At 66.0% G+C, this 53,509-nt stretch carries 48 protein-coding genes, 2 tRNA genes, 1 other RNA gene and 3 pseudogenes; 24 read left to right on the top strand and 30 right to left on the bottom strand.

The window, feature by feature from the left end:
• Positions 1-254: 254 nt before the first annotated feature.
• Positions 255-854, bottom strand: a complete 600-nt coding sequence (gene recR, locus AC5Y39_RS20245) for a recombination mediator RecR (protein WP_500021289.1) — start codon at positions 852-854, stop codon at positions 255-257.
• A gap of 1 nt (position 855) precedes the next feature.
• On the bottom strand, positions 856-1,170 hold the full coding sequence (locus AC5Y39_RS20240) for a YbaB/EbfC family nucleoid-associated protein (protein ID WP_500021291.1): 315 nt from the start codon (positions 1,168-1,170) through the stop codon (positions 856-858).
• Between the two features lie 88 nt (positions 1,171-1,258).
• On the opposite strand from AC5Y39_RS20240, the gene AC5Y39_RS20235 reads away from it, so the two are divergent.
• Positions 1,259-2,017, top strand: coding sequence for an Rv3717 family N-acetylmuramoyl-L-alanine amidase (locus AC5Y39_RS20235; protein WP_500021293.1), 759 nt, complete (start codon positions 1,259-1,261; stop codon positions 2,015-2,017).
• Here the strand turns inward: AC5Y39_RS20235 and AC5Y39_RS20230 are convergent.
• On the bottom strand, positions 2,014-2,472 hold the full coding sequence (locus AC5Y39_RS20230; RefSeq protein ID WP_500021295.1) for an SRPBCC family protein: 459 nt from the start codon (positions 2,470-2,472) through the stop codon (positions 2,014-2,016). The two genes, AC5Y39_RS20235 and AC5Y39_RS20230, sit on opposite strands and share 4 nt — an antisense overlap.
• Before the next feature lie 68 nt (positions 2,473-2,540).
• On the opposite strand from AC5Y39_RS20230, the gene AC5Y39_RS20225 reads away from it, so the two are divergent.
• Positions 2,541-3,896 carry an FAD-binding oxidoreductase gene (locus AC5Y39_RS20225; protein WP_500021297.1) on the top strand — a complete coding sequence of 452 codons (1,356 nt, stop codon included), beginning with the start codon at positions 2,541-2,543 and terminating at the stop codon, positions 3,894-3,896.
• A complete protein-coding gene (locus AC5Y39_RS20220; RefSeq protein ID WP_500021299.1) occupies positions 3,893-5,209 on the top strand; it encodes a class I SAM-dependent methyltransferase in 1,317 nt (438 codons plus the stop codon). Before AC5Y39_RS20225 ends, AC5Y39_RS20220 begins: the two co-directional genes overlap by 4 nt.
• Here AC5Y39_RS20220 and AC5Y39_RS20215 read toward each other — a convergent pair.
• The 3 genes from AC5Y39_RS20215 to ffs form a co-directional block, all read right to left on the bottom strand.
• Positions 5,206-6,966: a DNA polymerase III subunits gamma/tau gene (locus AC5Y39_RS20215; RefSeq protein ID WP_500021301.1), complete on the bottom strand. Its 1,761-nt coding sequence runs from the start codon at positions 6,964-6,966 to the stop codon at positions 5,206-5,208. The two genes, AC5Y39_RS20220 and AC5Y39_RS20215, sit on opposite strands and share 4 nt — an antisense overlap.
• Positions 6,967-7,051: 85 nt before the next feature.
• Positions 7,052-8,296, bottom strand: coding sequence for an aspartate aminotransferase type Ic (locus AC5Y39_RS20210; protein WP_500021382.1), 1,245 nt, complete (start codon positions 8,294-8,296; stop codon positions 7,052-7,054).
• A gap of 82 nt (positions 8,297-8,378) precedes the next feature.
• An RNA gene (gene ffs / locus AC5Y39_RS20205) (signal recognition particle sRNA small type) lies at positions 8,379-8,473 on the bottom strand.
• A 67-nt stretch (positions 8,474-8,540) separates the two neighbouring features.
• Between ffs and AC5Y39_RS20200 the strand changes: the two genes are divergently transcribed.
• The 4 genes from AC5Y39_RS20200 (at position 8,541) to AC5Y39_RS20185 (ending at position 11,309) form a co-directional block, all read left to right on the top strand.
• Positions 8,541-8,626 (top strand) — tRNA-Ser (locus AC5Y39_RS20200).
• A gap of 90 nt (positions 8,627-8,716) precedes the next feature.
• Positions 8,717-9,568 (top strand): lipid uptake coordinator LucA, encoded by an 852-nt coding sequence (gene lucA, locus AC5Y39_RS20195; protein WP_500021303.1) that lies wholly within the window; start codon positions 8,717-8,719, stop codon positions 9,566-9,568.
• 87 nt (positions 9,569-9,655) lie between these two features.
• Positions 9,656-10,726, top strand: coding sequence for a S1C family serine protease (locus AC5Y39_RS20190; protein ID WP_500021305.1), 1,071 nt, complete (start codon positions 9,656-9,658; stop codon positions 10,724-10,726).
• A 190-nt stretch (positions 10,727-10,916) separates the two neighbouring features.
• Positions 10,917-11,309: a DUF4189 domain-containing protein gene (locus AC5Y39_RS20185; RefSeq protein ID WP_500021307.1), complete on the top strand. Its 393-nt coding sequence runs from the start codon at positions 10,917-10,919 to the stop codon at positions 11,307-11,309.
• A 2-nt stretch (positions 11,310-11,311) separates the two neighbouring features.
• On the opposite strand, the gene AC5Y39_RS20180 is transcribed toward AC5Y39_RS20185, so the two are convergent.
• Together AC5Y39_RS20180 and AC5Y39_RS20175 are read right to left on the bottom strand one after the other, a co-directional pair.
• Positions 11,312-12,547 (bottom strand): sensor histidine kinase, encoded by a 1,236-nt coding sequence (locus AC5Y39_RS20180; RefSeq protein ID WP_500021309.1) that lies wholly within the window; start codon positions 12,545-12,547, stop codon positions 11,312-11,314.
• A pseudogene (locus tag AC5Y39_RS20175) lies at positions 12,544-12,624 on the bottom strand (hypothetical protein); the annotation flags it as partial. The gene AC5Y39_RS20180 and the pseudogene AC5Y39_RS20175, both read right to left, overlap by 4 nt.
• Positions 12,625-13,057: 433 nt before the next feature.
• Between AC5Y39_RS20175 and AC5Y39_RS20170 the strand changes: the two are divergent.
• Positions 13,058-14,164 carry a DNA polymerase domain-containing protein gene (locus AC5Y39_RS20170; protein ID WP_500021311.1) on the top strand — a complete coding sequence of 369 codons (1,107 nt, stop codon included), beginning with the start codon at positions 13,058-13,060 and terminating at the stop codon, positions 14,162-14,164.
• 140 nt (positions 14,165-14,304) lie between these two features.
• Here the strand turns inward: AC5Y39_RS20170 and AC5Y39_RS20165 are convergent, their stop codons facing one another.
• The 4 genes and pseudogenes from AC5Y39_RS20165 to AC5Y39_RS20150 form a co-directional block, all read right to left on the bottom strand.
• A complete protein-coding gene (locus tag AC5Y39_RS20165) occupies positions 14,305-17,400 on the bottom strand; it encodes an MMPL/RND family transporter (RefSeq protein WP_500021313.1) in 3,096 nt (1,031 codons plus the stop codon).
• Positions 17,397-17,834, bottom strand: coding sequence for a DUF6188 family protein (locus AC5Y39_RS20160; RefSeq protein ID WP_500021315.1), 438 nt, complete (start codon positions 17,832-17,834; stop codon positions 17,397-17,399). The genes AC5Y39_RS20165 and AC5Y39_RS20160 overlap by 4 nt, the downstream gene beginning before the upstream one ends.
• 79 nt (positions 17,835-17,913) lie before the next feature.
• Positions 17,914-18,497 (bottom strand): annotated as a pseudogene (locus AC5Y39_RS20155) (TetR family transcriptional regulator).
• A 68-nt stretch (positions 18,498-18,565) separates the two neighbouring features.
• Positions 18,566-19,036 (bottom strand): PaaI family thioesterase, encoded by a 471-nt coding sequence (locus tag AC5Y39_RS20150; protein ID WP_500021384.1) that lies wholly within the window; start codon positions 19,034-19,036, stop codon positions 18,566-18,568.
• 161 nt (positions 19,037-19,197) lie between these two features.
• Here AC5Y39_RS20150 and AC5Y39_RS20145 point away from each other — a divergent pair, with 161 nt between their 5' ends.
• Positions 19,198-19,908 (top strand): TetR/AcrR family transcriptional regulator, encoded by a 711-nt coding sequence (locus AC5Y39_RS20145; protein WP_500021317.1) that lies wholly within the window; start codon positions 19,198-19,200, stop codon positions 19,906-19,908.
• Here the strand turns inward: AC5Y39_RS20145 and AC5Y39_RS20140 are convergent.
• On the bottom strand, positions 19,905-21,113 hold the full coding sequence (locus AC5Y39_RS20140; protein WP_500021319.1) for a cytochrome P450: 1,209 nt from the start codon (positions 21,111-21,113) through the stop codon (positions 19,905-19,907). The two genes, AC5Y39_RS20145 and AC5Y39_RS20140, sit on opposite strands and share 4 nt — an antisense overlap.
• Before the next feature lie 45 nt (positions 21,114-21,158).
• Between AC5Y39_RS20140 and AC5Y39_RS20135 the strand changes: the two genes are divergently transcribed.
• Positions 21,159-21,740 (top strand): TetR/AcrR family transcriptional regulator, encoded by a 582-nt coding sequence (locus AC5Y39_RS20135; protein WP_500021321.1) that lies wholly within the window; start codon positions 21,159-21,161, stop codon positions 21,738-21,740.
• Here AC5Y39_RS20135 and AC5Y39_RS20130 read toward each other — a convergent pair.
• From AC5Y39_RS20130 to AC5Y39_RS20105, 6 genes and pseudogenes are all read right to left on the bottom strand, one after another.
• The gene (locus AC5Y39_RS20130; protein ID WP_500048278.1) at positions 21,653-23,146 is read right to left on the bottom strand and encodes a hypothetical protein; all 1,494 of its coding nucleotides are present in this window, start codon (positions 23,144-23,146) and stop codon (positions 21,653-21,655) included. The two genes, AC5Y39_RS20135 and AC5Y39_RS20130, sit on opposite strands and share 88 nt — an antisense overlap.
• A complete protein-coding gene (locus tag AC5Y39_RS20125; RefSeq protein ID WP_500021326.1) occupies positions 23,143-24,831 on the bottom strand; it encodes a site-specific integrase in 1,689 nt (562 codons plus the stop codon). Before AC5Y39_RS20125 ends, AC5Y39_RS20130 begins: the two co-directional genes overlap by 4 nt.
• Positions 24,831-26,261: a site-specific integrase gene (locus AC5Y39_RS20120; RefSeq protein WP_500048277.1), complete on the bottom strand. Its 1,431-nt coding sequence runs from the start codon at positions 26,259-26,261 to the stop codon at positions 24,831-24,833. The genes AC5Y39_RS20125 and AC5Y39_RS20120 overlap by 1 nt, the downstream gene beginning before the upstream one ends.
• A 211-nt stretch (positions 26,262-26,472) precedes the next feature.
• Positions 26,473-27,426: pseudogene (gene ligD, locus AC5Y39_RS20115) on the bottom strand (non-homologous end-joining DNA ligase); the annotation flags it as partial.
• Positions 27,426-28,463 carry an ATP-dependent DNA ligase gene (locus tag AC5Y39_RS20110; protein WP_500048276.1) on the bottom strand — a complete coding sequence of 346 codons (1,038 nt, stop codon included), beginning with the start codon at positions 28,461-28,463 and terminating at the stop codon, positions 27,426-27,428. The pseudogene ligD and the gene AC5Y39_RS20110, both read right to left, overlap by 1 nt.
• A 221-nt stretch (positions 28,464-28,684) precedes the next feature.
• Positions 28,685-30,007 carry an MFS transporter gene (locus AC5Y39_RS20105; protein WP_500021333.1) on the bottom strand — a complete coding sequence of 441 codons (1,323 nt, stop codon included), beginning with the start codon at positions 30,005-30,007 and terminating at the stop codon, positions 28,685-28,687.
• 181 nt (positions 30,008-30,188) lie between these two features.
• Between AC5Y39_RS20105 and AC5Y39_RS20100 the strand changes: the two genes are divergently transcribed.
• The gene (locus AC5Y39_RS20100) at positions 30,189-31,358 is read left to right on the top strand and encodes an LLM class flavin-dependent oxidoreductase (protein WP_500021335.1); all 1,170 of its coding nucleotides are present in this window, start codon (positions 30,189-30,191) and stop codon (positions 31,356-31,358) included.
• 30 nt (positions 31,359-31,388) lie between these two features.
• Positions 31,389-32,465 carry an ATP-dependent DNA ligase gene (locus AC5Y39_RS20095; RefSeq protein WP_500021337.1) on the top strand — a complete coding sequence of 359 codons (1,077 nt, stop codon included), beginning with the start codon at positions 31,389-31,391 and terminating at the stop codon, positions 32,463-32,465.
• A gap of 45 nt (positions 32,466-32,510) precedes the next feature.
• On the opposite strand, the gene AC5Y39_RS20090 is transcribed toward AC5Y39_RS20095, so the two are convergent.
• Positions 32,511-33,161, bottom strand: a complete 651-nt coding sequence (locus AC5Y39_RS20090; protein ID WP_500021339.1) for a TetR/AcrR family transcriptional regulator — start codon at positions 33,159-33,161, stop codon at positions 32,511-32,513.
• Positions 33,162-33,251: 90 nt separating this feature from the next.
• Here AC5Y39_RS20090 and AC5Y39_RS20085 point away from each other — a divergent pair, with 90 nt between their 5' ends.
• Together AC5Y39_RS20085 and gluQRS are read left to right on the top strand one after the other, a co-directional pair.
• Positions 33,252-33,854, top strand: coding sequence for a hypothetical protein (locus AC5Y39_RS20085; protein ID WP_500021341.1), 603 nt, complete (start codon positions 33,252-33,254; stop codon positions 33,852-33,854).
• A gap of 21 nt (positions 33,855-33,875) precedes the next feature.
• A complete protein-coding gene (gluQRS, locus tag AC5Y39_RS20080; RefSeq protein ID WP_500021343.1) occupies positions 33,876-34,766 on the top strand; it encodes a tRNA glutamyl-Q(34) synthetase GluQRS in 891 nt (296 codons plus the stop codon).
• Here gluQRS and tgt read toward each other — a convergent pair.
• Positions 34,736-35,950, bottom strand: a complete 1,215-nt coding sequence (tgt, locus tag AC5Y39_RS20075; protein WP_500021345.1) for a tRNA guanosine(34) transglycosylase Tgt — start codon at positions 35,948-35,950, stop codon at positions 34,736-34,738. The two genes, gluQRS and tgt, sit on opposite strands and share 31 nt — an antisense overlap.
• Before the next feature lie 98 nt (positions 35,951-36,048).
• On the opposite strand from tgt, the gene AC5Y39_RS20070 reads away from it, so the two are divergent.
• Positions 36,049-36,495 (top strand): lipoprotein LpqH, encoded by a 447-nt coding sequence (locus tag AC5Y39_RS20070; RefSeq protein ID WP_500021347.1) that lies wholly within the window; start codon positions 36,049-36,051, stop codon positions 36,493-36,495.
• Between the two features lie 142 nt (positions 36,496-36,637).
• Positions 36,638-37,105, top strand: coding sequence for a lipoprotein LpqH (locus tag AC5Y39_RS20065; RefSeq protein WP_500021349.1), 468 nt, complete (start codon positions 36,638-36,640; stop codon positions 37,103-37,105).
• Positions 37,106-37,178: 73 nt separating this feature from the next.
• On the opposite strand, the gene AC5Y39_RS20060 is transcribed toward AC5Y39_RS20065, so the two are convergent.
• Both AC5Y39_RS20060 and AC5Y39_RS20055 read right to left on the bottom strand, forming a co-directional pair.
• The gene (locus tag AC5Y39_RS20060) at positions 37,179-37,661 is read right to left on the bottom strand and encodes an NUDIX hydrolase (protein WP_500021351.1); all 483 of its coding nucleotides are present in this window, start codon (positions 37,659-37,661) and stop codon (positions 37,179-37,181) included.
• A gap of 14 nt (positions 37,662-37,675) precedes the next feature.
• A complete protein-coding gene (locus AC5Y39_RS20055; protein ID WP_500021354.1) occupies positions 37,676-39,037 on the bottom strand; it encodes a WS/DGAT/MGAT family O-acyltransferase in 1,362 nt (453 codons plus the stop codon).
• Between the two features lie 113 nt (positions 39,038-39,150).
• Between AC5Y39_RS20055 and AC5Y39_RS20050 the strand changes: the two genes are divergently transcribed.
• Complete coding sequence (locus AC5Y39_RS20050) at positions 39,151-40,131, top strand: NAD-dependent epimerase/dehydratase family protein (RefSeq protein WP_500021356.1); 981 nt, start codon at positions 39,151-39,153, stop codon at positions 40,129-40,131.
• A gap of 3 nt (positions 40,132-40,134) precedes the next feature.
• On the opposite strand, the gene AC5Y39_RS20045 is transcribed toward AC5Y39_RS20050, so the two are convergent.
• On the bottom strand, positions 40,135-40,362 hold the full coding sequence (locus AC5Y39_RS20045; protein ID WP_500021358.1) for a hypothetical protein: 228 nt from the start codon (positions 40,360-40,362) through the stop codon (positions 40,135-40,137).
• A gap of 143 nt (positions 40,363-40,505) precedes the next feature.
• Here AC5Y39_RS20045 and AC5Y39_RS20040 point away from each other — a divergent pair, with 143 nt between their 5' ends.
• Positions 40,506-40,841, top strand: coding sequence for a DUF732 domain-containing protein (locus AC5Y39_RS20040; protein ID WP_500021360.1), 336 nt, complete (start codon positions 40,506-40,508; stop codon positions 40,839-40,841).
• A gap of 17 nt (positions 40,842-40,858) precedes the next feature.
• Here AC5Y39_RS20040 and AC5Y39_RS20035 read toward each other — a convergent pair whose 3' ends face one another.
• The 4 genes from AC5Y39_RS20035 to AC5Y39_RS20020 form a co-directional block, all read right to left on the bottom strand.
• A complete protein-coding gene (locus AC5Y39_RS20035; RefSeq protein ID WP_500021362.1) occupies positions 40,859-41,287 on the bottom strand; it encodes a hypothetical protein in 429 nt (142 codons plus the stop codon).
• 37 nt (positions 41,288-41,324) lie between these two features.
• Complete coding sequence (locus AC5Y39_RS20030; protein WP_500021364.1) at positions 41,325-41,834, bottom strand: DUF2231 domain-containing protein; 510 nt, start codon at positions 41,832-41,834, stop codon at positions 41,325-41,327.
• A gap of 375 nt (positions 41,835-42,209) precedes the next feature.
• On the bottom strand, positions 42,210-42,689 hold the full coding sequence (locus AC5Y39_RS20025) for a hemerythrin domain-containing protein (protein ID WP_500021366.1): 480 nt from the start codon (positions 42,687-42,689) through the stop codon (positions 42,210-42,212).
• On the bottom strand, positions 42,686-43,615 hold the full coding sequence (locus AC5Y39_RS20020; protein ID WP_500021368.1) for a Rieske (2Fe-2S) protein: 930 nt from the start codon (positions 43,613-43,615) through the stop codon (positions 42,686-42,688). Before AC5Y39_RS20020 ends, AC5Y39_RS20025 begins: the two co-directional genes overlap by 4 nt.
• A 192-nt stretch (positions 43,616-43,807) precedes the next feature.
• On the opposite strand from AC5Y39_RS20020, the gene AC5Y39_RS20015 reads away from it, so the two are divergent.
• On the top strand, positions 43,808-45,697 hold the full coding sequence (locus AC5Y39_RS20015) for a glycosyltransferase (RefSeq protein ID WP_500021370.1): 1,890 nt from the start codon (positions 43,808-43,810) through the stop codon (positions 45,695-45,697).
• A gap of 7 nt (positions 45,698-45,704) precedes the next feature.
• Here AC5Y39_RS20015 and AC5Y39_RS20010 read toward each other — a convergent pair whose 3' ends face one another.
• The gene (locus AC5Y39_RS20010) at positions 45,705-46,571 is read right to left on the bottom strand and encodes a class I SAM-dependent methyltransferase (protein ID WP_500021388.1); all 867 of its coding nucleotides are present in this window, start codon (positions 46,569-46,571) and stop codon (positions 45,705-45,707) included.
• Positions 46,572-46,615: 44 nt separating this feature from the next.
• On the opposite strand from AC5Y39_RS20010, the gene AC5Y39_RS20005 reads away from it, so the two are divergent.
• The 3 genes from AC5Y39_RS20005 (at position 46,616) to AC5Y39_RS19995 (ending at position 51,528) form a co-directional block, all read left to right on the top strand.
• Positions 46,616-47,689 carry a phosphotransferase gene (locus AC5Y39_RS20005; RefSeq protein ID WP_500021372.1) on the top strand — a complete coding sequence of 358 codons (1,074 nt, stop codon included), beginning with the start codon at positions 46,616-46,618 and terminating at the stop codon, positions 47,687-47,689.
• 72 nt (positions 47,690-47,761) lie between these two features.
• Entirely contained in the window at positions 47,762-50,230 is a 2,469-nt protein-coding gene (ponA2, locus tag AC5Y39_RS20000; protein WP_500021374.1) for a transglycosylase/D,D-transpeptidase PonA2, read from the top strand.
• 260 nt (positions 50,231-50,490) lie between these two features.
• Positions 50,491-51,528: a hypothetical protein gene (locus tag AC5Y39_RS19995; RefSeq protein ID WP_500021376.1), complete on the top strand. Its 1,038-nt coding sequence runs from the start codon at positions 50,491-50,493 to the stop codon at positions 51,526-51,528.
• A 37-nt stretch (positions 51,529-51,565) separates the two neighbouring features.
• On the opposite strand, the gene AC5Y39_RS19990 is transcribed toward AC5Y39_RS19995, so the two are convergent.
• Positions 51,566-51,656 (bottom strand) — tRNA-Ser (locus tag AC5Y39_RS19990).
• A 136-nt stretch (positions 51,657-51,792) separates the two neighbouring features.
• On the opposite strand from AC5Y39_RS19990, the gene AC5Y39_RS19985 reads away from it, so the two are divergent.
• Positions 51,793-52,104 carry a DUF2563 family protein gene (locus AC5Y39_RS19985; RefSeq protein ID WP_500021378.1) on the top strand — a complete coding sequence of 104 codons (312 nt, stop codon included), beginning with the start codon at positions 51,793-51,795 and terminating at the stop codon, positions 52,102-52,104.
• Positions 52,105-52,106: 2 nt separating this feature from the next.
• Complete coding sequence (locus AC5Y39_RS19980) at positions 52,107-53,366, top strand: putative alpha/beta hydrolase (protein WP_500021380.1); 1,260 nt, start codon at positions 52,107-52,109, stop codon at positions 53,364-53,366.
• Positions 53,367-53,509: the final 143 nt, after the last annotated feature.

The following is a 53,509-nucleotide window of genomic DNA, read 5'->3' as shown; positions in this document are numbered from 1 at the left end:
TTCGGCATATACACATCGCGGAACACCGGCCGATGCCAGCGCGTAGGTCGTGTCTGGAAAGCTCGCCGCGCAATACCGATTCGCTGCCGATCAGTACCTCCCCCATGGGCGCATCGTGGCACCGGCATCCGACAGCTCACCGAATTCAACGCGAAGCAGCGAAAGTTCGAGTAGCCGGCGCCATAGCGTTGAATTCGGCGCGGGGGACGCGGCACGGGGGGCGCGGGACGCGGGCGCGGGGGACGCAGGCGCGGCTAGGCCATCGCGCGGCGCCCTGACAGCGCCCGGCCCAGCGTGAGCTCGTCAGCGAACTCGAGGTCGCCACCCATCGGCAATCCCGACGCGATACGCGTGACCGTCAGACCCGGGATGTCGCGCAGCATTCGCACTAGGTACGTCGCGGTGGCCTCGCCCTCGGTGTTCGGATCCGTCGCGATGATCACCTCGGAAATGTCCGACTCGCCGAGTCGATGCAGCAGCTCGCGGATTCTCAACTGGTCCGGCCCGATGCCCGACAGCGGGTCCAGGGCACCGCCGAGCACGTGGTACAGCCCGCGGAACTCCCGTGTGCGCTCGACGGCCTGGATGTCCTTGGGCTCCTCGACGACGCACACCAGCGAGGCGTCGCGGCGGGGATCGCTGCAGATGCGGCAGCGCTCGCCCTCCGACACGTTGCCGCACACTGCGCAATGCCGCACGCCGTCGCGCACCCTCGCCAACACCGCGGTCAGCCGGTCGATGTCAGGCGGCTCGACCGACAACAGGTAGAACGCGATCCGCTGAGCGCTCTTGGGCCCGATTCCCGGAAGCTTGCCCAGCTCGTCGATCAGGTCCTGGACCGGGCCCTCGAACAAATCAGAGCCCCAGCCCGCCGGCCAGCGGGCCGAGCCTGCTCTGCGCCATCTCGGCCACCTGCTGCGAGGCGTCCGCGAACGCGCCGACGATCAGATCCTCAAGCGTCTCCACATCGGACGGATCGACCACCTTGGGGTCGATCGACACCCCGACGACCTCGCCGCTGCCCTTCATGGTGATCTGCACCAGCCCGCCGCCGGCCTCCCCTCGCACCTCGCTGGCCGCGAGCTGTTCCTGGGCTTCCATCAGTTGCTGTTGCACCTGCTGCGCCTGCGCCAGCAGCGCAGACATGTCCGGCGTGCCTCCGGGTTGCATCACAGTCCTCTTGCCTATTGGTCTCGAGTTCGTTTCGGCTCGGGATCGACCCTCCCAAGGGTAGCCGCGGGCGGGCTACTTTGACGCAGTGCCAGACCTGCTCTGCCTGCGTGTCGGTGCCGTCACGGCGGCCGCGGCGCTCGCTGTTTCGCTGGTCGCGGCTCCGCCGGCGAGCGCTCAGCCGACGAGTATCGCCGGGATGATCGTGTTTCTGGACCCGGGGCACAACGGCGCCAACGACGGGTCGATCAACCGCCAGGTGAACAACGGGCGCGGCGGCACCAAGGAGTGCCAGACGTCGGGCACCAACAGCGACAACGGCTACCCCGAGCATTCGTTCACGTGGGAGGTGGTGCTGCGGATTCGCTCGATGCTCAACCAGCTGGGCGTGCGGTCGGCGATGTCGCGGGGCAACGACAACGCGCTGGGGCCGTGCGTCGACGAGCGCGCCGCAATGGCCAACGCGGTACACCCGAACGCGATCGTGTCGATCCACGCCGACGGCGGGCCGCCGTCCGGGCGCGGCTTCCACGTCAACTACTCGTCGCCGCCGCTGAACCAGGCCCAGGCCGGGCCGTCGGTGCAGTTGGCCAGGATCATGCGTGACCAGCTGCAGGCATCCGGTATTCCGCCGGCCAACTACATCGGCCAGGACGGCCTCTACGGCCGCGCCGACCTAGCGGGGCTGAACCTCGCGCAGTATCCGGCCGTGCTCGTCGAGCTGGGCAACATGAAGAACCCGGCCGACGAGGCGCTGATCACCACCGTCGAAGGCCGGCAGAAATACGCGGCCGCGGTGGTCAACGGCATCGCCGGCTTCCTGGCGCAGAGCCGCCCGACCGCCTAGCTGGAGGCCGACTCTGCGGACGCCTCGAGCTCCTTCTTGAGGTTGCCCAGCACCTCGTCCTGGATCTTGCGCAGGCCCAGCGGCGCGAACGTCTTCTCGAAGAAGCCCTTGACGCCGCCTGCTCCCTGCCACGAGGTCTTCACGGTGACGGTCGATCCGGTACCGGCGGGGGCGACGGTCCAGTTGGTCACCATCGACGAGTTCGCGTCCTTTTCGATGACTGTGTGACCGGCGACGTCGACGGTGGCCTGCACGTCACGCACCCGCGACTTGGTCGCCTGCAGCTTCCACTTGACGACGGTGCCCTGGCCGTGGCCGCCCTGCAGCACCTGGTAGTCGCTGTACTGCGGTGACAGGATCTTCGGGCGGACGGTCTGGTAGTCGGCAACCGCGGCGAGCACCTTCTCCGGCGCTGCATTGATCATAACGCTGCTGGCTGCACTGACCTGTCCCATCAGGCGAAACTCCTCTAGTGGTCGGTGGTTCGGTCGCATCGGCGGTAGCCGCGGATTAGCGTATACGTGTGTCAACTCATGACGAGGGCGTGCGCCGGTTGATCGCAAGCTATCGCGCGATCCCGCCGACGGCCACCGTCCGGCTCGCCAAACCCACGTCGAACCTGTTTCGCGCGCGCGCCAGAAGTGACGCTCCCGGCCTGGATACCTCCGGGCTCACTGGCGTTCTGGCGGTCGACCCGCAGGCCCGCACCGCTGACGTCGCGGGGATGTGCACGTACGAGGATCTGGTGGCCGCCACCCTGCCCTACGGCCTGTCGCCGCTGGTGGTGCCGCAGCTCAAGACCATCACGCTGGGTGGGGCCGTCACCGGGCTCGGGATCGAGTCCGCGTCGTTCCGCAACGGGCTGCCGCACGAGTCGGTGCTGGAGATGGACATCTTCACCGGCACCGGTGAGGTGATCACAGCGTCGCCCGACGAGCACTCCGACTTGTACCGCGGTTTCCCGAATTCGTATGGCACGCTTGGTTATTCGGTGCGACTGAAGATCGAGCTGGAGCCCGTCAAACCGTTCGTCGCGTTGCGGCACCTGCGTTTTCACTCGCTGGCCGACCTGGTCGCCGAGATGGACCGGATCGTGGACACCGGCGGGTACGACGGCGAGCGCGTCGACTACCTGGACGGCGTCGTCTTCAGCGGCGACGAGTCTTACCTGTGCATCGGCACGCAGACCGGCACGCCGGGACCGGTCAGCGACTACACCGGCCAGCAGATCTACTACCGCTCCATTCAGCACGATGACGGTGAGAAGCACGACCGGCTCACCATCCACGACTACCTGTGGCGCTGGGACACCGACTGGTTCTGGTGCTCGCGGGCGTTCGGAGCGCAAAACCCACGCATCCGGCGGTTCTGGCCGCGGCGCCTGCGGCGCAGCAGTTTCTACTGGAAACTGATCTCCTACGACCGGCGCTTCAACATCGCCGACGGGATCGAGAAGCGGCATGGCCGCCCGCCGCGCGAGCGCGTGGTGCAGGACGTCGAGGTACCGATCGAGCGCTGCGCAGAATTCCTCGACTGGTTTTTGGCCAACGTGCCCATCGAGCCTATCTGGCTGTGCCCCTTGCGACTTCGCGATCCGGCCGGATGGCCGCTGTACCCCATCCGGCCCGGGCACACCTACGTCAACATCGGGTTCTGGTCCTCGGTACCGGCCGGGGCGACGGAAGGAGAAACCAATCGGCGTATCGAGGCGAAGGTCAGCGAGCTCGAAGGGCACAAATCGCTGTACTCCGACGCCTACTACTCCCCCGAGGAGTTCGACGAACTCTACGGCGGCGAGACATACAAGACGCTGAAAAAGAACTACGACCCGGACTCGCGTTTCCTAGACCTCTATGCGAAGGCGGTGCAAAGACGATGACGACGTTTCGTGAGCGCACGACGAACACTTCCACCACAGGCAAGATGACACTGGCGCAGATCCTCGAAGTGCTCGCCGAAGGCCAACTGCCGCTTCGGTTCACCGCTTACGACGGCAGCAGCGCCGGTCCCGAGGACGCCACGCTCGGACTTCATCTGCGCACGCCGCGCGGCACCACGTATCTGGCGACCGCGCCTGGCGAACTCGGCATGGCACGCGCGTATGTGTCCGGAGATCTCGAACCGCGCGGCGTACACCCCGGCGACCCCTACGAGCTGCTGAAGGCCTTGGCTGTCAAGCTCGAATTCAAACGGCCGCCGGCCCGGCTGCTCGCGAACATCGTCCGTTCCATCGGGGTGGAACATCTCAAGCCGATCGCGCCGCCGCCGCAGGAGGCGCTTCCGCGGTGGCGCCGGATCGCAGAGGGATGGCGGCACAGCAAGACTCGTGATGCAGAAGCGATCCATCACCACTACGACGTGTCGAACACCTTCTACGAGTGGGTGCTTGGCCCGTCGATGACGTACACCTGCGCGTGCTACCCGCACCCCGATGCGACTTTGGAAGAGGCGCAAGAGAACAAGTACCGGCTGGTGTTCGACAAGCTTCGGCTGCAACCCGGCGACCGGCTGCTCGATGTGGGCTGCGGGTGGGGCGGCATGGTGCGATATGCCGCACGCAACGGGGTCAAGGCGATAGGTGTGACGCTGTCGGCGAAGCAGGCCGAGTGGGCGCAGAAGGCGATCGCGGACGAGGGGTTGACGGAGCTCGCCGAGGTGCGCCACGGCGACTACCGCGACATCGCCGAGACACAGTTCGACGCGGTGTCGTCGATCGGGCTCACCGAACACATCGGCGTGGCGAACTATCCGTCGTACTTCCGCTTCCTGCAGTCGAAGTTGCGCACCGGTGGTCTACTGCTCAACCACTGCATCACCCGCCACGACAACCGGCACCCGGCAACGGCTGGCGGCTTCATAGACCGTTACGTGTTCCCTGACGGCGAGCTCACCGGGTCGGGTCGGATCATTACCGAGATCCAGGACATCGGACTCGAGGTCTTGCATGAGGAGAACCTGCGCCACCACTATGCGCTGACCCTGCGTGACTGGTGCCGCAACCTCGTCGAGCATTGGGACGAGGCCGTCGACGAAGTCGGCTTGGGAACCGCGAAAGTGTGGGGCCTGTACATGGCGGGTTCGCGAGTTGGCTTCGAGCACAACGCTATTCAGCTGCACCAGGTGCTGGCGGTGAAGCTCGACGAACACGGCGGCGACGGCGGCCTGCCGTTGCGGCCGTGGTGGACGCCCTAGGGTCCGTTGATCCGACGGGCGCCCAACTCGTTCTGCAGAAGTTCCAGCGCCACTTCCTCCGGGTCACGGCGCGGGGCATCTGCGGCGGTGTCTTGCCCCGCCTCGGCGAGCATGTCCTCCTCCGCGCGGCGCAGGTCCTCGGCGGGCGGAGGGGTCGACGCGGCAGTGGCGACTTCGCACCGGACCTTCCAGTCGACGCCGAGCGCGTCCTTCAACGCCTCGCGGATGACGTCGGCATTGCGTTGCTCGCCAAGGCGTTTCGCCAGATTGCCGGACTGGTGTGACAGCACCAGTGTGTCGCCGTCGACTGCAGACACCACCGCGTCGGCCAGCATCGCACCGAGAGTTCGGCTGCGGCCGCGGACCTTGTCCATCACGGTGGACCACTGGCGTCTGACGGCGGCGGCGTCGAGCGCGCCGACCGCGGGCGGGGGGCCCGGCGCGGGAGCTGGTTCGGGCGCCGGCGCCGGCTCGGCCGGCTTCGGCGGGGCCGGCTTCGGCGGGAGCGGCTCTGCTGCGGCGATGCTCGCAGGCGTCGCTGCGGGCGCCGGCCTGGGCGCGGCCGCAGCGGGCGCCGGCTGCGAGGCAGCTTCCGGCACTGACATGTCCAGCCGCTTCTCGATGCGCTCGACCCGTTGCAGCAGCGCCGATTCCGTGTCGCTGGCCGAGGGCAGCAGCAGCCGCGCGCACACCACTTCCAGCAGCAGCCGCGGCGCTGTGGCCCCGCGCATCTCCCCCAGCCCGGCGTGCACCACCTCGGCGTAGCGGGTGAGCGTCGCGGTGCCGATGCGCGCCGCCTGCGCACGCATGCGATCCAACACGTCTCCGGGTGCGTCGACCACTCCGCGGGCCGCTGCGTCGGGCACGGCCTGCAGCACGATCAGGTCGCGGAACCGCTCGAGAAGGTCGGTGGCGAACCGCCGCGGATCGTGGCCCGCGTCGACGACGGACTCGACCGCGCCGAACAGCGCGGCTGCGTCGCCTGCCGCGAGTGCGTCGACCGCATCGTCGATCAGTGCGACGTCGGTGGCGCCCAGCAGCGCCAGCGCCCGCGGGTAGGCGATCCGGTTCTCTTCGGCACCCGCCAGCAGCTGGTCCAGCACCGAAAGTGTGTCGCGCGGTGAGCCGCCGCCGGCGCGGATGACCAGCGGATACACGGTGTCGTCGACCTGGACGCCCTCCTGGGCGATGATCCGCTCGATCAGCGCTCGCATGGTCTTCGGCGCCAACAGCCGGAACGGGTAGTGGTGCGTCCGCGAGCGGATGGTGGGCAGCACCTTGTCCGGTTCGGTGGTGGCGAACACGAAGATCAAATGCTCGGGCGGCTCCTCGACGATCTTCAGCAGCGCATTGAAGCCCGCGGTGGTGACCATATGCGCTTCGTCGACGATGAAAATCCGGTAGCGGGACTGCGCCGGCGCATAGAACGCGCGGTCGCGTAGCTCGCGGGTGTCGTCCACTCCGCCGTGGCTGGCCGCGTCCAGCTCGACCACATCGATGCTGCCGGGCCCGTTGGGCGCCAGCGCCACGCACGATTCACACACCCCGCACGGGGTGGCCGTCGGCCCTTGGGCGCAGTTGAGCGAGCGGGCAAGGATTCGCGCCGACGACGTCTTGCCGCAGCCGCGTGGTCCGGAGAACAAGTAGGCGTGATTGATCCGGCCGGCTGTCAGCGCGGTGGACAGCGGCTCGGTGACGTGCTCTTGCCCCACCACTTCGGCGAATGTCGCCGGACGGTATTTGCGGTACAGAGCCACGGTCAGCAGGCTACCGAGGCCCTCCGACGCGTGCGATTTCGGTGCGATAACCGGCGCTCAGCGCACGGAAACGCACCGAAATCGCTCAGCTACGCAGCAGCAGCGTCTCGGTGGCGGCCAGCAATGCGCAGGTGGCCAGGCCGTCGACGGCCTGCGACAGCTCCTGCATCGACGGGAACGTCGGCGCGAGCCGAATGTTTTTGTCCTCCGGGTCTTTTCGGTACGGGAATGCAGCGCCGGCCTCGGTGACAGCGATCCCGGCATCCTTGGCCAGCCCGATCGTGCGCCGCGCCGTGCCGGGCAGCACGTCGAGGCTGATGAAGTAGCCGCCCTTGGGCTCGGTCCACGACGCGATCTTCGACGCACCCAGCCGGTCTTCGAGGATGTGCAGCGCCAGCGCGAATTTGGGCGCCAACAACTGCTGGTGGCGCTGCATGTGCAGTCGGACTCCGTCGGCATCGCCAAGGAACCGCAGATGCCGCAGCTGATTCACTTTGTCAGGGCCGATGGTCTTCTTGCCCGCGTACTGCAGATACCACGCGATGTTGGCCAGAGACCCACCGAAGAAGCTGACGCCGGCACCGGCGAACGTGATCTTGGAAGTCGACGCGAAAACGTAAGGCCGGTTCGGGTTTCCCGCGGCCGCAGCCAGCCCGAGCACGTCGACCTGACGCACGAAGTCGTGGGTGAGCGTGTGCACGCAGTAGGCGTTGTCCCAAAACAACCGGAAGTCCGGCGCCGCGGTGCGCATCTGCACCAGCCGGCGCACCACCTCCCAGGAGTACGTCACGCCGGTGGGGTTGGAGTACACGGGCACCGCCCACATGCCCTTGATCGCCGGATCGGCGGCGACCAGTTCCTCGATGAGGTCGACGTCGGGTCCGTCCTCGCGGATGGGGATCGTGATCATCTCCACGCCCAGCGTTTCGGTGATCGCGAAATGGCGGTCGTAGCCGGGCGAGGGGCACAGGAACTTCACCTTCGGTTCCTGGATCCACGGCCGAGGTGAGTCGACGCCGCCGTGCAGCATCGAGAACGTCGCGACGTCGTGCATCATCTCGAGGCTGGAGTTGTTGCCGGCAATCAGGTTAGGCACCGGGATGCCTAGCAGCTCGCCGAAAATCGCTCGCAGTTCCGGGAGGCCGTGCAGGCCGCCGTAGTTGCGCGTGTCGGTGCCTTCGCCGTCGCGGAAGTCGTCGCCCGGGAGGCTCAGCAACGCGTTGGACAGGCTGAGCTGGTCCGGTGACGGCTTGCCGCGGGTCAGATCCAGCGTCAGCTTCTTGGCCCGCAGCGCGGCGTAGTTCTCCTGCTGCAGCTCGTGCTGGGCCATCAACTCGTCACGGCCGAGGGAAGTGAACGAGGCCACGCGCGTTGGCACCTCCAGACATGGCCGCGGGAATCGAGCAAAAGTGAGTGGGGGACCCCGCGCACCCGCCAGAGCCCGTTGACCCTTGCTGCCTTCCGGCCCTGGGGGAGTTCACAGGATGGACGCCGCGCGGGGTCCACGCAGAGTCTAGTACCTGCGTCGGCGGTGACGGCCGGCCCGTCCAGACAGGTCGGTTACCATGTCCGACGGAGGATTCGCCTAGTGGCCTATGGCGCTCGCCTGGAACGCGGGTTGGGTTAATAGCCCTCGCGGGTTCAAATCCCGCATCCTCCGCCGTCGGGATGCGGGGCGCATCGAGTACCGGTCGCCCCGCCCCAGACAAGCATCGATCAACGCCAGCAGACGTGGCGTTTGAGGAGGGGCATGAGCCGCATTGTCGCGGTGATCTGGCACGCGTTGTTCTCGATCGCTGCCGGGGTCCTGTACTTCTTGTTCGTCCTTCCTCGCTGGTGGGAGTTGTCAGGCGACACGTCGCACACACTGGGGACGGTGCTGCGCATCGTCGCCGGTGCGTTGATCGCGCTGGCTGCCCTGCCGGTGGTGTTCACATGGCTGCGCACCCGGCGTCCTGAGTACGCGACCCCCTACCTCGCCCTGCGGTTGCGGGTGCTGTCCATCGTGTTGCATGTCCTGGGTGGGGCGCTGATCATCGGCGCGGCGATCAGCGAGATCTGGCTGAGCCTCGACGACGTCGGGCGCTGGCTGTTCGGCATCTACGGTGCCGCCGCCGCGATCAGCTTGCTGGGTATTTTCTCCTTCTACCTGTCGTTCGTCGCCGAGCTGCCGCCTCCTCCGCCGAGGCCGGTCAAGAAGAAGCCGCCGAAGGAACGCAAGAGCCGCTGGCGGCGCCGCAAGGGTGAGCAGCCCGACGAGGCCGAAACCGAGACCGACACGCCGACGGAAGACGCCGCCGAAGGCGACGCGGGCAAGACGGCCGACGAAGCGCAAGAAGCGGACGACGCGGACAAAGAAGGCAAGGAACTCTCTCTGTCCAAGGAGCCGACGACGGAGTCGGAGACCGCTGAGCTCTCCGAGTCGGACGCTGAGGCGGGGGACGCGAAGGACGGGGGCGTCGGGGACGACGAGCCGCCGTCGGCCGAGGACACGGTGGCCGTCGAGGCCGCACGGGGCGGCATCCGCAACCAGCGTCCGTCGGGCAAGCTGCGCCGGCCTCGGCTGCGGCGCAAGTCCAGCGGGGTAGCCGTCGAGGACTGAGCCCCTTACCTGCGGTTTTCCGCCCGTGTCAGTGTGTGCGGGCAAAATGTAGTCAACGCTCAGTTCCGCCCGCGCGAAAGGCAACAGATGGCTGAACGACCTTCTCACCCCCCCGCCAGGGTGTGGTGGCTTTCAATCGTCGCCGCATTGGCGACGGTTGTCGCGCTGGTGACTCCGGCGCACATGTCCTCGCTGCCGACGGCAGCGGCGGTGCCCGCCGATCCGGTGCAGGCCGCGCCGGCCATAGCGGAGCAAAGCATGGTGCAGATCAACACGATCGTGAACTACCAGGGCGTCGTGGGCTTCGGTGCCGGCATCGTGATCAGCCCGGACGGCGTCGTCTTGACCAACAACCACGTCGTCGCCGGAGCCGACAGCATCAACGTGCTCAGCGTCGGCACTGGCCAGAACTTCAGGGCCAAGCTGCTGGGCTACGACCGCACCCAGGACATCGCGCTGATCCAACTGCTCGGTGCCAACGGTCTGCCGACGGCGCCGATCGGCGACTCTAATCAGGTCAGGATCGGCGAGCCGATCGTCAGCCTGGGTAACGCCAATGGCAGCGGCAAGCCGATCAGCCGCGAGGAAGGCCGCGTCATCGCCATCGGTGCGGACATCGAGGCCGAGGACGACTTGACCGGCAGCTCCGAAGAGCTGAACGATCTCATCGGCATCGCGGCGCCGGTGCGGCCCGGTGACTCGGGCGGTCCGCTGGTCAACGGCGCCGGGCAGGTGATCGGCGTCAACGTGGCGGCGTCGGTGAACTACCGGCTGGGCAGCCCGGGCGGCAAAGGGTTCGCCATTCCGATCAACCGGGCGATGGCGATCGCTGGACAAATCCAATCGCGCACGCCGGCTGGCACCGTTCACATCGGCCCGCCGGCCATGCTGGGCATCGGAGTCGGTACCACTCAACAACGCGGATCGGGCGGTGTGGCCGTGCGCGACGTGCTCCCCGGCACCCCAGCTGAGCAGGCCGGGTTGCAGCGTGGCGACGTGCTCCTCTCGCTGGACGGTGCACCGCTGAACAACGCGACCTTGTTGACCGGCGTTTTGGACCGGCACTATCCCGGTGACGTGGTGGACCTGGTGTGGCAGGACCGCACGGGCCAGCAACGCGCCGCCAAGGTGACGTTGGCGCCCGGGCCTGACGGCTAGCGGATCCTGTGCGGCTGTTCACCGCGGCGCGTTCCGCGCCGACCAGCTGGCGAAAAGCGGGTACGGATCCCGAGCATCGGGTTCACACTTGATCCGTTAGGTCGATAGTTGGTGTCCCGAGTGGCGGTCGTTGAGGCGGCGGGGCGCTCCTGACGAGGCGACACGGGCACCGTCGTCTCAGGAGAACGCCATGATGATTTCCCGCCGCAAGCCTTTCCGATTCGCAACTCTGCTCGCCGGTGGTGCGGCAGCAGCGGCCGCCGTGAGCCTGGCCGGTGCGCCGCCCGCCCTGGCCGACGACACCTACGTCGCGATCTCGTATTCACCGGAGAGCCACGTCTACGGGTGGGGCAACAACTACAACAATCTCGACTCGGCGCGGATCCGATCACTGAGCGAATGCCAAAACCACGGCGGCAACCACTGCGTGTTCATCGCCTGGGCGAAGAACGGCTGTGCCGCACTCGCCGTGAATGGCGACAACTACTACGGCTGGTACGGCCCGACAATCGCCGATGCCGAGCGAGAAGCGTTGGCGCGCAACGGCGGTGGTCACATCGCCATCTCGCAGTGCTCGACCTGAGCTCAGCTGGCCGCCAACACGACGTTCTGCCGCAGCGGGACTGAGATCGTGATCGCGGTACCCGGTGAACGTGGGCGGATGTCGAACTGACCGCCTGACGCGAGAACCTTGGTGCGGATGGACGCCAGACCGATGTGACCGTCACGAAGGCTCTGCGCAAGAGCAGCGTCGGAAATGCCGACACCGTCGTCGGCGACCTCCAACACAGCATGGTCGCCGTCACGACGCAGACTGATGTTGACCGTGTCTGCATGAGCGTGCTTGACGGCGTTGGTCAAGATTTCCCGGGCTGCGTTGTAGATGACGTAATCCGTGTCGGTGCGTTGGTCGTCCGACCAGGCCGTCGTGTCGAGTTCAACCGTGAGATCAGGCCGGCTGCCCACACTCGCGGCCAAATCGGAGATCGCTGCCTTCAGCCCCCGCCGCGCAAGCACCTGTGGATGCAAGTCCCTGGCCACATGCCGCAGTAGCTCGGAGGCCTCGACGAGCGCCGTCTCCACACGGTCGACAGCAATACCGGAACCCGTCCGGACGTCTTCGAGGTCTTGCCGGGCCACGAGAACGTACTGCAGGGGCCCGTCGTGCACCCGCTCCGCGAGCGTCTCCCGCTCGCGCTTCTCCAGCCCGAGCAACTCCTCTAGCAACTGGGTGCGCTGCTCCGCCAATTGACGGATGGTCGAGACTTTGGACTGCTGAATGCGGGACAGTGCAACGGAACCGGCCGCTAACGCCGACATCACCGTGGTGCTCAACACAATCGACGACCACGGCTCCTCGTTGGATTCCTGAGTTATCCACGAGGTGGCGAACAAACCGAGCACCGTCGGAACGGCGATCGCGGCGCTGATGTCCGGGTTCAACTGTGCCGCCGCGATCAACGGGACGAGGAACAGCCCGTTGCGCAAGACGTCGGACGTCCAGTCCTCCGCGGACGTGAACCCAGTGAGTACCGCCAGTGCAGAGAGGGCAAGGATGTCCGCGCCCAGAACAAGCAGCGTCACAAGCTTTTCGACGTCCGGCCTGATACGAGCGTGCGGCCGCAGCGCCCAGACCGCCCAGCCGGCCACGGTGACGACGTAAGCAGCCAAGATGACGACGCACGCCACCTGGTGGTTGTGTGGTGGCTCCAAAAGCAAAGTGGCAGTAAGGAAGACGATCAGCAGCGCGCGCAGACCGGCCTGGAGCAGGGTGCCAAGGAAGGCGTGGTTCTCGGAGCCGTCAGGACGCCGGAGGCTCATGTCTCGGTCCTCTTTCGGTCGGTATCTCGGCTCGGCTGAACGCGTTTCGGCTCGCCCGGCATCTTCGGGTAATTAGGTTCTCAGGGTATTTCAACCCTGTGCGGTTTCAGGTTCATCCCGCACTACGTCGGACCGCGTGCCCAAGGGGCGGAGGGCAGTCATGGCCTTTGCCTCGGGAGCCTGATTCCAATTTCACGTGGTACGTCCTCACCGAACATGCGGTTCCTCGCGGTGGTGATCTAATGCGGGGTTCCGGTGTCGTGGACTGCGAGTAACGTCCGGCCCGTGGAGTGTCCCGATGAAACCACTGTTCATGCTCACCGCTTTCGTTTCCGGCCGAACTGGTGGACGCCAGGGCGTCGGCGGAGTATGGCAGTTTCCTCACCGAACTCCCCGCACTCGACGTGGTTACCACAGATCGACTAGCCAATGAGATTTGTCGACGTTGATTGAGACCCCCGTCGCGGGCCCCAACTGACAATTCCGTCGACAACGAGGCAAGGACTGAGGATGGCAAAGCGAGACGATGTTGAGATCGAGATCAAGTCTTCGGTTGCGCCAACGCGAACTTTGCGTGTCTCGAGCGCAAATCGCATCATCTTTCCGCCGACGGACATCACACCAGCGATAACGAAGCTCGACCTTGTCAAGTACACGATCGCAGTACGCGAGCCGCTTCTACGCGTATTACTGCAGCGCCCAACAACTTTGGAGCGATGGCCCAACGGTGTGCATCCCGGGATGCGTCTAGGACGGGGCGCAGATGACGGCGGCTTCTATCAAAAGCGCATGATCCGAGCGGCGCCGCAATACGTCGACGGTGTGGAGATCACCTTCCCTTCAGGAAGAACCGCTAGGGAGGTATGCCCGACTGAACCGGCGGTGCTGGCCTGGTGTGTCCAGATGGGGACCATCACTTTTCATCCATGGCCGGTTCGGCGAACGGATGATCCGAGTTCTGTTGATAACCCGGATGAGCTGCGGATCGACCTGGATCCTCAGCCTGGACTTTCTTTTCCCGAGGTCGTCCGAGTCGCGCTAGCAGCTCGAGACTTGCTTGAAGAGCTTGGATTGACTGGGTACTGCAAAACGTCCGGCGGTCGGGGTGTCCACGTGTTTGTGCGGATCAAGCCGAATTGGGGATTCCTCGATGTACGTCATGCGGCCATCGCTCTTGGTAGGGAACTAGAGCGCCGTGACAAAGGAGTAACCACCGAGTGGTGGCGTGAATTACGCGGCACGAGAGTCTTTGTTGACTACAACCAGAACTGTCGAGACAGAACGATTGCTTCGGCTTGGTCACCCCGTGCCCATCCTGGAGCGCCGGTCTCGACTCCGGTGACTTGGGCTGATCTTGAGCATCTTTCGGACCCCCGCGAACTGAATGTATCCACTGTTCCAGAACGGCTCCTGGAAGTGGGTGACCCTTGGCAGGGTCTGGACGACAAGCAACACTCGCTAGACCGGCTACTGGAACTATGGGACTCGGATCCAGTCGAGATGAATTTCCCCCCGGACTATCCGAAAATGCCTGGGGAACCGCCGCGCGTTCAACCCAGCAAAAAGGTCGCTGCCAACTGGGACGACAAAGGAAACCGCCTGTTCGGGAGCCGTTAACACAAACACGAGGCTTGTTCAAGCCACACGACCGACCGCTCAACCTCAAGCGGCGTAGTCCACCGGTGTTACCTGTCGGCCGCTACGGGTGTAGCCGACTGTTTTTCCTACGGTCGGCCTGCTCGCGGTGTCTGTTTCGTCTACAGGTCGGTTATCGGGCGAGCGGTGGTTAGTGGTGTTGAGGGTTGGTGGCGTGCGGCGCGTTGGGGCCACCAGCTGGCTTCGCGTAGGAGTGTGGCGATGGCGGGGACGGTGAGGGTGCGGACGAGGAAGGTGTCGAGGAGGAGTCCGCAGCCGATGATGAGGCCGGCTTGGATCATGATGGCTACGGAGCCGACCATGAGTCCGAACATGCTGGCGGCGAAGATGAGTCCGGCCGAGGTGATGACGGATCCGGTTTTGGCGACGGTGCGCAGGACGCCGACGCGGATGTTGTGTCCTGATTCTTCGCGGAGCCGGGAGACGAGCAGCATGTTGTAGTCGGCACCGACGGCTACCAGGATGATGAACGCCAATAGCGGTACAGGCCAGGCGATTTCGTAGCCGAGCCACCACTGGAATATGAGGACCCCGATGCCGAGTGAGGCCAGGTAGTTGAGCACCACGGTGCCCAGTAGGTATAGGGGGGCCAGCAGGGCGCGCAGAAGCAGCACGAGGATGAGGCCGACGATGAGCAGGGTGGCGATGGCCAGTTGGGCGAAGTCGGTCCAGAGCAGTCGTTGGATGTCTGAGTTGACGGCGGGGAATCCGGCGACGGAGACGGTGGCGTTGGCCAGTGATGTGTTGGGGCGGGCGGTGTTGGCGATGTCGGTGATGTGGTGGGCGAGGTTCATCGCTTCGACGCTGTAGGGGTCGTGGCTGGATTCGATGGCGAAGCGCGCGGTTTTGCCGTCGGGTGAGAGGAATTGCTTTGCCACGTCCGCGAATTGGCGATTTTCGAAGGCGTTGGGTGGTAGGTAGAAGCCGGTGGCGGAGTCCGATCCGGCGGTGGCGCGGGCGGAGTTTTGCAGTTGGGTGGCGATTTGGCTCATGCCGGAGAGCATTTCGATGTTGCTGTCGGCGAGGGTGTGCACGCCGGTGGCGAGTGCTTGGGCGCCGGAGGCGAGTTGGCTGATGCCGTTTTGGAGGCGGCGGATGTTGGCGGCCATGTCGGCGGGATCTCCGAGGGCTCCGAAGGCCTTGTCTAGTGAGGTGATCGCGGTTTGGACGTTGGCGATGGTGCCGGCGACGGTGGCGTTGGTGGCGGGGTTGTAGCGGTCGCCGAGGTCGGCGACCTGGTTGAAGAATCCGCTGTCGCGCAGGGTGACCAGGATCTGGACTTGGTCGCGGATCTGGGCGCATTGCGGTGTGGTGGCACACCATGGCGAGGTGTTGAGGGCGCCGACGAGGGGGTCGAGGATGACGATGGCGCGTTGGGCTTGTTCGGCCAGTGGCCGCAGTCCGGGGCCGGATTGGATGGCTTGGTCGACGGCGGGGGCGGTGGCCGAAAGTTGTTGCAGCAGAGGCCGGAACCGGTCGACTTGGGTGCCGGCGGATTGGGCTTGGGTCAGCATCGGGGTCAGTGGTGTCAGGGCGGTGCGCAGGGTGGTGTCGAGTTGGGCTAGGCCGGCGGCGAGTTGGTCGGCGCCGTTGGTGAGTTTGGCCAGGTCGTCTTTGCGTGCGTTGCCCTCGGCGGCGGCGCCGGCCATTTTGTCGCCGATCTGGGCGTTCTGCCAGGAGAGTTGGGCTTGCTCGAGGCGGGTTCCGGTGGGGCGGGTGACGCCGGAGACCTTGGTAACGCCGGGTATCTGGGTGATGCGGGAGGCCATTTCGTCGAGGTCGGCCAGTCCCTTGCCGGTGCGCATGTCGGTGGGGTTTTCCACGACGAGGAATTCGGTGATGACGATGTCTTTGCGGAAGTGACGGTCCAGCAGTTGGTAGCCCTGGTTGCTGGCGGTGGTGGCGGGTTGGCCTTTGCGGTCGTCGTAGCTGATTTTGATCGTCGCGGCGGCCGCGGACAGTGCGAGCAGGATGACGAGGCTGGCGATCAGCAGGGGCACGGGACGGCGGACCACCGCGACGGCGACGCTGTTCCAGTAGCGGCGGGTGCGGTCGGATTTGGGTTCACCGATGCCGCGTCGGGCGGCCAGCGCGAGCACCGGGGGCAGCAGTGTGACGGTGGCGAGAAACCCGAAAAGCACGGCAATCGCGCACGCCGGCCCGAGGGCGGCGAAGACGCTGAGCCGGGCGAACACCATGGCAAGGAACGCGAATGCGACGGTGGCCGCCGAGGCCAGGATGACCCGGCCGATGCTGGCGGTGGCGTAGATCGCCGCCTGGTCGGCGGGCACCTGTGCGCGGCGCTGCTCGTGGTAGCGGCTGATCAAAAACACCGTGTAGTCGGTGCCGGCGCCGAGCAGGATCGCGGTCATGAAGGCCACGGTGAACTGCGAGACGGGCATGCCGATCTCGCCGAGCGCGGACAGCACACCACGCCCGACGGCCAAGCTCAACCCGATCACCAGCAGCGGCAGCAGCGCGGTGAACACCGACCGGTACACGATCAGCAGGATCAGCGCGATCAGCCCGGCGGTGGCGATCGAGATCAGCACCAGGTCGTGTTCGGCGCTGGCGATCTGGTCGCTGAACGTCGCCGGCGGCCCCGTCACGTGCGCCGTGGTCGGCGAGCCGGCGAACACGCCGGCGGTGATGTCGCGTACGGCTTGCACGGATTCAGCGGCGGTGGGGTCCCCCAGCGTGCCGGCCACACCCACCGGCAGATACCAGGCCTTGCGGTCCTGGCTGACCGCCTGGGCTTCGGTGACCGGGTCGGCGAGTAGGTCCTGAACCAGCAGGACGTGGTCGGTGTCAGCGCGCAGCCGCGCCACCAGCTGCTCGTAGCGCTGCCGGGCCGCCGGGGTCAAACCGGCAGGGTCTTCCATCGCGACGAACAACATGGTCTTAGACCCCTGTTCGCCGAACGCCGCGCTCATCCGGTCCACCGTTTGAAACGACGCCACATCACGCGGGATCAGGTCCACCGACTGCTGCCGCGCGACCGTCTCCAGTTGCGGGAACAGCAGTGCCAGCACGACGGCGGTGCCGATCCACACCCCGAACACCAGGGCTTTGTGCCTGACGGCGAACCCGCCCAGCCGTGCCAGCCGCGGGCTGTATTCACTCGATGTCGCCGGGCCGTCGCGTCGACGGTGAACGGCCGTGGAGGCGTCGGCGACGTCTGAGTCGGTGTCGGTCATGGTGCCGCAGAAGGAATCTCGGTGGATGTGCCCGCGGCGTCGGGGATGTCGTGGCGGACCACGCTGACGTGTCCGCCCGGTAGGCAGGCCATGTAGCCGTGGCGTTTGCCGTAAAGCTCCCAGGCGGCGGCGTGCGGGTCGGCGTCGACCTCGATGCGGTGCCCGCGGGAAAACCGCAGATGCAGCGTGCCGTTGTCGGCGCACCAGGCTTCGGTGCAGACCGAACCGGCCAGGTCGAGCAGCGGGCGTTCGTGCTGAGCGACATGATTGGGATCGATCAGCACGTCCTCGGCCGGGTAGGCGCCCACCGGCGGCAGGGTCAGTCGAAGCCAACCGGAGATGACCAGCTCGTTGTAGTCATCAAGGTCCAAAACGAGTCCGTCGTGCAGCGATACGCGCTGGACCATGCAGCATTCGATCCATTGGTTGAGCATGAGAGCTCCTTTGACACATCGTTGGGTCACCCCAAACGGTACTACAGGTATCGCTACGCTACTACTAGTAGCGTTGGCGTCAATTCGTGGTGACGTCGCCGGACAGCAGCAGCTGCACGGCGCGGTCGATGTGGTCACGGGCTTGGGCCGCCGTGACGCGATCGCTGATGAACGCGGCCAGGTTGGCCAGCCACACGTCGGCGATCAGGCCGGCGATCTGGCGGTGGTGGTCGGCGGGTTGGCCGCCGGCCAGCGTGGCGGCGAGGAGGTGCTCGATCACATCGGCGGCCTGGTTGACCGCGCTGGCGGCGGTGGTGTCGGCGATCACGAACGCCCGCGTCATCGCCTCGGTGAGCCGGGGGTCACGCTGCCAGTCGTCATGCAGCGCGCGGTGAGCATTGCCAGGCGCTGCTGGGGTGTGGCGCCGAGGGCGGTCCAGTCGCGGGAGGCGTCGAGGCGTTGGAACTCACGGGTCAGCGCCGACACCAGCAGGTGGGTCTTCGACGGGAAATACCGGTACAGCGTTCCCACCGCGATGCCCACCTGGTCGGCCACCGCCCGCATTTGGACGGCTTCGTAGCCGCCGCCGGCCGCGGCGGTCAACGTCGCATCCAGGATCGCGTCGCGCCGACGCGCCGACGTGCGCGAGCGCCGTGTCGACACCGCGGCCCGGCGCGTCGAATTCGGCTCCGGCAGCGCCGAAGTGACCTCGGTGTCGGTCGTGGTTGGCGTCACGGAGCGCCGCCAAGCAGGTCGGGCGGTAGGTGGCCGGTGGCGGTGAACCGGTCGAGCAGCTCACCGAATCCCGACGCATCACCGTGGGCGATGAAATGATCGGTGGACACCGTGATGAACACCGCGGTCGCGGTGAATCGGGTGACCCCGTCGCTACCGGTTCCCGTGCCAATGACATTGAGGGCGCGGCCATCTCGCGAGACGATATGCGCGGCGATGCGGTGAGGCTGATGCAACGGCACCGGCCGCAGGTACTCGACCGTCAGGCTGCGCGTCACCGCGGGAGTACGTGCGATCCAGAGCGTGAAACCCAGCACGTCGTCGCAAGCGGCCGCCACCGCTCCGCCATGCGCCAAGCCCGGAGCGCCGATATGGCGTTCATCGAACGTGACATCGCCATACACCATGTCGCCATCGCGATACACCACCAACTGAAGTCCGTGCGGGTTGTCGGGCCCACAACCCATGCACGTCGGCGTATGCGACGGCAACCGCTGCGGCGGTGACACGCGCTCGGCCAACCCCACACCCCCAGTACGATCAGTTTCGCTGCGCTACCGTTAGTACCACAACTGCTAGAATCCCGGGACGACATCGCCCAAAGATCGACCGGCTCGAGGTGAATAAGTTGAGTGACAGTAACCAGCCAGAGCTGCTGATCCCGGACGACGACGATGACATCGACCCGAGGCGAATCCGGTCGCGTAACCGGTTGCTGGATGCCGCCGCGACCCTTCTGAACACCGGAGGGGTCGAAGCCGTCACCATCGAGGCCGTCACCAAGGCCTCCAAGGTCGCCCGCACCACCCTCTACCGCCACTTCACGAGCTCGTCGCATCTGCTGGCCGCCACCTTCGAGCGCCTGCTGCCGCAGGTAACACCGCCGGCACCGACCAGCGGCACCCTGCGCGAGCAGCTGATCGAATTACTCAGCCGCCAGGCCGCGCTGTTTAACGATGCGCCGCTGCACGTCACCACGCTGGCCTGGCTCGCGCTCGGGCCCACCGGCGCCAAGAGCGACACCGATGACCCGCACGCATCCGGCGCGCTGCGCACCCGAGTCATCGACCAGTACCGACAACCATTCGACGCGCTGCTGCAAAGCCAACAGGCCCGAGCCGAACTCGACGACTTCGACCTCGAACTAGCGCTGTGTCAGCTTGTCGGACCATTCGCCTTCGCCCGAATGACCGGGTTTCGCACCATGACTCACCACGACTGCACACAAATCGTCGACGACTTCCTGGTCGCCCACCAGCGCAGGGATAACGGCACTCATACGGAGTCAAAGCCTGCGACGACGCGGGCGAAGAAGACACCCGCCGCACACGGTGGCTAGCTCGCCGGCCAAAAGATGGGCAGCGACAGGTAACCGCGAATCGGCCCCGAACGAAGACGCACGGCAGATTCGACATCGACTGCCCAGTCCGGCAATCGTGACAGCAACGCGCCCAACGCAATTCGGGCCTCCAAACGGGCCAGCGCAGCACCCAGACAGAAGTGGATACCCCGGCCGAAGGCCACCTGGTGTTCGGGCTTGCGGTCGATGTCGAAGACGTCTGGGCGGGTGAACACCCGCTCGTCGCGATTGGCCGAACCGAACAGCAGCAGCACAGAGTCACCCTCTGGCATCGTGGTCCCGTGCAGCGCCACATCGGTGGTCAACACCCGCGAAAGTCCCTGCACCGGTGAGTCATAACGCAACAGTTCCTCGACCGCCTGCCCGATCAGTGTCGGGTCGGCGGCCAGCCGATGACGGCTCTGCGGATGCTCGGCCAACACCACCGCGGCGTTGCCCAGCAGATTTGTGGTGGTCTCGTGGCCGGCAATCAGCAGCAGCAAGCAGAATCCCAGCAATTCATCGTCGCTGAGGCGCTGACCGTCAATCTCGGCGGCCACCAACGCCGACATCAAGTCATCGCGCGGTGCCTGGCGGCGATCGGCGAGGAAATCGGCGAAATACGCATACACCGCGGCCGCGGCCGCCAGGCCTTCGGCCACCTCGCCGTGCGCGGGGTTGGACTGGATCAACGTGCTCGACCACTGCCGAAACTGCTGACGATCCTCCCGCGGTATCCCCAACAGGTCGGCGATCACCATGGCCGGCAGGATTGCGGCGAAATCGGCAACGAAGTCCGCACGACCTTCGCTGCCGCTGAGCCCTTCGATCAGGGAGGCCGCCAGCTCGTCGATGCCGGCCTCCAGGGCGGCTATCCGTCGAGGGGTGAACGCCTTGCTGATCAAGCCGCGCAACTGGTCGTGGCGCGGCGGATCCATCGTGATCATCATCGGCAGAAACGACTCCAAGAACGGCGCGTCCGGCGGCGTCGGAAACACCCCGTTGACCGAGGAATACGTGTGGTGATCGAGCAGGGTGGTGATCACGTCCTCGTGGCGGCTGAGCACCCAGGTATTCGCAGCCTCGGTCCGAAACACCGGCGCTTCGTCGCGCAATTGCCGATAGACAGGGTAAGGGTCGTCCTGGATGTCGGTATCGAACGGGTCGTAATGAAGCTGCGCAGTCGTTCCTGCTCCCGCCGCCATCTAGAACAATGGTTTAGACTGCCAGTCTAATTGACAGGAGTGTCAATGCGTGAGGTTCCGCCACAAATCGCCGACCGTCTGCCGGCGGCCGCGGCGCTGTTTGCCGAGCGCGGGCTTAACGACACCAAAATCGAAGACGTGGCCGCGGCGACGGGGGTGCCCAAGGCGACGCTGTACTACTACTTCGCCGGTAAGGAAGACATCCTGGCGTTTCTCCTCGAGGACGTCCTGCATGAGATCGCAAGGGAGGTCAGCACTGTGGTGGAGGGCGCCGGTAGCGGTGCTGACCGGTTGCACAATGTCTTCGCGGCCCAGCTGCGTGTGATGGCTCACCGACCTGCTTCCTGCCGCGCGTTGATCGGTGAACTTGGCCGGGCGGCGCGGATGCCGGTTATCGCAGACAAGATCGGCACCGCCTATCTGGAACCGGTGGAGGTGCTGCTGCACGCCGGCGCCGCCGACGGTTCGTTGGCCACCGTTTCCGACGCCAGGGCCGCGGCCACAGCCCTTTTCGGCGCCGTCACCATCACTGTTCTGACCTACCTCGTCGCCGGTGCACCACTCGACGAGGATCTGCTGGCCCGCACGATCCACGACGTCGTGTTCAGCGGACTGCGCCCGCGGTAATCACAACTACATCGTCGGCTACATCGTCGGCGGGGCGATCGTCGTCGTCGAAGATGCCGATGAATCGGTCGCCACCCCACTGTGATCGTCGCGGAAGCGTTGGGCGATCGTGGCCACCGGCACATCGGCATCAAGCCAGTCTTTGCCCACACCCACTGCTTGCCGCCGCGGTCCTGCTGGTCGTCGTCGTCACGAACAGCCTTGAAGATGCGCCCGTCGATCCGGTAAGAATGGGCGCCGTCCGGCCGTGGAACTGTGCGCAGTGCACCGCGCTGCAGCTTCGTGCACTCCTCGCCGCGCATTCCCGAGCACGTGCAAATCAGGATCGCCGCCGCCGCCTGAAGGACGCGCTGTAGTTTCCTAATGTCCCGATAGTCGATCAGCGGAAGCCAGGGCCGTCCTTCGATCTGGCACGTAACCGGTACCGGAATAGGCTGCGGCAGATCTGGATTCACCGAGTACGTGCCGCCACGTTGGCCACGCCATCCGCTGAAGTCGCGAATGTGAATCTCGGCGTCGTGTAGCGCGATGAGGTACTGCGCAGCGACATACCCACTGATCTCGCCCTGAGGCAGGACCCCGTCGTGGGAAGCCACGACCTGTTCAACCGCGTTGAGGCCGGCGCGTGAATGTTCCCTGGGCTGAGGACGGTTCAATGACGTGCTCAGCCACTTCACGGCGGCGACGATGTCCGGGGCGCAGGTGAGGATCTGTTGAGACCACCAGAGCAGCGGCGCGAATGTGTCGGGGTGAATGATTTCCCGATTGTTGTCAGCGGCGCGTGCACGACCGCGTCCGCCGAGGTTCTGTCCAAACCACGTCGGCTCAACCATTCGATCGGGTCCGGGCAGATACTCGGCCAGGTGCGCTATCACCGCCACGTACCCCAAGCCCTGGGCCTTTGCAGCCTGACTGGAGCGGGATTCGTCATTGAGGACTGCCGTTGCGTACGAGTCGAGCAGGTCATCACTCACGTCGCAGAGTTGAACGATTTCGTGCTGGCCGAGAAAGCCTGCGAAGTGGCGCAGGGCCTGGAAGCGTTGGGACACCGATGACGCCGCTGGCCATCTCCGAGCGTTGTTTCCCGCGAGGTAGGAAGCCGGGGCGGGCCTGTTGATGATCAGCCACATGACGCGTTTGAACGGCTCGATGAGATGCGTTGGGAATGGATACTTCTGTGCTTTGGGCCCAGGTATCCAGTGCAGGTTCTGGACGGTGCCGCGTGTGACCTCCATGGGACGAAGCGACCATGTGTCGTCGGCGAAGACGCTTCCTGGAAGATCGGGGCGCTTCAGCCGCAGCGGGTGCACGACGACCGGTCCGGCCTCGACGGCCGCCCAGTCGATGGCGGCGTTAACGTCAGCGCCACCAGCAAGTTCAACCGCTTCAACTGTGGATCGGCTCATGTGTACTTCCCGTTGAGGAGCAGATGAACTTCGGTTCGGTCTTCGTCGGTGATGCCACGTTCTGCGGCAGCGTATTCGTCGACGGTGATGAGTGTTCGGTCATCGATGAGGGCGATGAGGCACCCGTAGGCCATGGCTCGGAAGTCCGTCCAGTCGGGTCCGTCGGTGGAGGCGATTGCCTCCAACTGGTGGCGCAGTTCGATGAGCCGGGGAAGGTGGCGGGGAGTGGCGAAGGCATTGGTGCATTGCAGGCAGAGCAGGAAGTCGTCGCCGCAGGGCTGTCCGGTAAGGGGGTGGTGCTCCCAGTCGATGCAGCCGCCGATTGTCGTATCGGTGTCGGTCATCGCGAGGGCACGCTCGTAGTGCATCTTCAGGTGGTTCTCGGCGTTCTTGATCACTGCCCACAGCCCGGTCTCTACCGCTTCGGTCATGAGCCGCTCGCGTTCGACTTCCGACGCTTCGATGTAGCTGGTGGACCACGTTGCGCGCGAATGTCCCTGTGGCGTGCGGTCGATGAGCACGCGGACCGTCTTGCGGATACGGGTGAAGGAGATCGGCTCGTCCTGGTTCGGCCACCACGTGAGCCTGCTCAGCCTGAGGTGGCTGGGGGTCAGGCCGACCGATGGAGATGAGTCCAGAGCCTTCATGGCAGGCCAGTAGACGATGAGGCGGTCAGCACCGGGCAGATTCTTCGCCGCCAAGTAGTCCCGTCCTGGTTGGGTCATCTCGATGATCTTTACCATCGCTCGGCGTGCATTCTTCGGTATCGCGTGGACGTCGTATGGGTGGTCGTGTCGCCGGCGCTTTTCGTCTTCGACACTCCAAATGTCTTCGCTGACACCGAGGCCCGCAGCGCCCGATGGCACCTTACGCTCGTTGATCGGGGTGAAGTTCGCCCCTTCCAAGCAGGCGATGAGCACAGCGATGGCGACGGCGCCTTCCTGGCTGACGAACAGCATCGGTCGTGCGGTGTTGACGCCGGAGTATCGGTGGTCGGAGAGGGTGATTCCCAGCGCATCGCGGGTCGCGTCCGATAGTGGGGCACCAGTGGTGGCGACTTCCTGAAGAGCGTCGGCGCGAGCCCTCTGCTCAGGTGCGAGCTTAGTGCTGTTGCGCCGTCGCAGAATCAGTTGGTTTGGGTGGATGCGCTGGTGTTCGGCGTTGACGGTGGCCGTCGCCGCCTTGAGGATCGCGTCGTAGACGTCCCGTGGATACGGCTGACTCTCGTCGGCATCCCGCTTCGGCAGCCGTCGGTTGAGATGCCTTGGTAGGTCGGGATGAAGTCGATGCGGATACCGGCGTATCAGCTGCCTGACTGCGACCAACTGCCTGTGCTGGGTGTTGCTCTTGGTTCCATTCGTCGCCAAGTGCAGCAGGTAGCTGTTCCACCGATCCGGGGTCAGCTGTTCGAGCTCGCGTACGTCGTGTTCGCCGCACCACCTCGCGAAATACTTGCTGCGATCCCGGTTTTGCCGTGCTGACTGGGCGCTCTTCCACGTTCCGTCGACTCCCGTGAGGGCCTCGATGGCGTCGGCGAGTTGCACCCTGAGCCGTGCGTCGCACGGCCACTCCCGCAGATCGATCACGGTAGGTCCGTACGATCCGGGCAGAGTGGCGACGACGACCTGCGGATCGTCGCGGCGCGTGACAACGCCGTCGGCTGACTCTCGGCGCTTAGGTGCCATCACGCGCTGGACCCGGTCAAGTCGCGAACCTCGACGAGATCCTGAGCCAGGGCTGACACCAAATCCCCGGTCGTGGTCATCTGGTCGTTCGGGCATCCAAACAGCCGGTCGAAGCGCAGCCGTTGCACCCGGGGCATGTAGATGTTTCGCGTCGTCTCGACCGACTTGTGACCCAGGACGTCCTTCACGGTGCGGAACACCTCGTCGTAGCGTGACCCGTCCCCGTAGGCCACGCTCTCGTCCCAGCCGTGCGAGTCATCCAGTCGCTGATGAAGCTGAACCGCCAGCGCCAGCGCAAAGCTGAATCGGAGGGAATGCGGCGTCACGGTCAGCTCGTCACTCGCCGCTGCGCCGGTGGCTTCTATTGCCGACCACAGCCTTTCGTTGGCCGCCTCGAATATCCCGATCCAGGACTCGTGATGGAACGGGGTTCCAGCCTCGCTCAGCCACAATGCCATTGGTTCGGGGTGGCCATCGCGAAGCCAGAACAAGCGCCGCCGGAAGGCTGGCTTCATCGTGTTCAATGACATGACAGCACCGTCGTCGCGGACGGCTTCCAGGGTTCCTTTGCGAGAGCGGCGGACCTCGGTCACCCAGATGATGTCCTCAATCTCGTCATAGCGGCTCTCCCGTATCGCACGGCGAACGGCAGCTGCCCGGGCAACCGTCAAGTAGCTGCGCACTGTGCGCATCACGGTGGGCGCCGCATACCACATTCGTGCCTTGCTGTATTTGGCGATGGCCGCAGGTAGCTTCGCCTCGATAACGTCCGCTTGCGGCAGTTCCGCCATCAACAGCGAGCCGGCTTCCTGAACGCGCAAACCGGTTGAGTAGACGAAGTCGGTGAATGCGGTGTTGCGCAGTGAATTGCGTGCGCGGCACGACTCATCGTCGCCGGCAGCTTGCCACTGGTTCGCACTGATTCGTTGAACGCCGCGACCACGTAGGCCAACGTCACGCCATAGGCGGTAGGTCCCTGGGACGATCCACCGATCCCGTTCGGTACGCACGAACGCCGCGTTGGCCCTCACGCCGGGCACCTTCGTCGCGCCGCGCCCGCCGGGCACCGGGCTCGCATCGATCACAGGGCCATGCGGCGTGATCGGAATCTTGCGGATCAGCGCCCAGTCGTACAAGCCCCTGAGCGCGAAGACGGCCTTGTTCCACGTTGCGCCCGTCACCGAGTCCGCGAACTGGAGGTGATCAGTCCGGCGGATCTTGTAGTCGATGAAGTCGTCTTCCGTTGCCTCTAACCACGTCACCGGTTCGTCTTGGCTTCCCAGAAAGCCGCACCACTTCGCAATTTCGAGCGCGTACGTTTTTCGGGACGACAGATCCAGCGAGGTGAACTTCGGGCAAGAGTTGAAGTAGAGCACCAGCCACTCGTCGAGTTCGCCGTTGTCCGACAGCAGGATCGGCGTGCCCTTCACGACACCCAGCGGATGCTGTCGTACGTCAGCCCCTCGGCAGCCGTCCAGCACGTCCGAGTATCCGGACGGCCAGGTCTCTTGGCGAGCAGTTATCAGCACTGTCCACGACTTTGCTGGCGCGGCCGCGGAGAGCACCTCTGAACCGTAGACCGCAACTCGTCTCGATCTGCCGCGACACACCAGCACATAGCCACTTCCTGGAGAACAGCGACGGGTACGGCAGGTCGCCGAGACCGCGTTCCTCGTCGGCCTTGACCATCTCCAGCAGCGGTTCCAGCGACTGGCGGTTCGCGTCGATGCCGGCCCACGGGTCGTCCCGTGCCGCAACCAATTGCGGGACGGTGGCCATGGTGTAGTCGTCGGGGTCGGCATCGGTTAACTCGTCCCACGTCAACGGCGTGGACACGGTGGCGATCTGAGTACGCCGCACCGAGTAGGCCGACGCGAAGGTGCGGTCACGTGCGTTCTGGTTGAAGTCCACGAAGACGCGCTTGCCCCGCTCTTCCTTCCACCATGACGTCGTCACCAAATCAGGTGCGCGCCTCTCGATTTCACGCGCCAGCGCAATACCGGCCCGGCGCACCTCGATGAAGTCCCAGTCGGTCTTGATCCGCAGGAACACGTGCACCCCCCGACCGCCGGAGGTCTTCGGATAGCCGACCAAGCCCAGCTCGTCGAGCAACGGCTTCAACACGTCCACCGCGATGGTGCGGGCCTCGGTGAACCCGGTCCCCGGCTGCGGGTCGAGGTCCACGCGCAGTTCGTCGGGGTGCTCGGTGTCGGGGCAGCGCACCTGCCACGGATGCAGCGTGATCGTGCCCATCTGCGCGGCCCACACGATCGACGATGGGTGGGTTACCTTCAGCGCGTCGGCCGTCCTGCCGGACGGGAACGTCACCCGGCAGGTCTGCAGGTAGTCGGGATGGTGCTGCGGCACTCGCTTCTGATAGATCTCCTCGCCGTCGATGCCGTCGGGAAACCGCTGCAGATGCGTGGGCCGGTCCCGTAGCGCCGTGAGCATCGGGCCTTTCGACACCGCTAGGTAGTACTCGACCAGCGTGCGCTTGGTTCCGTTGGTTCCCAGCTTGGGGAAGTAGACCTTGTCCGGATTGGTCAGCCGCACCTTGATGCCGTCGACGTCGAGTTCTTCTGCGCGGGTTGCCATCACGGTTCCAAGACGTCGTAGAGGTCGTAGTTCAGCGGCACCTCGAGCTGGTCGAAAGTGCAGCTTCGCGGGTCGCGGTCAGGGCGCCATCGCACGAAACGCACTGCGTGGCGGAATCTTTCGCCTTCCATCTGGTCGTAGGCCACCTCGGCGACCTTCTCGGGCCGCACCGGGATCCACCGCTTGTCGGCAGCGGAGTTCCACCGGCTGGGATCACCTCCGCGTACCTCGTCCCCTATTCGCAGCGGTTCGAGGTCGGCCAGCAGCTTCAGCCGGTCCTTGGCCGTGAAAGATGCAGCGCCGCCGACCATTTGGAGCTCACCGTCGTCTCGGTAGAGTCCGAGCAGAATGGAACCGATCCCTTCTCCGCTCTTGTGGATGCGGTAGCCGATCGCCACACAGTCCGCATCGCGGGCGTGCTTGACCTTTACCATCTCCCGCTTGCCCGGCACATACGGGCCGTCGAGTCGTTTGGCGATCACCCCGTCCAGCCCGGCGCCTTCGAAGGTGTCGAGCCACTGCGCGCCTTGTTCGGGGTCTTCTGTGGTGCGGGTGACGTGACACCACTGCTTTTCGGTGATCAGATCGGTCAATGCTTGACGACGGACGCGAAACGGTTCGCCCATCAGCGACCTGTCAGCCGTGGCGAGTGCGTCGAATCCGATGAAGTGCGCGGGTGTCTGCTCGGCGAGCATCGCGATGCGACTCTGTGCGGGGTGAATGCGCTGGCTCAGCGACTCCCAGTCCAGCCGGATGCGGCCACCGACGTCCCGCGGCACGACGACTTCGCCGTCGAGTACGCACCTAGGCGCGGTTTCGTCTCGCAGTGCGTCGACGAGTTCGGGGAAGTAGCGGCCCAACTCCTTGCCGTTGCGGGATTGCAGCACCACCTCGTCACCGTCGCGGAACACCAGCGCCCGGAATCCGTCCCACTTCGGTTCGTAGGACCAGACACCGCGGTCGTCGGGAATCCTCGCCTGCGCCTTGGCCAGCATCGGCTCCAGCGGCGGCTGCACAGGTAAGTCCACAACGTCCATCCTCATCCATTGGGTTGACGTTGATCTAGACCGCCGCGCCGCCGCAGAGTCATCGAGCGGGTTGGAGCGCGTACGTCCCCCAGCCGGTACCTCGATTGATTGTGCGACTATGGCGACAAAGTGCGAGTAGGCCGCGCCGCTAGTGCACACTCAACTGGGTCGTGCGTCCCACGCCGTTGCTGGCCACCGAGGACCGGAGATCAGCCGCGCGCGCGAACCGTTCAGCCGTGGGTGGTGAAGAACCGCGGGCGCAGCGCTGCGGTGGCGGCCACGCTGATGACCGCGGTGAGCACGAGGTAGCCGCACGCCAGCCACGGGGTGTTCCCGGCCGCCGCGATCAAAGCCGTCAGGATCAGCGGGGTCAGCCCGGAGGAGTAGACACCCGAGAGCTGGTACACCGTCGACAGTCCGGTGTAGCGGATGCGGGTGGGAAAAAGCGAGGCGTACAGCGTGCCCTGCGCACCGTAGAACCACGCGTGGATGACGCCGAACACCACGACCATGCCCAGCGTGAAAGCGGTCAGGCTCTTTGCTGAGAACAGCGCGAAGATCGGAAACACCGCAAGCCCGTACGCGGCGATGCCGGTCGCGTACACCGCCTTCGGGCCGAAGCGGTCGGTGAGCAAACCCGAGATCGGCAGCAGCGCAGCCATCACCAACGCGGCCACGGTCACCGCGGTGAGCACAGAGACCTTGGGCAAGTGCAGGGTTGCGGCGGCATAGGAGATCGCGAACACTCCCCAGGTGTTGAACGCCGCGCCCTCGCCCCACCGTGAAAGCATGCCCAGCACAGTCGCGCGAAGCGCCGGCGGCCTGAAGACTTCGCGAACCGGAACGGCAGCGCGGGATTCCTCGTCGCGGATCTTCTCGAAAGCCGGTGTCTCAGCGGCTTTCAGCCGCACCACAATGCCGAAGGCAACCAGCACCACGCTGAACAAGAACGCGATGCGCCACCCGTAGGAGATGAAGGCATCGTCGGGAAGGGCGACCTGCAAAAGCGCGAAAGCGCCTGTGCCGAGCGCTAGTCCGAGCGCCAAGCCTACCTGCGGCACACTTCCGAACAGGCCGCGCCGCCGGACCGGACTGTGTTCGACGGCCAGCAGGATGGCCCCGGCCCACTCACCACCGAGTGCGAATCCCTGTACCACCCGCAGCAACAGCAGCAGTATCGGAGCAGCCGCGCCGATCTGCGCTGCAGTGGGCAGCAGCCCCATGAGCGCCGTCGCGGCACCCATCAAGAACATCGTCAGCGCCAAAGTCTTCTTGCGTCCGATGCGGTCACCGATGTGACCGAACACCACGCCGCCGATCGGGCGCACGAGGAATCCGACCGCGAACGTCGCGAACGACAGCAGCGTTCCGACGAGCGAGCTCTGGTCGGGGAAGAACGCGTGGTTGAACACCAGGCTGGCCGCGGTGGCGTACAGGAAGAAGTCGTACCACTCGATGGTGGTGCCCACCAGGCTGGACACCAGCACCGTACGCAGCGCGGCCGGTGAGACGGTGCCGTGCCGGTCGGGCACCGCGGTAGCGGTGACGGTCATCAGAGATCCACTCCCATGCTTCACAGCGGCGGACAGTGTGCCGCCCCGCTGATTGCACAGCGATGCCGCGCGGATTGGCCCGCATTTCGATCCGGCTGAATGCAACACCTGACCGGCGGCACCGCCGCGGGCATCATTCTGGGGTGACTTCTGTGCCCCGAATTTCGTTGAGGCGATGCGAATGTCGTTGACGTTGCATTGGTTTCTGCCCACATACGGCGACAGCCGGTTGATCATCGGCGGTGGCCACGGGTCACCGGCGGGATTTGCGCACGGTGACCGCGACGCCTCGATCGACTATCTGGCGTCGATCGTCCGCGCCGCCGAGAGCTTCGGATTCACGGGGGCGCTGATCCCCACCGGCGCCTGGTGCGAGGATGCGTTCGTCACCGCCGCCCTTTTGGCGCGGGAGACCACGTCACTGGCGTTTTTGGTGGCGTTCCGGCCAGGGCTGGTCAGCCCTACCCTGTCAGCGCAGATGGCCGCGACGTTCGCCCGCCACGCGCCGGGGCGAATCCTGCTCAACGTGGTCGTGGGCGGTGAAGCGCACGAACAGCGCGCCTTCGGCGACCATCTGGACAAGGACGGCCGCTACCGCCGCGCCGACGAATTCCTCGAGGTGGTCCGCCGGCTATGGACCGGCGACACTGTCTCCTTCGACGGCGACTACATCCGTGTCGAGGGCGCTACGTTGCCGACTCTGCCGGATCCCGTGCCGCGCTTGTACTTTGGCGGAAGTTCGCCGGCTGCCGGCACTGTCGCCGCACGGCACGCCGACGTGTATCTGACATGGGGTGAACCGCCCGCCGCGGTACGGGACAAGATCAATTGGATCCGCCGGCTTGCTAACCAGCAGGGACGCCGGGTGCGATTCGGCATTCGGCTGCATACGATTTCGCGCGACACCGCGCAGGAAGCCTGGTCGCAGGCCGACAAGCTGCTGGCCGCACTGGACGAAGGCACCGTGCGTGCCGCCCAGGAAGGCTTGGCGCGCAGCGAGTCCGAGGGGCAGCGACGGATGCTGGCGCTGCACGAAGCAAGCCGGGCCAACGGCAGCTGGCACGACGCCCGCACGCTGGAGGTCGCGCCGAATCTATGGGCCGGGGTGGGGCTGGTCCGCGGCGGGGCCGGCACTGCGCTCGTGGGCAGCCACGCCGACGTCGCCGACCGAATCGCCGAGTACGCCGAGATCGGAATCGACGAGTTCATCTTCTCCGGTTATCCGCATCTGGAGGAACTTTTCTGGTTCGGCGAAGGGGTGGTTCCGATTCTGCGCCAGCGGGGACTGTTCGACGCCGGCGCGAACGCCGCACCGTCGGCCCCGGTTCCGTTCCTGGGTGCGGCGCGGTAGCGCGGTCACCGCGTCCCCGACAATAGGGCGGTGCAGCTGCCCGTCATGCCGCCGATCTCGCCGATGCTGGCCAAACCGGTGCCGTCGATCCCCGAAGGCGCTTCCTATGAACCGAAATGGGACGGTTTCCGGTCGATCTGTTTCCGCGACGGCGACGAGGTGGAATTGGGCAGCCGTAACGAGCGGCCGATGACGCGGTACTTCCCCGAGCTGGTCGTGGCGGCAAGGGCCGAGCTGCCGCAGCGCTGCGTGATCGACGGCGAGATCGTGATCGCGGCAGCCCACGGGCTGGATTTCGAGGCGCTGCAGCTGCGGTTACATCCAGCCGCGTCGCGGGTCCGCCTGCTCGCCGAGCGCACTCCGGCTTCCTTCATCGCGTTCGACCTGCTGGCCCTCGGCGATCAGGACTACACCGAGCGTCCGTTCAGCGAGCGCCGCGCGGCACTGGTCGACGCACTTGCCGCAGCCGGCTCGTCGTTTCACGTCACCCCGGCGACCACCGATCTACCCACCGCCCAGCGGTGGTTCGCCGAGTTCGAGGGCGCCGGCCTCGACGGGATCATCGCGAAGCCGCTGACAATCACCTACCAACCCGACAAGCGGGTGATGTTCAAGGTCAAGCATCAGCGGACCGCGGACTGCGTGGTCGCCGGATACCGGCCGCACAAGTCCGGTGCCGACGCGATCGGTTCACTGCTGCTGGGGCTGTACAAAGACGACGGCACATTGGCGTCGGTCGGCGTGATCGGCGCGTTCCCGATGGCCGAACGCCGACGGCTGTTCGCCGAATTGCAGTCACTAGTAACGGATTTCGACGACCATCCGTGGAACTGGGCCGCGCACATGGCCGGGGACCGAACCCCGCGCCGCAACGAGGGCTCCCGCTGGAACGCCGGCAAGGACTTGTCTTTCGTGCCGCTGCGCCCCGAGCGCGTCGTCGAGGTGCGCTATGACTACATGGAAGGCGAAAGATTCAGGCACACCGCACAATTCAACCGGTGGCGGCCCGACCGAGACCCTCGCTCGTGCACCTATGCACAGCTGGAGCAGCCGGTCACATTCGGACTCGGTGACATCCTTCCGGGGCTCCACAGAGCGTCGGACTAGGCCGTCAAAGTCGGCGGACCTGTTCAGCGCATTCGGGCCTCGGGCTCAGCCCGGTACGAGTAAACCGTCGACCAGAGTCTGCGTGAGCCATCGTTCGTACCGCTCCCGGGACCACCCCCGGTCGACGACGATCAGTCGGTACACCTCGGGAGACATGAGGGCATAGACGATGTCGACGGCGTCGCGCTCCCGCACGCCTGGCTGCAACGCGCCGGCTTGAGCCAGCGATCGAGCGATCCGCCCTTGGCCGGCGCGCCGCTGCCGATTGAGCTGCTCGAGCAGGGCCGCGGCATCCGGGTCCGAGCTCGCGGCGCCCACGAGAATGCGGTAGATCGGCGCGATCCTCGAGTTGATGTCGGAGGTGACCTGCACCAAGCCCGCTAGCCGGCTCTTCGGATCCGGATCGGACAGCAGTGCCCGCACCGAGGGGCGTTCGGGCAACGACACCGGCTCGTCGTCCCCGGCGATCGACACGTCGAGAAGCTCCTTGAGTATTCCGAGCTTGGAGGAGAACAGCCGGTACACGGTGGCCTGCGGCACATCCGAGAGGGCGCTGATGGCCTCGACCGTCGTCGCGCCGTAGCCCCGTTCCACGAACAAGGTTCGCGCAGCCTTGATGACGGCGGCTCGCGCCAGCCTGGTCCTCGCCTGTCCGCGCTGACCACGCGATGGCTCTTGTCGCTCCGAACGTGCCACACCTTGAGACTACCGCTCGCAAATTGAGAGTTATACTCTCAATATCGAAAACGTGGACAGAGAACACAACCTTAGGGAGAGGAGCCCGCGATGACCGGCATCGACTTCGTCACTCTCGAGACCCCCGACCCCGCCGCCGCCGAGACCTTCGTGAAGGCCGCCTTCGGACCGGAACTGCCGGTGCGCGCCCGCGAATCGCACGCGCCAACAAGCGGTTTCCGGGGGTTCACCCTGTCGCTCGTGGTGCCTCAACCATCGACCGTCGACGCGCTGATCGACGCCGCCCTCAAAGCCGGCGCCTCCGAGGTGAAGCCACCCAAGAAGAGTCTGTGGGGCTACGGCGGCGCGGTGTGCGGACCGGACGGCACAATCTGGACCGTGGCGTCGTCGTCGAAGAAGGACCGCGGTGCGCAGACCAGGCAGATCGACGATCTCGTCCTGCAGCTGGGCGTCGACGACGTCGCCGCGAGCAAACGGTTCTACGTCGAGCACGGGCTCGACGTGGCGAAGAGCTTCGGCCGCAAGTACGTCCAGTTCGCGACCGGACCCATCACACTGGCGCTCTACAGCCGCCGCAATCTGGCCAAGACCGCCGGCGTGTCGGCCGACGGCACGGGATCGCACCGCATCGCCATCGCCAGCGGCGCGGGCCCGTTCACCGACCCCGACGGGTTCACGTGGGAAGCCCCCTGAGCAGTCGCTAGATTCGCAGATGTGAGCGGTGCAGGTCGGTTCGCGCCCAGCCCGTCGGCCGACCTGCACATCGGCAATCTGCGCACCGCCGTGCTGGCGTGGCTGTTCGCCCGGTCGACGGGCCGGCGGTTTCTGATCCGAATCGACGACCTCGACGACCGCACCCGCGCTGACATTGGTCGCCGCCAAGTTGCCGACCTCGCCGCGATCGGGTTGACGTGGGACGAGCCGCCGCAGTGGCAGACCCAGCACCCGCAGCGCTACGACAACGCGATCGCCCGGCTGGCCGAGCGTGGCTTGCTCTACGAATGCTATTGCAGCAGAAGGGACATCCAGCACGCTCCCCGCGCACCGCATGCACCGCAGGGCGCCTACCCGGGAACATGCCGTGAGTTGACCGACGCCCAACGCGCCTTGCGGCGCGAAGCCACCGGCCGGCCACCGGCGTTACGGTTGCGTGCCGAGGTCGGCCAGTACACCGTGGCGGACCTGCTGCACGGCGAATATCGCGGTGTCGTCGACGATTTCGTGGTGCGGCGCGGCGACGGGGTGCCGGCTTACAACCTCGCGGTGGTGGTGGACGACGCTGCACAAGCGGTCGATCAGGTGGTGCGCGGCGACGACCTGCTGCCGTCGTCGCCGCGGCAGGCCTACCTCGCGTCGGTGCTGGGCTACCCGAAACCCGCCTATGCGCATGTCCCGCTGGTGCTCAACCATGAGGGCAAGCGGCTGGCCAAGCGTGACGGTGCTGTCACGCTCGCCGAGATCGGCGTCGGTCGCGCGATCGCCCAGATGTCCGCGTCGCTCGGCTGGCCGTCGGAAACCCTGGAACAGCTTCTGGCGCAGTTCAATCCGGCGCAACTGCCTCGCGAGCCGTGGATCTACTCGCCGGAATCAGCTCTGGACGAGTAGTAGCGGCCGAGGACATGCTCGCGCAGGTCGTCGAACCGGCCATCGTAGATCGCATCGCGCATCTGGTCGACGAGCCGGATCACGAACCGCTCGTTGTGGATGGTGCTCAGCGTCGCGGCGAGGATCTCCTTGCTCTTGTGCAGGTGGTGCAGATATGCCCGCGTGTAGTGCGCGCAGGTGTAGCAATCGCATTCGGGGTCGATCGGTGTGAAATCCCGGCGGTAGCGCGCGTTGGTGATGTTGAATCGCCCGGTAGCCGAGTACACCGCCGCGTTGCGGGCCACCCGGGACGGCGACACACAGTCGAAGGTGTCCGCGCCGGCGGCCACGGCCGCGAACAAGTCGTCCGGCTCGCTGATGCCCAGCAGATGCCGCGGCTTGTGCTCGGGCAGTTCGTCGATCACCCACCCGATGATCGTCGCCAAGTTCTGCTTCTCCAGCGCCCCGCCGATCCCGTAGCCGTCGAAACCGATTTCGCTGAGCCCGCGTGCGGCGGCCCGTCGCAGATCTTCGTACTGCGCGCCCTGCACCACCCCGAACAGCGCCTGCCGGCCACCGAGCCGCCGATGCTCGGCCAGGCACCGCACCGCCCAGTCGTGGGTGCGACGCACCGACCGCTCCTGGTAGCCGCGGGTGTTGACCAGCGTGGTGAGCTCGTCGAACGCGAAGATGATGTCGGCGCCGAGCTGGTGCTGGATCCGCATCGACAGCTCGGGGGTGAACCGGTGCGTCGACCCGTCGAGGTGCGAGCGGAACGTCACGCCGTCGTCGTCGACGACCGCGAGCCGCTCCTTGCCCTCGGCGATCACGTCGTCGGCTTGCACGCGCTCGGCGTCCATCGCCAACACCTTGCGGAATCCCGCCCCCAGCGACAGCACCTGGAATCCGCCGCTGTCGGTGAACGTGGGCCCCGGCCAGTTCATGAATGCGCCCAGGCCGCCGGCCTCTTCGACCACGTCGGCGCCGGGCTGTAGGTACAGATGATAGGCGTTGGCCAGAATGGCTTGCGCACCAAGCTCTTTCATCGTTTCGGGCAGCACGCCCTTGACCGTCGCCTGCGTGCCGACCGCGATGAACGCCGGGGTGTGGATGTCGCCGTGCGGGGTGTCGATCACCCCGCACCGGCCCCGACGGCCGGGCAGCGACGCGGTGACCGTGAAAAGGCCACTTCCCTGCTCGGTCACGCTGGTATTGAATCAATCCCGGGGTTTCGCCCGCTGCCGGGCATGGCCGCCGGATACATTTGCCCGAGTTCGTGGGTCAACCGGAATTGAGGTGAGCGGTGAAGAACCGAATCGTCGTCGCAGCCGGAGCCGCGTTTTGCGCTGTCGCCGGCGTCGCTGGCTGTTCGTCGGCCCCGTCCAACTCCCCTCAGCCGCCCGGTTCACTGCCGCCGTCAACCGCCCAGATCACCATCAACGGCAAATCCGCCGGCACCACCCACGCGGTGAAGTGCACGCAGGACGGCTGGATGCACACCATCCAGACGGGCGACGACAAATCCGGCGTACGCGTAGTGATCGACACCGGTGACGACGTCAGCGCACGGTCCGTCACGATCAACAACGTCGGCGATTTCAACGGCAGCGTGTGGGAGAACACCATCGGCAAGGCGCAGGCCTCGGTGATCGGCACCACGTTCCGGGTCAACGGCACCGCCGAGGGCGCCACCATCGCCGACCCGACCAAACGCGCCGCCGCAGCCTTCGACTTCAAAGCCAACTGCTGAAGGCGCGGTCAGCCGCGTTCGTTTTGATGACGGCGTGCGGCTTATTTTCCCAATCTCATGACCGGCGGAAGGTCGAACACCATACTGCTTCACTGATGGTCCGCCGCCCTTGACGGGCCACGACGACAAAAGGAGAACGAGCGTGAAGTGTGGGTTCGTGGTCGCAGTCGGCGGTGCGGCCGTCGTGGTGGCAGGGCTGGCAGGCTGTTCGGACAACAAGTCGAGCAATGCGACCCAGACGGCATCGTCGGGCACAGGCAAGGCGAAGATCACCATCGACGGCAAGGACCAGAACGTCGAAGGCTCGATCGTGTGCGCCGACGTCCCTGGCAGCAACAACTATTCGATCAGCGTCGGCAACACGGCTCAAGGCGGCTCCAGCGCAATCGTCTCCAAGGGCGACAAGCCCGACGTGCAGCAGGTCGGCCTCGTCCTCAACGGTCAGCCACTCGCATACAACAAGGGCACGCCGGGTGGCGGCGAAGCCAGCGCGTCCAAGGACGGCAAGACCTACAAGATCTCCGGCAAGCTCGTCGGCATGCCTGACATGTCGAATCCGATGGCCGGCCCGTCCAACCACGACTTTTCGATGGAAGTGACCTGCCCGTAGCAGACCGACACTGCGGCGGCGCTCCTGCCAAGGGGCGCCGCCGTTTTCGTCGGCGCTTGCGTCGGCCCGTCGCCTACGCCTCTCGACAACCGGCCAGGTCCGGCTGTGCCATCAGCCGATCGAGGATCGGGCGGTGGCCCTTCAGCAGCTTGGCTCGCGCCTGGCCTACCGAAAACCATTGCACCCGATCGATTTCCGGGAACTCACGCATCCGACCGGAGCCCTTCGGCCATTCGATTTCGAACGTGTTGCTGCGCGCGTCGGTGACATCGACGTCACCCTGAATTGCGAACGCGGTCAACACTTTTCCGCTGGGTTGACGGATCGGCTCGAAGTCGACGCGCGGGCCCGTGGGCGGCGCCAGACCGGTCTCCTCGGTGAACTCGCGCTGCGCCACTTCCCACGGGTCTTCCCCGTCGACGTACTCGCCCTTGAGGATCGACCACGCCCCGTCGTCCTTCTTGGCCCAGAACGGCCCGCCGGGATGGCCGATCAGTACCTCGACGACGTCGTCGCGGATCCGGTACGGCAGCAATCCAGCGCTTTTCTTGGGCATGCGGCTGCCTGGGCCTAGACGCCGGCGGCGACTTCCAGGTCCTTCAACGCGGTCTCCAGATGGCCGAGCAGATGCTGCAGGTGCGGCACGCTGCGGCGGCAGCCCACCAGCCCGAAGTCCAGGTTGTCGGCGTTGTTGGTGAGCGTGATGTTGAGCGCCTGCCCGTCCAGCGCGATCGACAGCGGGTAGTTGCCGTCCAGCCGTGCGCCCCTCCAGTACAACGGCTCACGCGGGCCCGGCACGTTGGAGATCACGATGTTGAACGGCGGCGGTGCCGTGCTGACGAAGCCCGGCAGAATCGCCAGCGCCACACCACCGCTCATGAACGCCGACAGTGCCAGCTGCTCGAGCTTGGGCAGCTGGGTGAACACCTTCTTGTTCTGGGCCATCGACGAGTGGATGGCTTCCAAGCGTTTCGCCGGATCGTCGAGATGCGTAGCGAGGTTGCACAAGATCGTGCCGACCATGTTGCCGCCGCCGCTGTCGTCGTTCTCGCTGCGCAGGCTCACCGGAACCATCGCGACGAGCGGCGTCTCCGGCAGCGCGTTCTGGTCGAGCAGGTAGGCGCGCAGCGCCCCTGCGCACATGGCCAGCACCACGTCGTTGACGGTCACTCCGCCGGCGGCGGCCTTGACGCGCTTGAAGCGATCCAGTGACCACGACTGCGCGGCGACGCGGCGCGCACCGCCGATCCGCACGTTGAACATCGTCTTGGGCGCTTGGAACGGCAGCGTGAGCTGCTGCTCCAGCAACGCTGCACGAGCCAGCCTCAACGTCGAAGGAGCAAGTGCCGCAACGGATCCCACGGTCTTGGCGAGTGCCTGCAGCGGGTTCGGAGGGCCGCCGGAGTCCTTGCGGCGACGCGGCTTGAGCTCCCACGACACCCGCAGCTCGTCGTCGTCGGGATCCGGAGTCATCGTGCGCTGCATCAGCCGCTGTGCGGACACCCCGTCGATGAGCGAGTGATGGACTTTGACGTAGAGCGCGTATCGGCCGTCGTTGAGTCCCTCGACAAGGTGCGCCTCCCACAGCGGCCGGTGCCGGTCCAGCAGGGTACCGTGCAGGCGCGACGTCAGCTCCAGAAGATCGCGGACGCGACCGGGCGCGGGCAACGCCGAGCGGCGCAGGTGGTAGTCCAGCTCGACGTCGTCGTCGAAAGACCACGCGACGTTGGTGATGCCGCCCAAAAAGGCCGGATGCTTGCGGAAGGTCGGCTGCACGTCGGTGCACGTCAGCATCGCCTCGTACGCCTTGCGCACGAAGTCCGGCCCGGCATCGGGCGGCGGCTCGAACAGCTGCAGACCGCCCACGTGCATGGGATGCTCGCGCGACTCGCCCAGCAGGAAGATGTTGTCGGTTGGTGAAATCAGCTGCATCACACACTCTCCACGCGTCGGTCTTTCCACCCTTTGTAGCCGGGTCAAGCCTGGCGATGTGACGTTTGACTCGTCAATGTTTCGGCGCGCTGACTCGCGGGCAGCTTTGTCGGGTGGGACTGACCGTGGCCGTCACCGGGCCTACCGGCGAGATCGGCATCTCCGCTGTCACCGCGCTGGAACGCGAACCCGCGGTGGAAAAGATCGTCGGCATGGCGCGGCGACCGTTCGATCCCGGCGCTCAGGGCTGGACCAAGACCGCCTACCAGCAGGGCGACATTCTGGACCGCGCCGCCGTCGACCGGTTGGTGGCCGACGCCGACGTGGTGATCCATCTGGCGTTCATCATCATGGGTTCGCGCGAAGAGAGCGCCCGCATCAACTTGACGGGCACCCGCAACGTCTTCGAGGCCACCGTGGCCGCGCAGAGGCCGCGGCGGCTGGTCTACACGTCGTCGGTCGCGGCCTACGGCTACCACGCCGACAACCCGGTGCCGCTCACCGAGGACGTGCCGCCGCGCGGATCCCCGGAGCACTACTACTCGCAACAGAAGGCCGCGTGTGAAGCGGCGCTGGCCGAGATCACCGCCGGCTCGTCGCTGGAGGTGTTCATCCTGCGGCCGTGCATCGTCGCCGGCCCGAAGGCGCCCGCGCTGGCCGACGCGATGCCGTTGCGGCGCCTGCCCGGGCCGTTGCGTGCGCTGGCGAAAGCGGTGCCGGTGCTCAAGCCCGTGATCCCCGACCCCGGATATCCGCTGCAGCTCGTCCACCACGACGACGTGGCCGCCGCTATTGCGCTGGCTGCCACAGTTCCGGCGCCGCCGGGGGCCTACAACATCGCCGGGGACGGGCTGATCACGGTGTCCGATGTCGCAAAAGCATTGGGCGGCAGGCCAGTTCGCGTACCGGCAGCGGCGGCCTCAGCTGCGTCGGCCGCGATCTCGCGGTTGCCGTTCATTCCGTCGGCGCTCGAGTGGCTGCACGTTGCCCGCACATCGGTGGTGATGGACACCACGAAGGCCAAGAAAGACCTCGGGTGGCAGCCGACGTACACCTCCGCGGAGACACTCGCTGCGCTGGCCGCCGCGGTCTGAGCCCTAGTGGGCGCGCGTCAGCCAGCCTTCGACGGTGGCGCGGTCGCGGGTGTGCGTCAGCATATGCAGGTCTTCGTACAGTGAGGCGCCGTTGAGGTTGTCTTCGGTGAACAAGATCTCCACCTCGCGGACGCCGCGCCGGTAGAAGTCGGTGCGTTCCACGCTCCTGCGCTGCCATCCCGACTGCTCGGCGATCTCCGACAGCGCCTGACGGTCGTTCGTCGCGCTCATGGGTGTGTGCTCCTCCTCAATGTGCCAGTGCGCAGGGTACTTGGTGCGGCATCAAGAATTCGTTGAGGATCCGCCAAGGGCCGGTGCTGATTCTGAAGTTGCCCGCAAGAGCAACCCCACATCAGCACGAAGGAGTCCCTGCAATGTTTTCTCGCCTTATCACCAAGTCCGTCGCCGCCACCACCATGGGCGCCGCCGCCCTGGGCATGACCGCGCTCGTCGCCGCCGGCACCGCCAACGCCGGGTCGGTGGACACCCAATTCGTCAACGCCGTCGATCAGGCCGGCATCGCCGTCGACAATCCGGCGCAGGTCATCAAGGTTGCGCACAACGTCTGCGCCGCGCTCGACGAAGGCAGCTCACCGGAGCAGATCGCCAAGTCCCTGGCAGCCAACAGCGACCTGACCGCCAAGCAGATCAAGACGTTCATGGTCTACTCGGCGCAGGCGTACTGCCCGGAGTACCTCGAAGAGGCCTGACCCAGCTGCCGCCGGTTTCAGCTGTTGGACAGGGCTAGCAGCGCCAATATCACCGTCACGACGGCAAGGGCGCCGTGGCCCACGACGACGGGAACCGGGAACGACCGTTCGGCCGGCCCCGCGTCGGCCGAACGGTCGCCGGCACCCACGGCTGTGCGCTGGCCGCGGTACACCGGCACCCACCGCGCGAGCATCACGAATCCGAGCAGCGCGGCCACCGCGGCGACCACCACAGCCGCCCAGCCGATCCGATCGTTGTCCACGGCGAGATAGACGATCCAGAGCACGAGGCCCGCTGCGGCCAGCAGGAAATGCCCGAAGATCAGCGCGGGCGGGAAGCGGGAATTGCCTTGCTGCCGATGGCCCCCGCCGCCGACCCATTTGGCCAGCATGAAGAAGCCGCCCCCTGCGGTCAGGATCCAGGCGATCAGTGCAGCGATGCCCATCGTGGTTGTCCTTCCTGTGACTCCTGCTGTGGCGAGTTCATGACGCGAACCCCTCGGCTTGATCGGCCTCGCGTGCCACTCGCACGCCGTAGTGGTAGGCGAGCTTGCCGCCGAGGAAGCCGGACACCCCCAGGACCGCGAAGCTGACCGCCGACAACGCCACCAACCCGACCGCGACCGGCCCGCCGGCCTCATGGCCGTAGCGCCATGCGAAGTTCACGATGTAGGCCGCGACGATCAGCAGGTTCAGCGTCATGTGCAGCAGTGCGGTGCGAAACGCGCGCGTGCCGGACGGGATCGCGAACAGATCGAGAAAGCCGACGGCCGCCGCGGCAAGGGCACCGATCACGCCGATCCCGATCAGCCATTCCGAGCCCTGAGCTAAAAACCCCGGCTCGTCGACGATCCGCGAGGCGACATCGAACACCAGACTGCACAGCCATGCGCCGATCGGGACGGTGACGAGGATGGGGTGGAAGGGATGTCCGTACGGTCCGGCCAGAGCCGCGCTGACGGGCCGTTTGGCGTCTTCCACGTGACTGCCCATGGCCGCCTCCACGTCTGGTCCAGACAGTGGTCACCGGATCTTCTCCCAAGATATCGAGCGTGCACTGCGTTGGGAAGACATTTGAGCAGCTGCGGCCGGGCCGGCTCGGGGGTCGAGCGGGCACTGGGCATCGTCGAAAAAGCTTTGGCGGCTTACGGTTTCGAGCCCCGGCCGAGACGACGCCCGCCGTGTCCGGTTGCGCAACTGCCCGTTCCATCCGCTCGCTGCGGACGCGCCCGACTTGGCGTGACTTGGTGTGCGGGCTCAACCACGCGTTCGTCGGCGGCCTGCTCGACGGGCTGCTGACGGACACCGTCGAGGCCGTGCTGGCGCCCAGTGCCGGGGAATGCTGCGTGGAACTGCGGGCCAGGTAAGTCACAACGCACGCAACAGCGCCGAGCGCCCTTTCACGTGCAACTTCTCGATTCGAGACTCGCGCAACTGGCCGATGCGCGCGGCCATCTGGTCACCGAGCCGGTCCAGGAAAGCTTGTTCCAGGTCCACGGGCGGCGGGCAGAGGTCGCGCTCCTCTTCGTTGGCGTGGGCGTCGAGCACCTTGACGAATGCCTGCCATTCGTCTTCGTATCCCGGTGCCGAGGGCGCGGTACGCAACAGCACCACCAGCTGGTCCCAGACTTGGCGATGCTCGGCGTGCGCGATCGCGACGAGCCTGCTGGCTGCCGACACTGCCGGATAAAAGAGGTCGTCCTCGATGCGCATGTGGATGTCGAGCTCCATGAGCAGTTCGTCGAGGGCGGCCTCCCGGTCAGCGGAGCCCGGCGGCGTCGCGGAGATTCTCTTGCACAGTGCCCGCAACACGTCGTGGTGTTCGAACAGCACGTCGTAGGCGTTCACGGTGTCTCCTCGCGACCCGTGCCGCGCACTTCCACCAGGCCGTCACGGACGCGGGTCGGGTAACGGGGCAGCGCCGCGGTCGCCGGTCCTCGCAGCACCTCCCCGGACCGGCAGGCGAATCGCGAGCCGTGCCAGGGGCACACGATCTCGCCGCGGTCGATCCAGCCGTCGGCCATCGGCGCACCGAGGTGCGGACAGCTCTCGCCGACGGCCAGCACGCGGTCGTCGTCGCGGTACAGCACCACCCCGATCCCGTCCACCAGCACGCGGCGCGGCTGCCCGTCGAGCGCCGCCAACGGCAACGCGGGCCGCCATCCGTCGACTGTCAATCGGGCACCGGAGCGGTCCACTCCCATACCCTCGCCGTACACCAGCGCGGCGCCGAGGTAGGCGCTGGCGATCGTGAGCCCGTAGCCCACCCCCGTGCCGAGGATGCCCTTGACATGCCGGCCGCGCCGGCGGTCGCACCACGACTGCACGTACAGGCCGGTCGCTACAACGTTCACGGCGCCGTGCACCAGGCCGACGCGGCGTGACTGCTCGTGGGTGTGCTGCCAGTCCGTCAGCCCGGTTGCCGCCGCACCGAGGCTGCCGAGAATCCCGACGCCCAGCGCAAACTTCGACGCGTCACGCAGAGCGGCCCTGCGCGCGGGCAACACACCGGCCGCGTCCATTGCGACGGTGGTAGCGATCGCACCCGTCGGCAGCGACGTCAGGGCCGGGTGCAGCGGGTGCCCGAGCCAGGTTCCGTGCAACGCATTGCTGACCCGTTCGCGGTATCTGCCCAGCGCCGCAAACGCAAAAGTCAGCAGGTGTTCGAGCCGGTAGCTCGGCCGGTCCAGCCACTCTTGGCGGCCGACCCGCTCGACGACGTACGTTCCGGCGTCTCGGCAGCGGTTCTCTGGATTACTCGACGCGGTGTTCATGACGGTCCCTCCCGACCCCGACTCCCTGCCGGTGCCACGAAGCGGAGCGCCGTTTGGTTCAGGGTGCGACGGTTCAGGCCGCCCCGGGGCCGTTTCGCGGAGGGTGACGACGCCGCCGACTTGTTAGTCTCCTTGCGGGTCCATGTGGATCTTCCGCGTGAGAACGGGCCCTCGTCACGACGTAGGAGCAGCATGAGCGAGCGCGAACGGGGCGCGCCGGGTCATGGCGGCACCGATGTGCTCAAGCAGGCGCTGACCGAACACGCCGCACCCGAGCGGCTGGTGGTGGCCCGCGGCCTGTTCGCCGGCCCCAGCCCAAAGGTGCCCGACGAGCTGTACGCGGAGGTGGTCAAGGGCAAGGCTCGTCGCGAACGCCACGCACTGCACCTCGAGCAAGGCGCGACCGTCGACACCAACACCTACTTCGGGCGGCTGCCCGCCGCCTACTTCCAGCGCTGGACCACCGTCACCGAGGTCCAGCTGAAGCTGGTGTTCGACACGTCCAGCCCGGCGCGGCTGCTGCTGCGGGCCTCGGATGCGCACGGCAACGCTCGGACGGTCGCGGCCACCGAGGTGGCCGGCACCGGCACCGCGGTGCTGTCGGCCCGCCTCAACGAGTACCTCGACGGCGGCGCGCTGTGGATGGAATGCACGGCCGTCGGCGGGCCGCTGACCATCACCGACCTCGAGTGGACGGTGCCCGCTCCGCCGTCGATCCGCCCGACCGCGATTGCGATCTGCACGTTCAACCGGGCCGACGAATGCGCGGCCACGGTCGCAACGATAGCCGGGGACAAGACGCTGCTGGCCGGCATCGACGCGGTGTATGTGACCGACCAGGGCACCGACGCTGTCGCGAGCCGGCCGCTGTTCAGCGACGCCGCCGCGCAGCTCGGCGACAAGCTGGTGTATCTGCGTCAGCCGAATCTTGGTGGCGCAGGCGGGTTCACCCGCGGTCTCTACGAGGTGTCCAGCATCGCCGACCACGCCAACGTCATCCTGATGGACGACGACATCCTATGCGAACCCGAATCGGTGTTGCGGCTCAACGCTTTTGCGAACCTGACCCCGACGCCCACGTGCGTGGGTGCCCAGATGCTGCTGCTGAAGGATCCGCGAAAGCTGCTCACCAGCGCCGAAGAGACGGACCTGGTGAAGATCCGCTCGGGCCGCTGGGTGCCGAACTCGCTGCACTTTTCCGACATGGTCAAACACCAGCAGGAAAAGCGCGTGGACGCCGAGTACAACGCCTGGTGGTCGTGCCTGATCCCGTCGGAGGTGATCACGGCGATCGGCCTTCCGATCCCATTCTTCTTCCAATGGGACGACATCGAATACGGCTTGCGCGCTCTGGCTAACGGCTTCCCCACCGTCACACTGCCCAACGCCGGCGTGTGGCACGCGGACTTCCACTGGAAGGACCGCGACGACTTCACCCGCTACTTCCAGGTGCGCAACGCGCTGATCACCTATGCGCTGCACAGCAACATCGACGCGCCGACCACCGCGCGATGGCTGGCGCGGGAGATCACCGAACATCTGGTGTCCATGCAATATGGGTTGGCGCACACGGTGATTCGCGGGATCGAAGACTTCCTTGCCGGACCGGAGATCCTGCGCGACGGCGGGGCGGGGGCGTTGGCGCGGATCCGCCAGGAGCGTTCGGAGTACCCCGAGACCGTAATGCATCCGGCGGCCAAGATCACCGAACTCACCGGTGCTGTGCCACGGGTGCGCCCGCGCGGCTACCTGCCACGCAAGGACAGGCTGAACCTGGTGCTGGCCAAGCGTGCGGTGTACCAATGGCTGGGGCGCACCGTCCCCGGCCCGGTCGCTGTCACGTCCGACGACAACACGTGGTGGCACACATCGCTGTTCGACCACGTCGTCGTCACCGACGCCTCCCAGGCCGGAGTGCGAATCCGTCGGCGCGACAAGCGAAAAATGGTGAAGCTCACCCGGCGGGCGGCCAAGGCACTGCGGCGATTCCGCGCACAAGCGCCGACGGTGCAAGAGCAGTACCGGGCAGCGCTGCCGGAGTTGATCAGCCGAGAGAACTGGTCGCGTCTGTTCAGCAGCTGACCGCTCGCTAGTGCAGGCGGACCACCACCTGCTCGTTGTTGCCGGTGTAGCCGAGGTATTCGAACGTGCGCCCGGTGCGGGCGATGAACTCGGCGAAGGCCCGGTATTCGTGCTGCTGCCAGCCCGGGTAGTTGAAGTACTCGTCGAACAGCAGCACTGCGTCGGGGGCAAGCCGGTCACCCAGGAGGTCGAGCACGGTCTTGGTCGACGAGTACAGGTCGGCATCCAGATGCAGGAACGCGACGGGTTCGTCGTGCTCGGCGAGAAACGGCGGCAGCGACTCTTCAAACAGCCCGGTCACCAGGGTGGCGCCCGGGATCTGCTTGGGCGGCTCTTGCGCGAATTCGCCTGCGGCGAAGCCGGTTCGCCACGTCTCGGGCAGCCCTTCGAAGCTGTCGAAGCCGAACACTGCACGGTCGCGGCTCACCGTGTCGGCGATGATGGTGAGCGTCGTGCCGGTGGCCACGCCGAACTCGAGCGCCAAGCCGGGGCCCTTGATCTCGTTGAGCGCGAACCGCAGCGTGTCGTGTGGATGCCAGAACACCGCGGCCTTGGGCATGTGCTCGAACACCAACGCGGCGGTCTCGTCGGTCACCCGCAGATCCTCGGCGTACCAGATGTCGCGCCGGGCACGGAATTCCAGTTCGTTCTGGCGGCGGATCACCTCGTCGATGCGGTCCGCGACGGCACCGAGGTGGTCATCGACGTCGTCGAGATGACGGTCGACGCGCTCGATCGCGGCGAGGACCTCGGCAATCACATCTTGCTGTGATCGCTGCGTGTGCGCGCGTTCGTCGTCGAGCTTCTCGGTGACGACCTCGGCCACCGCTCGTTGCAGCTTCTCCCGAGCCGCGGTCTTGAGCCGGTCGAGCATGCCCATGCCTTTGACCTTAACGGTGCGACTACGGTCTTCTGTCAATGGAAGGTGCCGCGGAACTCGTTCCTGTGCTGCCGGCTCACCGTTTCGACGAGGCCGCGCTGTCACGCTATCTGCGTACCCGGTTGCCGGGTTTCGACGGCGCGGTGCAGGTTCGGCAGTTCCAGGGCGGCCAGAGCAACCCCACGTATCACCTGCACACCTCTGCGGGCGATTTCGTACTGCGCAAGAAGCCGCCGGGAAAGCTGCTGCCACGAGCCCATGAGGTGGAACGCGAATACCGCGTCATGTCGGCGCTGGCCGACACCGAGGTGCCGGTGCCGCGCATGCGGTTGCTGTGCCAGGACGAAAGTTTCATCGGCACAACGTTTTTCGTGATGGACTACGTCGCCGGTCGGATCTTCCCGGATCGGGTGTTGCGTGATGGCACACCCGAACATCGCGCGGCGGTGTACGAGGATCTGGCGCGGGTGCTCGCGGCACTGCACCGGGTCGATTGGCGCGCCGTCGGACTGGACGGCTTCGGCAAGCCGCAGGGCTACATGCAACGCCAAGTGGCGCTGTGGACCAGACAGTGGCAGGCCGCCCGGGTCGAAGAGATGCCGGCGATGGACAACTTGGCGCGATGGCTGCCGCAGCATCTGCCTTCCGACGACGGACCCGCGTGCATTGCCCACGGCGACTACCGGCTGGGCAACTTGCTGCTTCATCCGACGCAGCCGCGGGTGGTCGCGGTGCTTGACTGGGAGCTCGCCACGATCGGCCATCCGCTGGCGGACCTCGGTTACACATGCCTGACCTACCACCTGCCCGCCGACGACGGCGGCCGCAATGGTGTGGCCGGTGAGGATCTGTCCGGCACCGGCATTCCGACTCAGCAGGCGTTCGTCGAGAGCTACTGCCGGCATGCCGGCCGCGAGGTGCCGGCCTCGCTCGACGTGTTCATCGTGTTCTCGTTGTTCCGGCTGGCGTCGATCGTGGCGGGCGTGTGGCGGCGTGGGCTGGACGGCAACGCCGCCGACGCGCGCGCCGGCACGTCGGAGTTTCGTGACCGCTATCGCGCGCTGGCGCAGAAGGGTTGGGAGCTGGCACAGCAGCTGCCGTCGTCGGGCTAGCCGCTGGCGCGTGACCACGCCAAACGGCGGCGTGCATCGAATCCTGTGCTGCGTCGCGGATAATGTCTGGGTATGGGGGAGCGCCCGACGATCCCTGCGACGGTCGTCAAACTGATGTGGTGCTGTCTGCTGGCCGGCGTGCTGGCAGCAGGCGTGATGTTTCCGTTGGCGGGCAGTATCGGGCTGCTGTCCAACCGGGCGTCCGACGTGGTGGCCGGCGGGTCGGCGCAGCTGATCGAGGGCGAGATTCCGCAGGTGTCGACGATGGTCGACACGGCCGGCAACACGATCGCGTGGATTTACAGCCAGCGCCGCTTCGAGGTGCCGACCGAGCAGATCGCCGACACGATGAAGCTGGCCATCGTCTCGATCGAAGACAAGCGGTTCCCCGAGCACAGCGGCGTGGACTGGCAGGGCACGCTGACCGGTCTGCACGGGTATCTGTCGGGCGACATCGACGCCCGCGGCGGATCGACAATCGAGCAGCAGTTGGTGAAGAACTATCAGCTGCTGGTGACTGCCCAGACCGACGCCGAGCGCCGAGCGGCAGTGGAGATCACCCCGGCCCGTAAGCTGCGCGAGATCAGGATGGCGCTGACGCTGGACAAGACGCTGTCCAAGCCGGAGATCCTCACCCGCTACCTGAATCTGGTGTCGTTCGGCAACGGCGCGTACGGCGTGCAGGACGCGGCGCAGACGTACTTCGGGGTCAACGCTTCGCAGCTGAACTGGCAGCAAGCCGCGCTGCTGGCCGGCATGGTGAAGTCGACGAGCACGCTTGATCCCTACCTCAACCCCGACGGGGCGCTGCAGCGTCGAAACCTGGTGTTGGACACCATGATTCAGAACTTCCCGGCCCAGGCGGACGCGTTGCGTGCGGCCAAGGCCCAGCCGCTAGGTGTGCTGCCACGGCCGAAGCAGCTGCCGGGTGGCTGCATCGCGGCCGGCGACCGGGCGTTCTTCTGTGACTATGTCTTGGAGTACCTGGCCAGGGCCGGTATCAGCCGCGAGCAGGTGGCGCGCGGCGGTTATCTGATCCGCACCTCGCTGGATCCCAAAGTGCAGGCGTCGGTGAAGCAGGCGGTCGACAACGTCGCACGCCCGACGCTCGACGGGGTGGCGAACGTGATGAGCGTGATCCGGCCCGGCAAGAATTCGCATCAGGTGATGGCGATGGCCAGCAACCGGACGTACGGGCTGAACGTCGACGCGGACGAGACCATGCAACCGCAACCGTTCTCGCTCGTCGGCGACGGCGCCGGGTCGATCTACAAGATCTTCACCACTGCGGCCGCAATGGAAATGGGCATGGGGATCAACACCCAGCTGGACGTGCCGAGCTTCTTCCAGGCCAAGGGGCTCGGCAGCAGCGACACGCCGGGATGTCCGCGGGAGACCTGGTGCGTGCGCAACGCCGGGCGCTACCGCGGTTCGATGAACGTGACCGAGGCGTTGGCCACCTCACCGAACACCGCGTTCGCCAAGCTGATTCAGCAGGTGGGAGTGCCGCGGGCGGTCGACATGGCGGTCCGGCTCGGGATGCGGTCGTACGCCACTCCGGGAACAGCGCGGGCCTATGACCCGCAGAGCAACCAGAGCCTGGCCGACTTCATCAAGGAACACAACATGGGCTCGTTCACGCTGGGTCCGTTCCAGCTCAACGCGCTGGAGCTGTCCAATGTGGCGGCGACGCTGGCGTCGGGCGGGGTGTGGTGTCCGCCCAGCCCGATCGACAAGATCATCGACCGCCACGGCAAAGAGGTGCCGTTGACCGCTCAGCCCTGCGAGCAGGTGGTGCCCGAGGGGTTGGCCAACACGCTCGCCAATGCGCTGAGCCGCGACGACCAGCCCGGCGGCACCGCGGCGGGGTCGGCCGGGTCCGTCGGCTGGACGCTGCCGATGTCCGGCAAGACCGGCACCACCGAGTCGCACCGTTCGTCGGGATTCGTCGGCTTCACCAACCACTACGCGGCGGCGGTGTACATCTTCGACGACTCCAACGTGCCGTCGGGCATCTGTTCCTTTCCGCTGCGCAAGTGCTATGGCGGCGACCTCTACGGGGGCAGCGAGCCGGCGCGGACGTGGTTCGAGGCGATGAAGCCGATTGCCAACGATTTCGGCGAGGTGAAGCTGCCGCCGACCGATCCCCGGTATGTTGACGGCGCGCCGGGCGGACGAGTGCCGCCGGTGTCGGGATTGAATCTGGACGCGGCGCGCCAGCGGTTGAAGGATGCGGGTTTCCAGGTGGCCGATCAGCCGACGCCGGTGAACAGCAACGCCGCATACGGCGCGGTCGTCGGCACCACACCGAGCGGTCAGACGATCCCGGGGTCCGTCGTCACGATCAACATCAGCAACGGGGTCGCGCCGGCTCCACCTCCTGTGGAGCGGGCGCCTGAACGCCCACCGGTGGAGGCGCCGGAAGGGCCGCCGCCTCCGCCGCCGGATCAGGCGGTCGTGGAGATTCCGGGGCTGCCGCCGATCAATCTTCCCGTGCTCGAGCCTCCCGCCCCGCCGCCTGTGGAGCCGCCGCCCCAGTAGGCCTGCTGTCGCGTCGTCGAGACTGCGTACAGATCGCCGTGCCGACGAGATTCGCGATCTGTACGCAGAGTCGGCGAGCGATATTTAGCCCACGGTGAACCGATCGCCTGCCGCCGTCGTGCAACGAGAGGAGGCCAAGTCGAGCTAGGGGGCCGGCCATGCGCAGATCAGTCCGTGCGCTCGTTCGGATCAGCACCGGAATCGCAACCGCTCTCGCCGTGACCGCCGCGGCGCTACCCATGGAAACTCATGCTTCGCCGATGGCGCGGTCGGACGTCGAACTTTCGGCTGCCGTCACGGCGGAACCGATTCCGCCGCCGGGCGCGCTGATCAATCAGTTCCTGGTCAACCAGGTCGAAAACTGCTCACTGATTTGCCCGTTCATTGTCCAGGGCCTTGTCCAAGTCCCCGCCAACTTCGCGGTCCTTCCGCTGACCCTGGCGAGGCTGCTCGCGGCCGGTGAGCCGTTCCTGCAGGCCGCCGCGCTCAGCGACACCACCGTGAGCGGGCCGCTCAACGACGCGGTCACCGGCATCATCACCAACGATCTCGAGAAAGTGCTGCCTCGTGCACAGAACGCCCTCGAGGTCGCCGTTGTCGGACTCATCGACGTCGGAACTACCGCTGTCACGAACCCGGGGAATCTGCTGCCAGCACTCAATGCCGCCCGAACCGGGCTGTTCAATGCACTACGCCAGCCGCCGGGGACGATGCCACCACCACCGGTGCACAACTCGTTGGAAGCCGCAGCGGTCCGAGTGATCGAGATCGCGTCGGCATTGACGTTCCAAGCACCCGAGCGGTTGATACTCGGAGCCACTCAAGCAGCGGACGCGTTCTTCACCACCCTGGGCAACACCGGCGACATCGGGGCAACGCTGTCTGCGGTGGGCGCCTCGGTCTCCAGGACGATCAGTGACTCTATCGGTTTCGTCCAGCGCGCGTTCACCGAACCCATCCCGATCACACCGGCGGCAGTCTCGGCACGGAGTGCGACCACCAACAGCGCGGCGAACATCAAGCCGCCGCTTTCGGTCAGGGCTAGCACCCATGCCTTCACCCCGACGTCGCAGCGCGACAAGGCATTCCGGGGCGACGACACTGCACAGGCACCGCCTCTTGTCGCCGCACGACCAGTGATGCGCTCCCACGCCAGCGCCGGCAAGAACGCTGACTTGACGACGACCAATCGCACCAAGCCCGTCGGCTCAGTCCGCAAACACGATCAGGCCACGAGTCAGACCGTTACAGCGCCGCATAACAACAGGCACCAGACGAAGAAGCCGCCGTCGCACTGACGCGGTGGTCTTCAGGTCCCCATATGTCGAAAATCTGTGGCGGTGGCGGAGGGATTTGAACCCTCGGACGGGGGTTACCCGTCACACGCTTTCGAGGCGTGCTCCTTAGGCCGCTCGGACACGCCACCGCCGGTCAGCTTACCGGCCGACCGCGGGCTCGTTCCAATCGCTTGGCGCAAGCGACCGTGTTTTATGGTGCGCGAGGCACTCCTCATCGGCCCTTAGGCTCGTTCATGAAAACAACTGCTCATGAAGGGGGCGACGATGAAGGTTGAGCCTGAGCTGCTGCACGCCGGCGCCAATGCGACCCATTCCGCCGCGAATCGGATCGCCTTGGGCGCCGATGAACTCGCGACAGTGTCCGTCCCCCTGGGCATGTTCGGTGACTTCGACGCGGCGCTGGCATACCACCGCAAGATTCAGGCGCATCACTCCAAGCACGTCTCGCTGATGCGTCGGCACAACCAATTGTTGACGGACATCGGCGCGAAGGCACAGGCAGCCGGACACGATTTCGCCAGAGCTGAAGGAGGCAATACCGGAGCCGTCGCAGCCCTGCGCCACGGCATCAGCTGACCGTGGGCCATGCGGAGGGACCGCCCGCGCTGAGGTACTTATCTGTCGATGAACTGGTCAGTGGCTCGGGTGGTGACCCATGGCGGGTAAACGAATCTCTGCAAAAGGGCGAACCGGGGCAGATCGCGGCGCTCGCGGAAGCGTTCTACAAGGCCGGCTGGAGCACCGAAGAGACATCGAACGACTTCGCCGCAGCGAAACGCCGGTTCGACGCGGCATGGGATCGCGATCCCGGTCGGTATCAGATCAATGATTCAGCCGAGGTTCAGCGCGCCACACAGCAGTTGGACCTGCATCTGCAGCAATTGACGGACATCGGCGTCGACCTGGAAGGAATCGCTGCGGCATTGGCGGAGGCGCAGCAATCCGCCAAACCGGTTATCGGAAACCTCAATGGACTGCTGTTAGGAATCGACGCTCAGATCGCCGCCATTCTGGCCAGCGCCGCGTCATCGAGTGACATCGAGATCCAGCGTGACAATGCCATCCGGGTGACGACCGACGCATTACGTAAGGTTCAGGCCATCCGCGATACCTATTCCACTGCCCTGTGCAATGGCATGAACCAGTTTCGCGGTCTTGATGGCTACGATCCCGGGATCCTCGACGGACTCGACGCCGACGGCAACCGCACCCCTTGGGAAGACGCTCAAGCCGCCGCGCAAACGTACGACCAGACGCAGCGAGCAGCGGATCAGGCTTTGGTCAGCAGAGGAGGTCCAGATACCCAGGACGTGCGCGACGCCGGGGCTCGGCTGCGTGACTATGCGACCGTCAACGATCCCAACGCCAATGGGACATCACGACTGCTTGCCGGAGAACGTCTCGAGGACTTCAACGTCGTTCGGCGCGGCCAACCCACAGCGGTGGATCCCATCCTCGGTCAAGATGCCTTCACTCGGGCGAAGATGCGCCTGGACTGGCAACGAAACCTGGAACGCGGCTTTCCGGAGATGAATGTTCGCGGTAGGACACCAGACGAGGCGACGTGGTTACTCGACAGTTCCGAACAACAGGCCAAGATCATGGCCACCCGGAAAGTGCTCCAAGAACTGGAGCGACAAGGCATGTCGCCGAGGGGTGCGGTATCAGCGGTGGGTCAACTATCTCGGGGGATCACATGGCAGCAACTGGCGAAGGGTGCCGGCACGCTCGCCGGCCCGGCAGGTGAGGGCTTGGAACGGGCCGCTGCCGCGGAGAGCTTCGGACGGCACAATCTCCAAATTTCCGATCCTGCCGATATCGAGGTCATGAAAAGGTAAGCGGCTGGGGACAGCGGGCGACCTCATCTCGATCGGGTTGGCGCTCGACGATATCTACAACGGCGCGCCAGCCGGCGAAACGTTGGCCACGACGGCAGGAAGCATCGGCGGCGGTTTGTTAGGCGGCTTCGGACTGGGTGCGA

It is taken from the genome of Mycobacterium sp. NGS39 (assembly GCF_059812765.1).
Note: the sequence above shows the minus strand (reverse complement) of the source record. Positions and strands in the feature narration are given on the sequence as shown.

What these genes read in the sequence shown, in the direction of transcription:
- AC5Y39_RS20240 (WP_500021291.1), bottom strand. Translation starts at nt 1,170, where the DNA reads ATGCAACCCGGAGGCACGCCGGACATGTCTGCGCTGCTGGCGCAGGCG.
- AC5Y39_RS20230 (WP_500021295.1), bottom strand. Translation starts at nt 2,472, where the DNA reads ATGGGACAGGTCAGTGCAGCCAGCAGCGTTATGATCAATGCAGCGCCG.
- AC5Y39_RS20220 (WP_500021299.1), top strand. Translation starts at nt 3,893, where the DNA reads ATGACGACGTTTCGTGAGCGCACGACGAACACTTCCACCACAGGCAAG.
- AC5Y39_RS20210 (WP_500021382.1), bottom strand. Translation starts at nt 8,296, where the DNA reads ATGGCCCAGCACGAGCTGCAGCAGGAGAACTACGCCGCGCTGCGGGCC.
- lucA (WP_500021303.1), top strand. Translation starts at nt 8,717, where the DNA reads ATGAGCCGCATTGTCGCGGTGATCTGGCACGCGTTGTTCTCGATCGCT.
- AC5Y39_RS20190 (WP_500021305.1), top strand. Translation starts at nt 9,656, where the DNA reads ATGGCTGAACGACCTTCTCACCCCCCCGCCAGGGTGTGGTGGCTTTCA.
- AC5Y39_RS20185 (WP_500021307.1), top strand. Translation starts at nt 10,917, where the DNA reads ATGATGATTTCCCGCCGCAAGCCTTTCCGATTCGCAACTCTGCTCGCC.
- AC5Y39_RS20180 (WP_500021309.1), bottom strand. Translation starts at nt 12,547, where the DNA reads ATGAGCCTCCGGCGTCCTGACGGCTCCGAGAACCACGCCTTCCTTGGC.
- AC5Y39_RS20170 (WP_500021311.1), top strand. Translation starts at nt 13,058, where the DNA reads ATGGCAAAGCGAGACGATGTTGAGATCGAGATCAAGTCTTCGGTTGCG.
- AC5Y39_RS20165 (WP_500021313.1), bottom strand. Translation starts at nt 17,400, where the DNA reads ATGACCGACACCGACTCAGACGTCGCCGACGCCTCCACGGCCGTTCAC.
- AC5Y39_RS20160 (WP_500021315.1), bottom strand. Translation starts at nt 17,834, where the DNA reads ATGCTCAACCAATGGATCGAATGCTGCATGGTCCAGCGCGTATCGCTG.
- AC5Y39_RS20150 (WP_500021384.1), bottom strand. Translation starts at nt 19,036, where the DNA reads ATGGGTTGTGGGCCCGACAACCCGCACGGACTTCAGTTGGTGGTGTAT.
- AC5Y39_RS20140 (WP_500021319.1), bottom strand. Translation starts at nt 21,113, where the DNA reads ATGGCGGCGGGAGCAGGAACGACTGCGCAGCTTCATTACGACCCGTTC.
- AC5Y39_RS20135 (WP_500021321.1), top strand. Translation starts at nt 21,159, where the DNA reads ATGCGTGAGGTTCCGCCACAAATCGCCGACCGTCTGCCGGCGGCCGCG.
- AC5Y39_RS20130 (WP_500048278.1), bottom strand. Translation starts at nt 23,146, where the DNA reads ATGAGCCGATCCACAGTTGAAGCGGTTGAACTTGCTGGTGGCGCTGAC.
- AC5Y39_RS20125 (WP_500021326.1), bottom strand. Translation starts at nt 24,831, where the DNA reads ATGGCACCTAAGCGCCGAGAGTCAGCCGACGGCGTTGTCACGCGCCGC.
- AC5Y39_RS20110 (WP_500048276.1), bottom strand. Translation starts at nt 28,463, where the DNA reads ATGGACGTTGTGGACTTACCTGTGCAGCCGCCGCTGGAGCCGATGCTG.
- AC5Y39_RS20105 (WP_500021333.1), bottom strand. Translation starts at nt 30,007, where the DNA reads ATGACCGTCACCGCTACCGCGGTGCCCGACCGGCACGGCACCGTCTCA.
- AC5Y39_RS20100 (WP_500021335.1), top strand. Translation starts at nt 30,189, where the DNA reads ATGTCGTTGACGTTGCATTGGTTTCTGCCCACATACGGCGACAGCCGG.
- AC5Y39_RS20085 (WP_500021341.1), top strand. Translation starts at nt 33,252, where the DNA reads ATGACCGGCATCGACTTCGTCACTCTCGAGACCCCCGACCCCGCCGCC.
- AC5Y39_RS20060 (WP_500021351.1), bottom strand. Translation starts at nt 37,661, where the DNA reads ATGCCCAAGAAAAGCGCTGGATTGCTGCCGTACCGGATCCGCGACGAC.
- AC5Y39_RS20055 (WP_500021354.1), bottom strand. Translation starts at nt 39,037, where the DNA reads ATGCAGCTGATTTCACCAACCGACAACATCTTCCTGCTGGGCGAGTCG.
- AC5Y39_RS20045 (WP_500021358.1), bottom strand. Translation starts at nt 40,362, where the DNA reads ATGAGCGCGACGAACGACCGTCAGGCGCTGTCGGAGATCGCCGAGCAG.
- AC5Y39_RS20040 (WP_500021360.1), top strand. Translation starts at nt 40,506, where the DNA reads ATGTTTTCTCGCCTTATCACCAAGTCCGTCGCCGCCACCACCATGGGC.
- AC5Y39_RS20035 (WP_500021362.1), bottom strand. Translation starts at nt 41,287, where the DNA reads ATGGGCATCGCTGCACTGATCGCCTGGATCCTGACCGCAGGGGGCGGC.
- AC5Y39_RS20030 (WP_500021364.1), bottom strand. Translation starts at nt 41,834, where the DNA reads ATGGGCAGTCACGTGGAAGACGCCAAACGGCCCGTCAGCGCGGCTCTG.
- AC5Y39_RS20020 (WP_500021368.1), bottom strand. Translation starts at nt 43,615, where the DNA reads ATGAACACCGCGTCGAGTAATCCAGAGAACCGCTGCCGAGACGCCGGA.
- AC5Y39_RS20015 (WP_500021370.1), top strand. Translation starts at nt 43,808, where the DNA reads ATGAGCGAGCGCGAACGGGGCGCGCCGGGTCATGGCGGCACCGATGTG.
- AC5Y39_RS20010 (WP_500021388.1), bottom strand. Translation starts at nt 46,571, where the DNA reads ATGCTCGACCGGCTCAAGACCGCGGCTCGGGAGAAGCTGCAACGAGCG.
- AC5Y39_RS20005 (WP_500021372.1), top strand. Translation starts at nt 46,616, where the DNA reads ATGGAAGGTGCCGCGGAACTCGTTCCTGTGCTGCCGGCTCACCGTTTC.
- ponA2 (WP_500021374.1), top strand. Translation starts at nt 47,762, where the DNA reads ATGGGGGAGCGCCCGACGATCCCTGCGACGGTCGTCAAACTGATGTGG.
- AC5Y39_RS19995 (WP_500021376.1), top strand. Translation starts at nt 50,491, where the DNA reads ATGGCGCGGTCGGACGTCGAACTTTCGGCTGCCGTCACGGCGGAACCG.
- AC5Y39_RS19985 (WP_500021378.1), top strand. Translation starts at nt 51,793, where the DNA reads ATGAAGGTTGAGCCTGAGCTGCTGCACGCCGGCGCCAATGCGACCCAT.